Consider the following 55,868-nt stretch of genomic DNA (forward strand, 5'->3'; position numbering starts at 1 on the left):
CCGATTTCCAGCTCGTAGTCCAGCCGTTTGGTCGGGCCGAACGACGGCGCATCGGCGGTCGGTGCCTTGGTCTGGCCGTTGGGCCGCACAACAGGCGTGCCGGACGGGCGGATTGACGAGGCGCGGCCGTGGTAGCCGATCGGGACGTGCTTGTAGTTGGGCAGCAGCGGGTTATCCGGACGGAACAGGGTGCCCACGTTCATCGCGTGGTGGATGCCGACGTAGAAGTCCGTGTAGTCGCCGATATGAGCGGGCAGGTGCATGGTGCAGTCTGCGGCGGGGTGCAGTAGGGGGCGGACCTTTGCGGCGTTCGCCTCGTCGGTCAGCAGCGCCGACACGGCGTGTCGCAGTCTCAAGCGCTGGTCGGCCGGCAGCCCCATATAGGCGTTCAGCGTCTTGGCCTCCAGCGCCTCGGCCGGCTGACCGGCCAGCAGGCCTGCGTTGAACGCGGCGCGGACGTCCAGGATGAAGTCGCCGATGGCGACGCCGATGCGCGCGTCGCCGCCCTTGGGCGAGAAGGCGCCCAGCGGCAGGTTTTGGACGGGGAAGTCGGCATGGCCGTTGGCGCCCTCAACCCAGCTTTTCAGGTCCGGGGCGTGGGTATGGTCGATTTCTGGACGGCTCACGAGTGGGGATTTCCTTTTTCGAAGTTGGACCAGACGTCGTCGTAGTCCAGCTGCATGGCGGGGCTTTCCATGGCGAAGTCGGTCGTGCGGATCACGGCGCGGCTCTCGAACATGAAGGCCATGGTGTTTTCCTGCTTGTGCGGCTTCAGGTCCGCATTGACGGCGGCGTTGTAGCTGGCCTGATCGGGGCCGTGGCCGCTCATTTGATTGTGCAGCGAGGCGCCGCCGGGCGAGAAGCCATCGGCCTTGGCGTCATAGGCGCCGGTGATCAGCCCCATGAACTCGCTCATGACGTTGCGGTGGAACCACGGCGGGCGGAAGGTGTGCTCGGCCACCATCCAGCGCGGCGGGAAGATGACGAAGTCGCAGTTGGCCGTGCCTGGCGTGTCGGTCGGGCTGGTCAGAACGGTGAAGATCGACGGATCCGGGTGGTCGAAGCTGACCGTGTTGATAGTGTTGAAGCGACGCAGGTCGTAGCGATAGGGGGCCAGGTTGCCGTGCCAGGCCACGACGTCGAATGGCGAGTGGTCCAAGGTCGTGGTCCACAGCCCGCCCTGGAACTTTTGAACCAGCTCGACCGGCTGGTCGACGTCCTCATAGGCCGCGACGGGCGTTTCGAAATCCCGAGGATTGGCCAGGCCGTTGGCGCCGATGGGGCCCAGATCCGGCAGGCGGAGCAGGGCGCCGTAGTTTTCGCAGATGTAGCCCCGCGCGCTGGCGCCCTTCAGCTCGACCCGCATGCGCACGCCGCGTGGAATGACCGCGATCTGCTGCGGCTCCAGGTCGATCACGCCGAACTCGGTGACGATGGTCAGCTCGCCCTGTTCAGGCACGATCAGCAGCTCGCCGTCGGCGTTGAAGAAGACGCGCTCCATGGAGCGGTTGCAGGCGTAGACGTGGATGCCGATGCCGCTGCCGGTCCCGACGTCGCCGTTGCCGCCATAGGTGACGATGCCGTCGATGAAATCGGTCGGCTCGCTTGGAATCGGCAGGGGATTCCAGCGCATGCGGTTGGGCGAGGGCGGCCGCTGGAACGGGGCCGTCTCCAGCCGGGTCTTGACCTCATAAGGCTTGAATGCCCCGTGGTTGGCCGAGGGCCGAAGGCGATAGAGCCAGCTGCGGAAATTGTGCAGGCGCGGCGCGGTGAAGGCCGTGCCGGACAACTGTTCGGCATAGAGACCGAAGGGGGTCTGTTGCGGCGAGTTCTGGCCGACGGGCAGGGCGCCTTCAATCGCCTCGGAGGCGAAATGGCTGCCGAAGCCGGTCAAATAGACGCGCTGGTTCGAGCCGTTGACGGCCCCGGACGGTGGGGTGGTCGAGGTCTGAACGTTCATGTGCATCCGTCCCTATTTAGTTTCATTTGAAACCAGTTTGACGCCGGCTCCTGAGGGTGTCAACTGTCGGTCATGAGCCCGACGCCCGATTTCCGCCTCGACGACTTCATCCCCTACCTCTTGTCCGTAGCGGCCAATGCGGTCAGCGACGCGGTGGCCGCTGCCTATCGGATATCGCATGACCTGAGCACGCCGGAATGGCGGCTGATCGCGGTCCTCGCCGAGGATGGCGGGCTGACGCCCCAGGCTATCGGGCGTCGCACGCGCATGGACAAGGTGACTGTCAGCCGGGCCTCGGTCAGCCTGCTGGAGCGCGGGTTCGTGCGTCGCGCCCCAAATCCGGTTGACCAGCGATCGCATATCCTGAGCCTGAGCGCCTCAGGCTTGAGCGTCTATCATGAGGTGGCGCCCCTGGCGCTGAGGGTTCAGGAGCAGATACTGGAGGGGTTCAGCCCCCAGGAGATCGAGTCGCTGTCGCGGCTTCTGGTTCGAGCCGAAGCCGCCGCCACGGTCTCTGACGAGAGTCGAAAAGCGACCCGCTGACGCATGAGGCGCAGGCTCACATTTATTTGAGCAGCTCGGACAAGGTCCTGGCGCAGGCCATGACATGCTGGCGGGACGCCTCGATATCGAGGTTGTTCAAGGCCACGACGCCGACGCTCGCTTCCACGCCCCCGAAAATGGCGCCCGGCATGACCACAGGGCTCGCCACGCCTACCGCCCCGGGCTGGAGCTCGCCGATCGAAATGCTGACCCCTTCGGCGCGGGCCCGGATGACGGGTTCGCTGTCGTCGGCGGACGGTGGACGGCTGGACAGGATGGCGTGGCCGGCGGCCCCGCGCGTCAGCGGATGGCGGCTGCCGACCTTATAGGTGACATGTAGGACGCTGGCGTCGGCGTCGACCACATCGATCGGCACGCAGTCCTGACCATCGGCGATGGAAATAAAGGCGGATGCCTTGGTTTTGTTGGATAAATCCTGGAGCAAAGGCCTTGCGATCGACCGCAGTTGCGGTGCGAAACGGGACGACAGCGGCAGGACGCCAGGGCCCAGGAAATACTTCCCCCCGGGCGCCTTCATCACCAGCCCGTGCAATTCCAGCGTCCGCACCAGCCGGTAGGTGATGGCGCGATGCAGGCCCATGCGCACGGCCAGCTCCGCGACGGTCAGGCCTTCCATGGCCTGCGATACGGCGTGCAGCGCCGTCAGCCCGCGGTCCAGAGTCTGGACCACGTTCGGGTCTTTTTCGGCCTCTTTGGCGGCGTTTCCGACAGTCGCCTGACGTGGAGCCATGCCGAGCGAATCCTTTCCTCTAGGGGCGTCTCGATGACCTAGCACGCCGCGGTGTTCGCGACGCATCCGACGCAAACCTCTTGACACCGTCCAGGCGATGCGTTCGATTTTAGAGCATACAAGCTCGATAAACGAGCATCTAGTCATGAAAGGGAGATCATGGACGGACACAACATGATCAGCGCTGACGCTAAATCGGCCGGATGCCCGTTCAGCGGCGCGGCGCCCGCTCCGGCTGTGGATGCGTCGGCGACGGCGCGGTGCCCGTTCGACGCGACTCCCGAGACCTTCGACATGTTCGAGGGGCCGTATCAGATCGATCCGGCTGAAGCCCTGCGGTGGTCCCGCGACCGCGAGCCGGTCTTCTTCAGCGAAAAGCTGGGCTACTGGATCGTCAGCCGATACGAGGACGTGAAGGCGGTGTTCCGCGACAACGTCACCTTCTCGCCGTCGATCGCGCTCGAGAAGATGACGCCCAACTCGGCCGAGGCGAACGCGGTCCTCAAGAAATACGACTACGGCATGAGCCGTACCCTGGTGAACGAGGACGAGCCGGCGCACATGCAGCGCCGCCGCGTCCTGATCGACTCCTTCCTGCCCGAGAACCTGATCCACCATGAGGACATGGTTCGTCGCGTGACCCGCGAATGCGTGGACCGTTTCATCGACAGCGGCGAGACCGACTTGGTCAAGTCGATGCTGTTCGAGGTCCCCCTGACGGTGGCGCTGCACTTCCTGGGCGTGCCCGAGGAAGACATGGAGACGCTGCGGAAATACTCGATCGCGCACGTGGTCAACACCTGGGGCCGGCCGACCGTCGATGAACAGGTCGCGGTGGCCGAAGCCGTAGGCAACTTCTGGAAATTCTCGGGCGAGGTGCTCGATAAGATGCGCAAGGATCCGTCGGGCAACGGCTGGATGGAGTATTCCCTCAGGGTGCAGAAGGAGATGCCGGAGGTCGTCACCGACTCCTATCTGCACTCGATGATGATGGCGGGCATCGTCGCTTCGCACGAAACCACGGCCCACGCCTCGGGCAACGCCTTCCGCCTGATGCTGGAGAACCGATCGGCCTGGGAAGCGATCTGCGCCAATCCCGCCCTGATCCCCAATGCGGTGGAGGAATGCCTGCGCTTGTCGGGCTCGGTCGTGGCCTGGCGTCGTCTGGCCTTGAAGCCGGCGGTGGTCGGCGGCGTGGAGATCCCCGAAGGCGCCAAGGTGATGGTCGTCCAGGCCTCGGCCAACCACGACGAACGCTTCTTCGAGAACGCCGACGTGCTGGACATCTATCGCGAGAACACCACCGATCACCTGACCTTCGGCTACGGCAGCCACCAGTGCATCGGCAAGAACCTGGCGCGGATGGAGATCCGCATCTTCTTCGAGGAACTGACCAAGCGTCTGCCGCACATGGAGATCGTGGCGGATCAGGAGTTCCACTACCTGCCGAACACCTCTTTCCGCGGCCCCGACAATCTGCTGGTGCGCTGGGATCCAGCCAAGAACCCCGAGCGCGCCAGCCCCGATCTGCTGGAAAGCCGTCTGCCGGTGAAGATCGGCCCGCCGTCCAAGCAGGACCTGACGCGCGAAATGGTCGTGGCGGGCATCGAACGCATCGGCGAGAACGTCCTGGGCGTCACGCTCAAGGACCCGAAGGGCGCGAGCCTGCCGCGCTGGAGCCCGGGGTCGCACATCGACTTCGAAATGGGCGACTACAGCCGAAAATATTCGCTGTGCAGCGAACCCTCGGCCGACACGCTGAACGTCGCCATTCTGCGCGAAGACAGAGGGCGCGGCGGATCGCTCTATTTCCACCAGAATCTGAAGGAAGGGCTGACGGTCCGCATTCGGGGGCCCAAGAACCACTTCCGCCTTAAGGAAGACGCCGCCAGCTACGCGTTGATCGCGGGGGGTATCGGCATTACTCCCATCATCGCCATGGCCGATCGCCTGAAAGCTCTGGGCAAGCCCTACCGCGTTCACTACGCTGGACGCGCCCGCGCCAACATGGCCCTGGTCGAGCGCCTGCTGCGCGACCACGGCGACGTCGCCACGCTTTACTGCGCCGACGAGCAGCGCCGCCTTAGCCTTGCCGAGTTGATCGACGCGCTGCCGCAGGACGGACACGTCTATGCCTGCGGCCCGGAGGAGCTTCTCGCCGAGCTTCAGTCCAGGATGGAGGCCGCGCCTGACCGTCTGCACGTCGAGCACTTCTCGGCCGTCGGCACGGGTTTGGATCCGGACAAGGAGACGGCCTTTGAGGTCGAGCTGGCCGACAGCGAGCGCACCCTTACGGTGGCGGCGCACGAAACCCTGCTGGACGCGCTCGAAGCCGCCGGCATCGATGTTCAGAGCGACTGCCGCGAAGGCCTGTGCGGCAGCTGTGAGGTCCGTCTGCTCGAGGGCGAGGCCGATCACAGGGACAAGGTTCTGACGGCGGCGGAGCGGGAAGAGGGCGGTCGCCTGATCTCGTGCTGCTCGCGAGCCCGCGATGGCGGGCGACTGGTGCTCGCCCTCTAAAAGGCGCGCGCCCAACAATAAGAAACTGACAACAAGTTCATCAAAAAGTGCGGCCGGTTCGCCGGGCCGGGGAGACCCTAGTGAAACGCGTTAATCTCATGGTGGCGAGCACAGTCGGCACCACATTGGAATGGTACGACTTCTTCGCCTTCGCCATGTGCGCGGTGCTGGTGTTCGACAAGCTCTTCTTCAGCGCGGCGGACCCCTTCATGGCCACGCTGCTGGCGCTGGGCACCTTCGCGGCGGGCTTTCTGGCCCGCCCGCTGGGCGGCGTCATCTTCGGCATTCTGGGCGATCGGATCGGCCGTAAGAAGGTTCTGGTCGTCAGCCTGCTGATGATGGGTTTCGGCACCTTCGCCGTCGGCCTGCTGCCCACCTACGCCACCATCGGTATAGCGGCGCCCATTTTGTTGCTGGTACTGCGCATCGTTCAGGGCATCGCCGTGGGCGGCGAGGCGACGGGCGCTATCCTGATCATCGCCGAATCCATGCCGTCGCGACAGCGCGCCTTCTGGACCAGCTTCACCATGTTCGCCGGCCCCCTGGCCAATGTGCTGGCCGCCGTCGTCATCCTGATCATCCAGCGCATGTTCGGCAGCGACGGCTTCCTGGAATGGGCCTGGCGCGTGCCCTTCTTCCTGTCGGCGCTTCTGATCTTCCTGGGCTTCTGGACCCGCCGCCGGGTCGAGGAATCTCCCGAGTTCGTCGAGCTGGCATCGAAGCGCGAGACGGTCGAACACGCGCCCCTGAAGGAAGCCTTCACCAGCCAGTGGCGTCGCATGCTGACAGCCTTTTTCCTGAAGGCGTCCGAGAACACCTTCCTCTACATCTTCAGCACCTTCCTCGTCCTGATGGCGACGACCTATCTGGGCTTCGAGCGCGGACCGGTGATGACCGCCCTGCTGTGGGCCTCGCTGTTCGAGGTTGGGGTCGTGCTCATCGCCGCCCTTGTCGCGGACCGCATCGGCCGTCGTCCTGTCCTGCTGGTCGGCTTGTTCCTATCGGCCATCACCAGCTTCGCCCTGTTCACGCTGAAGCCGGCGGAGACCACCCAGATGGAGCTGCAACTGTTCACCATGCTCTGCATGGGCTCGCACGGCATCATTCTGGGCGCCATGGCCGCCTTCATGGCTGAGCTGTTCCCGACCCGCATCCGCTTCACCGCCCTGTCGACTAGCTATCAACTGGCGTCGGTGGCGGGGGGCTCGATCGCTCCCATCTTGGGCGCGATCCTGCTGAAGGTGACCGGCAGCGGTCTCGCGGTCGCCGTCTATGCAGCCGTGATGTCCATTCCCGCGCTGATCGTGGTCTTCCGCACCCCGGAAACGCGAGACAACCCCGCGCTTGATGCGGTGGCTCCGGTAAGCCCGAGCGCTGCAGCCCACTGATCGCTGCTCGCCTTTTCCCCGATGGCCTCAGGGCGGTCGGGGAAGGGACGGCTCGCTCCAGCACAACGAATAAGAACGAGGAAACCCCTATGGCGACCACCTTCTGGCGGCGTGCGACTTCGTGCGCCCTGAGCCTCCTGGCCACCTGCGCCCTGACTCCCCTGGCTCACGCTCAGGACGGAGCGGCCCGGCCCGTCGTTTTCGCGCCCCTGCCTTACGACGACGACTTCTCCTATCTGGCCGACCCGGCGCTGCACACCACGCCCTGGGCGAGGCTGAAATACATCCCCGTCGGAGGGCAGGCCTATCTGACCCTAGGCGGGGAGGCGCGCCTGCGCACCGAAACCCGCGAGCACCTTAACTTCGGCCGCGGCGTCGAGGATGACGGGTTCGACTTCCAGCATCGTCTGCGACTGTGGGGAGACCTGAACCTGACGCCGAACCTGCGGGTCTATGGCGAAGTGCAGGCCACCGGCACTAACGGCGACAATGTCCCCACGCGCAACCCGGTCGATCATAACGACATCGAGGGCCACCAGCTCTTGGTCGAATACGCGGGTGACTATGGCGACGATGGCCGGTTCTTTATTCGCGGCGGGCGCCAGGAGATCGCGCTGGGCAAGGGTCGGCTTATCGATCCGCGCAATGGGCCCAACACCCGTCGGGCCTATGACGCCCTGCGCTTCCAGACGACGCGAGGCGACTGGCGTCTCGGCTTGATCGGCGGCCAGACGGTGCGGGACCTGGACGGCGCCTGGGCCAATGAGAGCAACAGCGACTTCAACTTCCTGACCGTTCACGCCGCGCGCAAGATGGACGGGGCTCTAGGCCAGGGGGAGATCGAGTTTGTTTACATCCATACCGACCAGGAGGCGGCGCGCGTTTCCGACTTCATCGGCGAGCGCGACACCTATTCGCTGCGCGTGGCCGCGAAGAAGGGCGCCCTTACCTATGACGTCGAAGCCATGCTGCAGGACGGCGAGACGGCTGCGGGCCAGGATGTCGAAGCCTGGTTCGTCGGCTTCGAGGGGGGCTATCAGCTGCCGGGAGCGTGGAAGCCGCGGATCGGCGCCCGCGTCGACGCCGGGTCGGGCGATGATGACGCCAGCGACGACAAGGCGCAGGGATTCGACGCCTTGTGGGGGCGAGGCCAATCGTTCACCACAGAGTTCGGCTATACCAACATGGTCCAGGCCGGTCTGAACCTGAACCTCAATCCGATCCCCAGGCTGAACGCGAACCTGGGCGTGACCACCCTGCGCCGTCTGTCGCGCGACGACGGCGTCTACAGCCTGGCCCCCGCCCTGATCCGGGGCGCCGACGAAGGGCAATCTCGCGACGTCGGCCTTCGCACCACGGCCCGCGTTGACTACGACTGGGACAGCCATCTCTCCACCGGCTTCATGGTCAACCATGTCTCTGCGGGCGACTTTCTGAAAGAAACCGGCGACGGAAAGGACCTATTCTACACGTCGGTCTTCGTCACTGCCCGTTTCTAGAGCGAAATCCCTTCGCTGCGTCGGAAAATGGCCTGGATCTAAACGGGCGACGAGGCTCGGCGCCAATGTCCGCACCACGTGCATTGCAGCCCTTGGTGCTGAAAGGCAGAACGGCCCAGGCGTCATTTAATGCGAGGCGGCCAGGCGGCCTGAGGAGGCTGCCTGGCTCAAATGGCGTCAGGCCGCGAGGATTTCGTCGGCCGGACCGAAGAACTCATAGTGAATGCGGTCCTCGGACACGCCGGCGGCCCGCAGGTCGGACACCCGGGCGCGGAGGAAGGGGCGCTGGCCGCACAGGTAGTAGTCCGCAGTCCCGCTAGGGGTCCAGGCCAGCACGTGCGCGCCCTGACGACCGCTCATCCGCGCGCCCGGGCGTCTCGGGGAGGACGGCTTCGATCTGGTGCATTGCGGCAATTGTATCATCGCGCCCGCCTGCGGCCTGACAGGCGCTCTGCACCAGGCCCTGGCCGCCTTTCTGACGGTGCTGGACGGTTACACTCTGGAGAGCCTGCTCGCCCAACGCCTGGACATAACCGGCCTGTTCGAGCGTGCTGGTCCGGTGGAACTTTCAGCCGAGAACCGCTGAGTTCGGGGTCAGCGTAGGGGACAAGTTGATGCGCGACCGCTGCCGCGAGCAAGCCGCGGGTCCAGCATCTTCATATGCTGGCCGCTTGGGATAGGACGATTCGATATCCGGTGGTTGCGACGCGATCTCATGCCGCTCGCGCGCGAGAGGGTTCCGTCACGGCAGCAGGCTGCCAGCGGCGGGACGATGGCCGCCGGCAGGTAGATTTTTAGGGCGTCTTAAAACTTGACCGTGACGCCAAAGTAATAGCGACGGCCCGCAGTATCGTAGGCCCCGTTGTAGTTGGCCAGGCGGCCGCTGAACACGTCGCCGGAAGGCAGGAAGGGGCTGACCTCGTCGAGCAGATTGTTGACCCCCGCGTACAAGCGAATTTCGCGCCCCCCGACGTCCAGGTCATAGCCCGCGTAGAGGTCGTGCTCCCACACCTCCGGAATGCGCAGGAACTGCGGGTATTCGGCGTCGGGCATGGTCTGCAGCAGCGCCTCGTACTGTTGCAGGCGGAAGCGGCTGTCGAGAGTGGGGCTCAGGTATTTGACCGTGTAACGGAGCCGGAAGTCGTTCAGGCGCCAGGACAGGGAGGCGCGGCCCCGGTAATCAAAGCTGCCCTGGGACAGGTCTCCGCGCTGGTCAGTGACGACTTCGCCCTCCAGTCCCTCGAACCGGTGCTTCTGCTTCAGGACATGGGAGCCGTCATACCGCAGGTCCCAACGTCCGGGGACGCCGATAGCATCCAGGTTGAAGCGGTATTGCAGGGCCACGTCGATGCCCGAGGATTCCAGCCCGGCGACGTTGAACTGCCGTTGGGTCAGCGATGAGATCTGGCCGTCGTTCTGGTTGCGGCTGACGTCCGCGCAGAAGGGATTGTCGGCGATCGACCGGTCGCTGTCGTAGCACTGAATGAGGATGTCCTCATTCGCGTACTGGGTGATCGCGTCCTTGATGTCGATGGCGTAGTAATCGACGGAGAGTGTCAGCCGGGGAATGAAGCTGGGCGTATAGACGGCCCCCAGGGTCAGGGTGTCCGCCGTCTCTTCTTTCAGGTCCAGATTGCCGCCATTGGGGCTGTAGACCGAGGAGCCCGACTGGCGATAGCGTACCGTATTGCCCTGGTTCAGCGCCTCCGCGAAGGCGGCCTGAATGCCGACCTCTTCGCGGCAGCGCTCGGCGATCCGGCCAGCCGTTACGGGCGTCACATTGCTGCAGATGTCGCTGACGGTATCGAAATCCCCGCGCGGAGGCGAGAACAGTTCGGCGATGTCGGGCGCGCGTTGCGAGCGGGCGGTCTGGGCGCGGAAACGCAGATCGGTGTTGGGCGCCCACTGCAGGCCGGCCCGATAACTGAACACCGTGCCGACATTGGCGATGTCGTAGTCGGCCAGACGCACCGAAGCGTCCAAGCTCAGCATGCGCGCGAACGGCAGGTCGGCCAGGATCGGGACCGACACCTCGGCGAAGCCCTCGATCGCCGAGATCTCGCCGTCGAAGTCGGGCACGGGGTTGCCTGAGGTCCCGCCCAGGTTCGATAGGCGGTCGCCGCGGAGGCTCTGGCTGTCCTTGCGATAGTCGGCGCCCAAGGCCGCGCTTAAAGGCCCGGCGGGCAATTGCATCACGGAGCCGGCCATAAAGGCCTGCAGGGTGTGCTGTTCGATCGTCACCTGCTGGTGCAGATCGGCGCGGATATAGTCGGCGGCTTCAGCCGTGATGGCGCCTTCGCCGAACAGATTGACCGGCACGCAGCCGGCCGCGCGCGCCGCCGCATCGGCGCAACGGATGGCGCCGTCGGGACCGCGTTCGGCGTTGAGGCCGTGGCGCAGAGCCAGGCCGTTGATCTCATTACGGCGGTGCTGCTCCTGTTCGTAGCGGCCGTAGCCGGCCGTAGCCTCCCAGGTCCAGTCGCCCCAGGCGTCGCCACGCAGGCCGACCCAGCTGCGTAGAGTGTCGCGCCGGTTTGTCGTGTCGCGGTAGCCGACCTCGTTGAAGCGGCGCGCCCAGGCGATGCCCTGGGTGCTGGCTGACAGGTTGTTGGCGAACACATCGTAGGGAACGGTCGGGTTGCAGTCGCCCAGATCAGCGCGGCGACAGGGAATGCGGCCGAGCGTCTCGTCGGTCTGCAGGCCGGTGTCGGGATCGAACACGGACACGGTCGAGTTGAAGGTCAGGCCGACCGGCTCGCGACGCTCCTGAGTGTCGACCCGCGAATACTGCAGCTGTCCGAACAGGTTGAGGTTAGGACGAAGGTCGTAATCGGCCTTGGCCGCGAGCAGGTAGCGCTCGCGCGGCAGGATCAGGGAGCGATGCTTACGCTGGTTATAGCCGTCGCGGTTGGCCAGGAAGTAGCCGGTGTTGCCGTCGTCCCTCTGGCCCGGCAGGACCGGCGCGCCGGTCTGGGTGTTGGGGCCGAGCGGAACCAGGCCGCCGCCCTCATAGAAGCGGCGCTGCGCGGAGTTGGCGCCGTAGAAGACGCCGCCGGCCGTGTTGCCGCTGAGGTCGCGATAGGCGTTGGGCGGGAAGGACGAGGCGGGCTGATAGTCGCTGATCAGCACGCCGTTTGCGTCAGTGTAGAGCGTCTCGAACTCATTGCGCCCTAGTTCGGCGTTATAGGCATAGCTGGCCTGGCGGGTGGCCCAGTCGCGATCGGCGGCGCGGATGCCGTGATCGCGGTCATAGGTGCCGCTGAGGGCGAAATAGCCGCGCTTGTCGGCGAAGTTCTTGCCCCACAGGATTTCATAGGTCTGTTCCTCGCCGTCGCCTTCCTCGGACACGCCGGCGCGGGCGCGGACCGACAGACCGGTGTCGCGCGTGGTGATGATGTTCACCACCCCGGCCACCGCATCCGAGCCGTAGACGGACGACGCGCCGCCGGTGATGATCTCGACCCGGTCCACGAAACTGGAGGGGATGGTGCTGGTGCTGACCCGGTTGGCGTTGGCGCTGTTGGACACGGTGCGGCGGCCGTCGATCAGCACCAGGGTGCGGTTGTCGCCCAGGTTACGCAGCTGGATGGCGCTGAGGCCTGAGTTCTGGACGTTCCCGGCCACGGTGCTGTCGTTGAGGGTTGAGGTCGCGGCGGGCAGGTCCGCGAGCATTTCGCTCAGCTCAGTCGTGCCCGATTCCTGCAGATCATCGGCGCTGACGCCGACAACCGGCGTCGGGGTGTCGAAGGTCGAGCGACGAATGCGGCTGCCGGTGACGACGATGTCGCCTACGGCTGAGGCCTCGGACGAGAGGGCGGTGTCGGGAAACGTCTCGGCTTGCGCCTGATCCTCCCGGAAGATGCGCACGGTGTTGGCGTTGACGAAGCGGTGCTTGAAACCTGATCCGGCCAACAGTCGAACCAGGGCTTCTTCCGGCGTGAGGCGCTCGTTGATGGCGGGCGCGCGTTGCTGGCGCAGGGCCGGGTCGGTGTAGATCAATTGCACGCCGGTCAGCCGCGGCAGTTGCTGCAGACTGTCATGCAGGCTTTGCGCCGACAGCACGATCGAATGGCGCTCCTGCTCCAGCGCCAGAACCGGCGTCGCGCCCATGGCGGCCAGCGACAGGGCGGACGCCAAAAGAATGGCTTTTCTGTTTAACATGTTTCGCTCCCCAAATTCGGCTTCTATGGCGCCGTCCGCAAAGCGTAGGCGGCGACATGAGCCGTTATATTTTTGGACGCGCGGCCCCGGGCGATGCGAACCCGGGGCCGCGAATTTTACTGGGCTTGCCCCGCGAGGATGGGGGCGGCGAAGCCCGACATCCCGCCGTTGTCATGGGCGATGCCGGGCGCATAGGCCACGCGCCAGCCGAACTTGACCCCGCTGCGCTCCGCCCCGGCCTGACCGGCGGCATGGAAGGCCTGGCCTCGGGCCAGGCGATGCGGACCCTGGGCGTCGGCGTTTTGGCCGTGCGGCAGGCTGGGGTGGGCGGGATCCGTGTCGGCCGTGCCTAGCAGCAGCACCAGCGGCTTCTGCAGAGCCGCCTCTAGCCCCGCTTCATCGACGGGCGCCCCTTCCAGGCCGAAGGGATATGCCTGGTCCAAGTCTGGGAAGGCGTAGGAGCCTGCATTGGCGGCGATCGCCACGCGATAGCGGGCCTCAGGGGTCAAGAGGACGAAGCGGTGCACGAACTGGGCGCCGGCGGAATGGCCATAGAGGCCGTAGCCTTCGACCTGACTGCCAGAGCGTCGCTTCAGATCGTCGAACAGCGGCTCGATCGCCGAGAAGCTCCACAGCGGGCGAGGGCGCAGCGCGCCCTGTTTGTCGCGGAAATAGCCGTGGTTGTAGGCGTTGGCGCCGGGGAAGCGTTCGGCGTCGAACTCGGGCACGGCCAGGATGAAGCCATGCTGCTCAGCCAGGTCGCGCCATTCGTCGCGATAGCGATCCGCGTCGCGGCCACGCCCGTGCATGACGATCACGATCGGCGTGGCGGGGCCGACGTTCTCGGGCGCATGGGTCCAAACGCGCAGCGCCGGTCCCGACCAGCCGTCGAACACAAACCGACCGTCGCCGGGCGCTAGCCGCTCGCTGTCCGAGGGCACCACCGTTCCCGAAGGCGCTTCTGCCAGCGCCGCGCCCGCAGGCGTCATGGCCAGCGTCGCAATCCCGAGCATTGCCGCCGCCGCCCAGGTCGTCATCCCCTCAAGCTTCATTTCCGCTTCCTTCCGATGTGGTCGGCCCCTCGACAGGCGCCTTGTAGGGACTCGACGCTGAAGCGCGCCGAAGGCGAACCTGCCGCTGTTCGGTTCGCCTTCGGCCTCGGCGAGCGTCCCTCTACCTACAAGCGTCACAAGGCCAGGGGAGCTTCGCCTTAATCATGATCAACGCCGCCGTTCGCCGCATCGACTACGACCCCCTCGGACCGGTCGAACTGGACGCCGACTGCCTGCATGGCCCGCAAGCCGAGCGCGCACGCACGAATTTCGATCTCAGCCAGACCCGGGTATCGGACCTGCCGGAATTGATCATGGCCCTGGCCGAGGTGAAGAAGGCCGCCGCCCTCACGCACCGCGAGACCGAAGGCCTGTCGCCTGAAGTCGCCGGCGCCATCGTCGGGGCTTGTGACGAACTGATCGCCGGGGCGCATCACGCCGCCTTTGACCTGGACGTCTGCCAAGGCGGGGCGGGGACATCCACCAATATGGCGGCCAACGAGATCATCGCCAACCTGGCGCTTCTGCGCCTGGGCCTGACGCCCGGCGCTTACGACGTCATCCACCCCAACGACCACGTGAACCGCGGTCAATCCACCAACGACGTCTACGCCACGGCGATCCGCCTGGCCGCCTACCGCCAGGGACAGACGCTGGCCGCCGCGCTCGACCGCCTGGCCGAGGCCTTCGCCGCCAAGGCCGAAGCCTTCAGCCACCTGCCCAAGCTCGGCCGAACCCAGCTTCAGGACGCCGTGCCGATGACGCTGGGCCAGGAGTTCGCCGCCTTCGCCGCCGCTACACGCGACGACGCGGCGCGCCTGCGCCAGGTGTCCTCGGAACTGCTGACGGTCAATCTTGGGGGCACGGCGATCGGGACGGGACTGGGCGCCGATGCGGCCTATCGGACGCGGGTGACGGCGTGTCTAGCCGAGGTGACGGGCCTGCCGGTCACGGCTGCGGATGATCTGATCGCCGCAACGTCGGACACTGGCGTGTTCGTGCTCTACAGCGGCATGCTGAAGCGGGTCGCCGCCAAGATGTCGAAAATCGCCAGCGACCTGCGGCTGCTGTCGAGCGGGCCGCGTGGAGGGATAGGCGAAATTCATCTGCCAAAGCGCCAGCCGGGCTCGTCCATCATGCCCGGGAAGGTCAATCCGGTGATACCCGAGGCGATCAACTGTCTGGCGTTTCGCGTGTTCGGCTGCGACGCCGCCGTAACCTTTGCGGCCGAAGGCGGCCAACTCCAGCTTAACGCCTTCGAGCCGGTGATTATCTGGTCCCTGCACGAGGCGGCCACGCTGCTGACACGTGGCGCGGACGCCCTGCGCCTGCACTGCGTCGACGGCATCGTCGCCGATCCGGTCCGCTGTGGTCAGAACCTGGCGCAAAGCACGGCTCTGGCGGCCGAATTGGTGCCGCATCTCGGCTATGTCCGCGCCGCCGAGATCGCCCAGCATGCCCAGGAAAGCGGCGATCTGATCGCCTCCGTGCGGCTGCTGGCGCCTGACTGGAGCGAATTTATCGCCCAAAAGGCGTCCGCCGATTTCGCATTGCCTCATCCGTAGCGTCTTACTGATAGAGGCGGTCGGGAGAGGGCGTGTTGAGGACGGAGCTGGACATGACCCCGAACAGGAGCGAGCCCGCGCGCGCATCTGATCCTGACGCCGTGGCGGGGCCGGGCCAGATCGACGCCGCGCTCCTGCGTCGCTATGAAGGAGCGCTGCGCGATTTCTTCGGACGCCGCGTCTATTCGCGTGACGAGGTAGATGACCTGGTTCAGGAGGCGTTTGCCCGACTGATCGAGTCGGGCGAACGCCGCGACGTTGAATATCCAGCCGCCTATCTCTTTCGTATCGCCAGCAATCTGATTCATGACCGGGGACGGCGTCGCGCCCGCAGTCCTGTGCAGGCCGAACTGGACGTCGACGACGTCGCCCTAGCGGTGCCCCCTGAGCAGGAAAACCGACGGCGGCTCGAGGACCTGCAGGCGACCCTGAACATCGTGCTGGATCAGTTGCCGGCCAAGTGCCGCGACGTCTTCGTCATGCGGCGGTTCAAGAACATGACCACGCCGGAGATCGCCGGCGCGCTCGGCATCAGTCATCGCATGGTCCAGAAATACATGTCGCGGGCTCTTCTCGCCCTGCATGAAGCGGTGAGCGAACAGGGCCGCGGCCGGGAGGACTGGCTATGAGGCGCAGCATTGACCCCCGCCCGACCCCTGCCGAGGAGATGGTCGATCGCATCGTCGCGGCAGACTTCGGCTCCGGGCCTCTAGAGGAGCGACAGGCGCTGGAACGCCTGCGCCGTGAGGGGCCGGAGCAGATTGCTTTGCATGACGAGATCATGGCGTTGTGGGGCGACCTCGGCCAGTTGGAGCCGCCTCGCCTGTCGTCCAGGCAGCCGACGCGCGGGCGGCAAAATTGGCGGCTGATCGCCGCGTCCGTTCTGCTGCCGATCCTGGCCGCTACGGCCCTGTTTCTGGCGCACGACGCCTTCGGCGACCGCGGCGCGACCCTGATGAGCACAGGAGCGGACGAACGCCGCATCGTGACTCTGGCGGACGGATCGACCGTCAGCCTGAGCCCCCACACCGTAGTGCGCGCAGCCTTGGGACGTGATCAACGCCTGCTGGAACTGGAGCAGGGCGAGGCCCTGTTCGATGTCGCCCATGACGCCCGGCGGCCGTTCCTCGTCGACGTGGGCAGCGGCCAGGTGCGGGCCATCGGCACGCGCTTCAACATCCGCAAGGGTGAGGATGTGGTGGTCACTGTGGTCGAGGGCGTCGTCCGCGTGACGGCTGGCGATCAGGACGGCAACGCCAAGCTGCAGCTGTCCCAGGTCGCCAGCGCCGGTCATCAGGTGCACCTCGGCAAGCGTCGAGACGCGGGCGCTGCCCAAGCAGGCGGCGCCTACCTTTCACCCGCCCGAAAGGTCGACGCCGAACGCTACGCCAGCTGGGTCAACGGCATGCTGCAGTTCGAGGGCGAACCGCTGTCGCAGGTGATCGACGAGCTGAACCGCTATTCGTCGCACAAGATCCGCCTGCCGGATGCATCCATGGCCGATATTCCCATCTACGGCATGCTGCACATCGGCGACGCCGAAGGGCTGCGGGCTCTGGTGGAAGATCTGGAGCGCGGTGACCGGCGACGAAATAGACCGGCGTCGTCAGCTCCCTAGGGTTCCCGTCGCGCTGTCTGACGGCGCTCCCCTCCCAAATCGTCCGTCTCATCGAACCGCGAGCCGGTTGAGCCCTGCCGCTCGCCTCGCGCCGCCCATCGTGTCTGGAGTTTGTCGTCATGCCCCGCAATCTTACCTTCGTCATCCTGATCGGGATGCTGCTCGGCGTCGTCGCCGGCTTCTTCTGTCATCAGGTCTTGGGCGATGCCGGGGCGGCGGAGCGGGTCGCCAGCTATTTTTCGATCGTGTCCGACATTTTCCTGAAGATGATCAAGATGATCATCGCGCCTCTAGTATTCGCCACCCTGGTGGCGGGCGTGGCGCGCATGGGCGACGGGCGCGCCATCGGGCGCATCGGCGCCAAGACGCTCGGTTGGTTCATGGGCGCCAGCCTGGCGTCCCTCGCCCTGGGCATGGTGCTGGTGAACCTATTGCAGCCCGGCCGCGGGCTGGACCTGCCGCTGCCGACCGAAGACGCAGGCGCCGTGACCGCCAAGACGCCGGATCTCGCCGCCTTCCTGGTGGACATCGTGCCGGCCTCCATCGTCGAAGCGATGGCCACCAACTCCATCCTGCAGATTGTCGTCTTTGCTCTGTTCTTCGGCGTCGGCCTGGCCGCGATCGGCGACGCCGGCAGGCCGCTCGTTCGGGCCGTTGATGCCGTCGCCGAGGTCATGCTGAAAGTCACTGGCTACGTCATGCTGACCGCCCCGTTGGCCGTCTTCGCCGCCATCGCGGCGGTTATCACGACCGAAGGTCTCGGCGTGCTGCTCGTGTTCGGCAAATTCATCGGCCAGTTCTATATCGGGCTGGGCCTTTTGTGGGCGTTGCTGATCCTGGCCGGCTTTCTGGTCCTGGGGCGGGCGATCATGCCGCTCATGCGCGCCATTCGCGGTCCGTTGATGCTGGCCTTTTCAACGGCCTCTTCCGAAGCCGCCTATCCCCGGACGCTGGAACGCCTCGTGGAAACAGGCGTGCCGCGCCGTATCGCAGGGTTCGTCCTGCCGCTCGGCTACAGCTTCAATCTCGACGGCTCGATGATGTACGCGACCTTCGCCATCCTGTTCATCGCCCAGGCCTACGGCATCGACCTGTCGTTAGGGGAACAGATCGCCATGCTGCTGGTGCTGATGGTGACGAGCAAGGGCGTGGCCGGGGTGCCTCGCGCCTCCCTGGTCGTCGTGGCCGCCACCCTGGTTCAGTTCGGCCTGCCCGAGGCCGGGCTTCTGCTTGTGCTGGGCATCGATCAGTTCCTCGACATGGGCCGCAGCGCCACCAACGTGGTGGGCAACGCCGTGGCCGCCGGCGTCATCGCCAAATGGGAGCAGGCCCACACCGACCTCGCCAATCAACCGTCGGACATCCATGATGTCGCGGCGAAAGGGGAGGCGACTCCGGCTCCGGAAGTCGCGGTCGCCAGCGCTGCGTCCGCTCCCTCATAGATGTATCAGCCTTCTTGGGTCCGTCCTGCTTCCCGCAGCGGCGCACAAGCGACTCGGCCTATCTCTGGGCGCACCCTGGCCGAGTCGCTTCCTCATCCAGATCGAGGGATTGCCTGGTGTTGGAAGCGGCCGTGGCGAAGCCTCGAGGGGAGGCGTCTTGCCCTGTTCACGCCGCTCGAGCGCGGCGGTGCGATAGGACGGAAACCTTGGCGGCGCGCATGACGCCGCCAAGCGAGCGATCGGGAGTGCGCCTTACGACGCGCGGTTCCTTGGACGCATCTAATCGATCGCAAAGGTGTGCTGACTGTCGAACCGCAATGCCGATGTCAGGGCGAGCGGGGTCGGCCCGGGACCCGTTGAGTCTCGCAAGTCTTAAAAGGACGTCAGGCGGCGCCGGCAGGACGTCGCCGCCTGACCGGGAGAACAGCCGGAGGGATGCGGCGTTCTTCCCAACTTGGGGCCGGCCTATCGACGGAGGGTGATGCCGACGTAGAAGGTGCGGCCGATCACGTCATAGGTGCCGGCCTGATAGCCGAATTCGAAGTTTGCGCCGCCGGCTACTGCACCCGGAGCACGTTCGGCGCCTCGTCGAAGGCGTTACGCAGACCTCCGTAGAGAGAAACGCGTTCGTTGAGTTGATAGGCAGCCGAACGGTCGGTGTAGAAGACGTGGTCGGCTTCCTACACGTCGTAAAGTTCCGGCGTCACATGGCGTCCCGGGCTCATGAAGTGGCGCAGAGTCCAGTTGGCGCTCCAGGGCCCTGAGGACCAGGTGGTGCGGACGGCGTCCTTCCATTCGGGTGAGCCGAACAGACCCGTCGTCTCTTCGACGCCATCGCGCGCGGAGAGCATCCGGCGTGGGACCTGTCAGTCCAGATGATGCCCTACGACGAGGCGGCGACCTATCGCTTCAACCCCCTCGACCTGACCAAGACCTTGGTCGCAGAAGGACTGTCCGCTGATCCCAGTCGCCACGATGACGCTGAATCGCAACCGGCAATTTCTTCGCCCAGATTGATCAGGCTGCCGGCCGGGGAGGTTTTGCGCATCTCCTTCTGGCGGTTGCGGTCAGGCGCGCCGGATGACGGCGCGACGTTGTTCAATTTCGGTCAGATGCTACGGTGCGGCGTAGGCTGCGAAGAAAGACACGCCCAGTGGCAGATGAGATCTTCGACGACGAGCCAGGCAATCCGGCGCATCACGAGGGATCCCGCGCGCCCCTGCCGAAGCTGTCGCCTCTCCAACGCAGCCGGTTCGGCGGCACGGAGCGCCGCCATGAGCCTCCCATCGACGAAGATGCGCCCGTGTCGCGGGATGACCTCGTCAAAGGCCCTGAAGAGGTGCTTGAGGACCATCAGGCTCATGTGAACTGGCGGGTGTTGCTGATCTCGTCGGCGGTGATCCTTTCCTTTTCGCTGTGGGCGATGCTTATGCCCGGCGAGGCGCGCGCCGCGATGAAGGCGGTCGTCGGATGGATATCGACCAACCTCGGCTGGTACTATGTGCTGACGGTCACCATCGTCGTCGGCTTTGTCCTCTGGGTCGCCTTCTCCAAGGAAGGCGACGTGCGGCTGGGGCCCGATCAATCGCGGCCGCAGTACAAGCTCGTGACCTGGGTGGCGATGCTGTTCGCCGCGGGGGTCGGCATCGACATGCTGTTCTACTCGGTCACAGGCCCGGTCGTGCAGTATTTGCAACCGCCGTCCGGCGCGGGTGGTACGGCCTTGGCGCGACAGGAAGCGGTCGTCTGGACCATGTTCCACTACGGCATTGCCGGCTGGTCAATGTATGCGCTTCTCGGCATGGCGATGGGGTATTTCGCCTATCGGTGGGGGATGCCGCTGTCGATCCGCGCCGCGCTTTATCCGCTGTTCGGAAAGCGTGTGCGCGGCGCCCTGGGCGACGGCATCAGCATCATCGCCCTGGTCGGGACGGTGTTCGGCGTGGCCACATCCATGGGCATCGGCGTGGTGTTGCTGAGCGTGGGCTTCTCGCTGCTGTTCGGCCTGGAGCAAGGTCTTGCATTGCAGATCGCCCTGGTAGCGGTCGCGGTCGCCCTGACCATTGCGGCCACGACCTCAGGGGTGGATCGAGGCATCCGCTGGATTTCGGAGCTGAACCTGTGGAGCGCTGCGGCGATGATGCTCTACATTCTGTTCACCGGTCAGACCGCCTTCCTGTTGAACGCCCTGGTGGAGAACATCGGACGGTTCCTGGTCACCCTGCCAGAACGCACATTGCAGACCTTTGCCTATGAGCCTGGCGGCGCAGAATGGATGGGCGGCTGGACGCTCTTCTTCTGGGCCTTCTGGCTGGCCTGGGGGCCGTTTGTTGGCGTCTTCCTCGCCCGCATATCGCGTGGTCGAACCTTGCGTGAGTTCGTGATCGCGGCGATCACGGCGCCCGTCCTCTGCGACTTCATCATCGTCTCCTTCTTCGGCAACTCTGCGCTGTTTGAAGTTCTTCAGGGCAATACGGCGTTCGCCAAGTTGGCGGCCGAAAGCCCGGAAGAGGGGTGGTATGCGCTGCTGGCCATGTTCCCCGCGCCGATGTTCCTGATCGGCCTGGCGACGCTCTCGGGCCTGCTGTTCTATCTCACCAGCGCGAACTCCGGGGCGATGGTGACCTCGAACTTCTCGACGTCGATCCCCGATCCCTCGCACGACGGTCCGAAATGGCTGCGCATCTTCTGGGCGGTGCTGACGGCGCTTTTGGCCATCGCCATGCTGCTGGCTGGGGGTGTGACGACGATGGAGTACGCGACACTCATCTTCGCGCTGCCGGTGACGATCATCGCCTATCTGGTGATGGCGTCCTTCTACAAAGCATTGCGGATGGAACGCGCTGATCGCGAAGGCCAGGTGTTGCGGCGACGCTCCATCGCGCCCACGGGCGGCCATGTGCCCGAACGCTCCTGGAAGCAGCGGCTTGAGCGGTTGCGCGCCTTCCCCTCGCTGCGCCAGGTCACGCAGTTCCTTGACCGCACGGTGCGGCCGGCCCTGGACGACGTCGCCGCAGAGTTTCGCGCTCAAGGCTATGCGGTCGAGCAGACCGTCGTGCCTGGCGCGAGCGGCGTCGATGAGCCCGTGCTGCGGGTGATGCTGGATGCGTTCCGGGCCTTCCACTATCACGTGGCGGTGGTTGAAGCGCCGGTGCCTATGTTCAGCGGCCGGATGTCTCGCGAGACCGACCTTTACTATCGCCTCGAAATGTTCACCCAGACGGGTTCGGGCGGCTATGACCTGATGGGGCTCACGCGTCAGCAGGTGATCGACGACGTGCTGGAACGCTACGAGGCGCACCTGGCGTTCCTCACCCATTCGATGGAGTCGGACACTGCATCCGTGCTCACGCCCCGGATGCCGCCCGCTGGATAAAGCTGCGCGCAGCGCAAGGGTCGGCACGGCGGCACAGGCCGTGCGTACTCGCAGACGCGCCGCCTGCGGAGGGCCAGCCAAGCGTTGCGCATCCAGGCTAAGAGGCCTGGTGGAACGCGACAGGCTCATGATGGAGCGCGACACGCCGGCTCCTGTCCGTCGTCCTCTCAGAGGCTTAGAGGATCGGGTTCGGACGCCATGTCGGGAGGCGACATAAGGTCCGCGAGGGCGGCGACGGCGCCCGCGATCTGCCGCCGTTCGTTTGCAGGCAGCAGCGCCAGCCTCGTCAGCACATCGGCGTGAAGCAGGTCCGGGGACTCGGCCAGAGCTTTGTGGCCCGGTTCAGTGAGGCGTGCGTGGACGATGCGACGATCCATCGTCGATCTGTACCGCACGATGAGCCCGCGCGCCTCCAGGCGGTCCAGCACGGCCACGACGGTCGGCGGCGACATGGAGACGTCCCTGGAAATGGCGCGGGTGCTGACCTCGCCGAGATGGCGGATGGACTGCAGCACCAGAAGCTGGGGAAGCGTCAGGCCCGTCAACCGGGCGATTTCCCGCGAGCGGACATCGATCGCCTGGCCGATGCGACGGACCGCGCGCACCAGAGACTCGTTGGCGTCAGCGGCTGAAGGCAGGGGAATTTCGCTCATCGGGTTGAACTCATTCGTGGACTAACCATTTGTACACGCTGCATCAACATTTCAAGGAGGGCCCATGTGCGGTCTTAGCGGCGAGATCAACTTCGACGGGCGCCCCGCCGATGCCGGCGCGGTTCAACGGATGACGGACGCCCTCTCGCCTCGCGGACCGGATGGGTCCGGGATCGTGATGCGCGGGCCAGTGGGGTTGGGGCATCGACGCCTCAAGATCATCGATCTGTCCGAGAAGGCGCAGCAGCCGATGGTGGACGCCGACCTGGGCGTCACCCTGGCCTTCAACGGCTGCATCTACAACTACCCGGAATTGCGTGAGGAACTTCAGGGGCTGGGCTTCCGCTTCTTCTCGCACGGCGACACAGAGGTGATCATCAAGGCCTGGAAGGCCTGGGGCGAGGCCTGCGTCGATCGGTTCAAGGGGATGTTCGCCTTCGTCCTCCACGAGCGCGACAGCGGTCGGATCGTAATCGCGCGTGACCGCTTCGGCATCAAGCCGCTGTATCTGGCGGAACGCGGCAAGCGGCTGCGCTTCGCCTCGACCCTACCTGCGCTTCTGGCGGCGGGGGAGGTCGACAAGACGATCGATCCGGTGGGGCTGCACCATTATATGACCTTTCATGCGGTAGTGCCGCCGCCGCACACCCTCCTGAAGGGTGTGAAGAAGTTCCCCGCAGCGACGATCCGGGTGATCGAGCCGGACGGCGCGTCGCGCGAACGGGTCTACTGGCGTCCCGACATGACCCGCCATGTCGAAGACGCCGCCCTGACCGCCGAGGACTGGCGCGACCAGGTGCTGGATGGCCTGCGCACGGCGGTGAAGCGCCGCATGGTCGCCGATGTCCCGGTCGGCGTGCTGCTGTCGGGCGGGGTGGATTCCAGCCTGATCGTGGGTCTGCTGGCTGAGTTGGGGCAGAAGGACCTGATGACCTTTTCAGTCGGCTTCGAGGAGGCCAACGGCGAGAAGGGGGATGAGTTCGTCTATTCCGATCTGATCGCCCGTCATTACGGGACGAAGCACCATCAGATCTTCGTGCCGCACCAGCGGCTGATGGACGCCCTTCCGGGCACGATCGCCGCCATGTCCGAGCCGATGGTCAGCTACGACAATGTCGGCTTCTACCTGCTCAGTCAGGAAGTGTCGAAACACATCAAGGTCGTCCAGTCCGGGCAAGGGGCCGACGAGGTGTTCGGCGGCTATCATTGGTATCCGCCCCTGGTCGGGGCGGCTGACCCGGTCGAGGCCTACGCCCGCGCCTTCTTCGATCGCAGCCACGAAACCCTGAAGACCCAGCTGAACGGCGCCTATATGACGGATGTCGACGTCAGCCGGGCTCTGGTCGAGGCCCATTTCGCGCAAGCCGGGGCGCAGACGCCGGTCGACAAGGCGCTGCGGCTGGATAGCCAGATCATGCTGGTCGATGATCCGGTGAAGCGGGTCGACAACATGACCATGGCCTGGGGTCTGGAGGCGCGCGTGCCCTTCCTCGACCACGAACTGGTCGAACTGGCTGGCCGCATCCCGCCGGAACACAAACTGGCCCAGGGCGGCAAGGGCGTGCTCAAGGAGGCGGCGCGCCTCGTCGTCCCTTCAGAGGTGATCGACCGCAAGAAGGGCTATTTCCCGGTGCCCGCGCTCAAATACATCCAAGGCCCCTATCTCGACCTTGTGCGCGAAACCCTCACCAATCAGGCGGCGCGTGATCGCGGCCTGTTCGACAGGGCCTATCTGGATCGCCTGTTCGCTGACCCGACGGGACATATCACCCCTCTGCAAGGTTCGGAGTTGTGGCAAGTCGCCGTCCTCGAGATGTGGATGCAGCAACATGGCGTCTGACCTTCGTCTCGCGCGCCCCAAGGCGCACCGGCTAAAACGTCTGCGCCATGAAGGGCTGAAGCCCCCCGTGCAGGCCGGCCGCGAGCCTGCGCGGGACGCGGTGCTGGACTGCGGCTGGGGCCGCCTCCTGTTCGCCCAGACCTTCGAGACCGCCGCGCCCCTGGTCGAGGCTTTGCGCGCGGAGGGGCCGGATCGCCGCGACATCGCCTTCTACGTCCGCAATCCCCACGTCCTGCTCGCCTCTGCGCCGCAGGAGGTGTTCCTTGATCCGTCCCATACCTATCGGCTTGACCTGGTGACCTATCGGTCCAGCCGCCGTCAGCCGCGGGGCTTCACCATTCGCCGCCTCATGTCGGAAGCGGATGCCCATGCGGTCAATGATATCTACGCCAAGCGTCGCATGGTGCAGGCGCCGCCGGACTTCATCTGGTCGCGTCGCGACGACCGAACCCTGTCATATTTCGTCGCCGAGGACCTGGTGACGGGGGCGGTAATTGGCACGGTGACGGGGGTGAACCACGCCCGCGCCTTTGAGGATCCGGAGAACGGCGCATCCCTGTGGTGCCTGGCGGTTGATCCCCAAGCGGCCCAGCCGGGGATCGGGGAGGCCCTGGTTCGCCGCCTGGCGGAGCACTTCAAGACGCACGGCCTAGCCTACATGGACCTTTCGGTCATGCACGATAACGCTCAGGCTATCGCCCTTTATGAGAAACTGGGCTTCCGACGCGTCCATTTCTTCGGCGTGAAGCGCAAGAACCCGATTAATGAAGCCTTGTTCGTGGGACCCTCTGACGACCATGCGCTCAACCCCTATGCCCGGATCATCGTGGACGAAGCGCGACGACGGGGCATCCAGACCGACATCATCGACGCAGAAGGGGGGCTGTTCCGCCTTTCGTGGGGCGGGCGGTCCGTCCGCTGCCGCGAAAGCCTTTCTGAACTGACCTCGGCCGTGGCCCTCAGCATCTGCGACGACAAGCGGGTGACCCGCAGGGTCGTGGAAGCCGCCGGAGTGCGCGTGCCCCGCCGCATCGATCCGCAGGATCTCGACGCGATCGACGAAGCGCTGGAGACCTATGGTCAGTTGGTGGTCAAACCCGCGCGAGGGGAGCAGGGCAAGGGCGTGGCCGTGGGTCTGAAGACGATGGCCGACGTTCAGGCGGCTCTCTTGCGAGCACGGCGTATCTGCCCGGAAGTCCTTGTCGAGGAGCAGGTGGAAGGCGAGGATCTGCGCCTGGTCGTGATCGACTATGAGGTCGTGGCCTGCGCCGTGCGGCGTCCGCCGCGCGTCATCGGCGACGGTCGCTCGACTTTGCGCGCTCTCATCGAACATCAGAGCCGCCGACGCGCCGCGGCCACGGGCGGGGAATCCAGCATCCCCATTGACGCCGAGACGGAGCGCACCCTGGCGGAGGCCGGTTATGGCCTGGATGATGTCGCAGTAGAGGGCGAGGAGATCCTTGTCCGCAAGGCGGCCAACCTGCATCTGGGCGGCACCATCCATGACGTCACGGATAAGGTGCATCCGGTTCTGGTTGAAGCCGCCATGGCGGCGGCGCGGGCCATCGACATCCCGGTGACGGGGATCGACCTGATGGTGCGTGCGCCCGATCAGCCAGATTACGCCTTCATTGAAGCCAATGAACGTCCTGGCCTGGCCAATCACGAGCCCCGCCCCACAGCGGAACGGTTCATCGATCTGCTGTTTCCGCTGTCGGCGCGCACCGACGCCTGAACCCATGTCAGGAGCGACCTTGACCTCACCGAAGATCGACCTCGACTACCTGAACGCCCGTCTGGGAGAACTCCTGAACCTGCCTAGTCCGACAGGCTACACGGACGAAGCCGTCTGGGCCCTGTGCCGAGAACTCGAGCGTTTGGGCCTCGATTACGAACTGACCCGGCGCGGCGCGATCCGGGCGCGTCTGCCGGGGCTCGAAGCCAATCCGGCGCGGGCCATCGTGGCGCATGTCGATACGCTCGGCGCCCAGGTGAAGGCGGTGAAGGACAACGGCCGGCTTGAACTTGTGCCGATCGGCCATTGGTCGTCGCGTTTCGCGGAGGGCGCGCGCTGCACAGTCTTCGCCGAAGGCGGGGGCTATCGCGGGACGATTCTTCCCCTGAAGGCATCCGGACACACCTTCAACGAAGAGGTGGACGACCAACCCGTCAATTGGCGTCAGGTCGAACTGCGCATCGACGCCGTGACACACGGGCGAGCCGACACCCTGGCTCTGGGCGTGGATGTCGGCGACATCGTCGCCATCGACGCCCAGCCCGAGTTTACCGACAGCGGTTTCATCGTCTCGCGCCATCTCGACGACAAGGCGGGCGTGGCCGTCATGCTGGCCGCCCTGGAATGCATGCTGCGCGAGGAACGCACGCCGACGGTCGACACCTGGTGGCTGTTCACGATCGCAGAGGAAGTGGGCGTAGGAGCCTCCTCCGTCCTGGTCCCGGACGTAGCGGCGCTGGTCACAGTGGATAATGGAACCACCGCGCCCGGCCAGAACTCGTCCGAGTTCGGGGTCACCATAGCCATGGCCGACCAAACCGGACCCTTTGACTGGCACCTCTCGCGCAAGCTGGTGCAACTGGCTCGGGACCACGACATACCGCACCAGAAAGACGTGTTCCGCTACTATCGTTCGGATTCCGCCTCGGCCCTTGAATCCGGCGCCGACATCCGCACAGCACTGGTGACGTTCGGCGTGGACGCCAGCCACGGCTATGAGCGTATCCATCAAAACGCTCTGTTCGATCTCGCCCGGCTTTTGATCGCCTATGCCCAGAGCGGGGTGGAGATCGAGCGAGACGCCCGCGCGCTGACCAGCATCCGCGGTTTCACGCATCAGCCCCGCATTTGACGCGGTGAGTTTACCGCACGCGGCAGCGCGCGCGAATACCGCTCTCCCTCTTGCGCTGGTCGTGAACTTACAGGTCCGGTTTCACACTGAGGTCGGACTGGGCGTACCCGCCCCGCTGTGGTCGCCGTATCCCGGCGAGCTGCGAAGTCTGGCCGTAAGCCCCCTAAAGTTCATGCTCTACGTCAAAGATGGTTAGGCGGAGATCATCGTCCGCGGTTTGCGCGGAGCGGAGCGTCCGACTTTCGTCCTCTTGGGCGGTGACGGCAGGTCCACGACCTTATCGCCTGGCCGGACAGCAGGCATTCATCAGGCCTGTGAATGTCGCCTCTCGGACAGGGTGGCAATGTCCGCAACTGGCGCTGAGGAGATCCTGAGAGCGTAGACTGGCAGCTGACAAAGGGTGGCGACCGTAATGGAGGTTGGCTATGCGCCAGTCTGACCTGTTCATTCGACCCTCATTGGTCCCAAGGCGCCGCTGAAGCCGAAGCATATCTGGGCAATTCCACAGCAGTTGAAAGTCGCTAGGAAAGTGCGCGACCTTGCGATGTTCAACTGCGCTCTGGTTTCCAAGCTGCGGGCCTGTGACCTAGTTCGGCTCCGGGTTAGCGATGTGGCGCCCGGCGGCGTGCTTCGCCAGCGCTCGATTGTCATCCAGCAGAAGACCGGAAGGCCTGTTCCTTGCGAGATCACGGAGCCTGCGCGCGACGCCATCGCCGCTTGGCTGACGAGCCGCGGACAGCGCGACGATGACTGGCTGTTTCCGAGCCGCAGCCGACCAGGTCAGCACATTGGCGCCCCTCAGCACGCGCGGCTCGTTGATCGTTGGGTTCAGATGATCGACCTGGAACCGCAGGGTTACGGGACCCACAGCCTCAGGCGGACGAAGGTTGCGCTCGTTTACAAGAAGACGGGCAATCACCGGGCATGTCAGCTCCTGCTCGGCCACAGGAAGCTGGAGAGCACCGTCAGATACCTCGGCATCGAAGTGGACGACGCCCTGGAAATATCAGGACAGATAGATCTGTGACTGGCGACCGGGCCCGAAAGCGGGCCCGGTCGTTGTCGCCTAAGGGAGGTTAGCGGACCTCGCTTGCCAAGCACGAAATACACCGATCAAATCCGGCAGGTTGTGCGGACCACCATATGCTTTGAATTTCTGTTGCTCGACCTTGGCATGCCACCATCCCAAGTCGCCGTCCAAACCCTGTCCCGCTTCCGCCTCGGACATGTTGTGGAAGACAGGCGTGAATGGCCGTTCCGCTAACGATGTATCCGTCAGATCAACCGTGAGGCTCCAGCCCGGATTGTCGAGCGTTTCCACTGTGATCCCGTAGGCGTGTTCCCAGTCTTCATCGCACTGCGAGAAATACCACTGCGTCAGCCATATTAGTGGGTCGGCAGATCCAGTTGGCTCAGGCGCAGACCACTCTGATCGCCGACGGTCGAACAAAGCCCGTTGCGCATTGTTGATGCTGTCCGGCTCTAGATCGACCTCCCGCTTCGAAGGCGGCAACACCCAGCCGGGCTGATCCCTGTCGTAGAACAGAGTGCCATGGATGCCGTTGGCGTCGCGCTTCAGAATAGGGCGCGACCACAACGGCGTAAGTAGCGCCTTCGCTCGATCCTCGCCAAGCCGGTCGAACACGTCTTCAACGACATCCATATCTTGATCAATGCCGGGGAACAGTTCAGCGAACTCTTCGTCCGTGGCTTGGAAGATGCTGAAGGTCGCGTTCCACGCCCCGTCGATGATCTGGATATTTTTCAGGATGGCAGATTAGCAATAGAGACGTCCCGAACGTCGCCTACGGGTTGTAAGCTGCCTTCTCCACTTTGTCCTAAACGAGACGCTGCAAAACAAAAAGCCCCGCCACCCGGCGAAGGCGACGGGGCGCACAGCGCACGACCCAGCTACTCCGCCGCGCCCGTTAACCTGACGAACTGATCACGGCTCTCGACCTCATGGCCGCGTGCGCTGGCGGGAGGGCCTGTAGCGCTTGGATCAGGGCGCGGCACCCCATCTCTACGGATCAGGCGCCTGCGAGCCTTATCGGACAGGCGTCAGGTCAACGGAGACTTGACCGTGCCCCCCCAAACTACCGACCTGGAGCGTCGCGTCCTCGCGCACGAGCGCATCCTTCAGTTCCTTCTCGCCGAGATGGCACGAGAGGACGCCCCCCTGCTGGATCGCCTCCTTGCCGCTTTCTCGCCTCAGGGGCGTAAAGCGCATCAGCATGACTATACTGACGCCGAGGACTACGCAGAGGCGTTCGTCAGGCAGGTTGCGAAGCTGGGCGAAGAAAGGGCCGCGCTAAAGCCGAAGGTGGACTATCCCCCATCGCACAGCATGACGGCCTCTCCGGAAAGACCGACAGAGATTCCAGTCGTCGTGGAGCCGCGAAGTGGCGTTTGGCAGGTGAGGCGATCGACCAAGCACATCGGGGACTATCTCGACCGAAGCGCCGCAGTAGAGACGGCCCTGCAGATCGCCATCGCGGAGTGCCGTCTCGGAGCGAACGTCAAGCTCGTCGTGGAAGGCGTCACAATCTCTGTCAGCAACACCGAACACCCGCCGGGCCTTGAAGATTTGCCATCTGTCGCCAGATAGCGGCCGGCTTCAACCTCTGGAGATGCTTCGATGCGAACTGTCGTAGTGGAACCCATTGGAGATGTCTGGTCTGTTCGCGTGGACGATACCGAGCCCCAGCTGTTTGCGCGGGGGCGGGCGGCCGAGAGCGCCGCAAAAAGGATCGCGGAAACCCTGGCCGCAGCAGGGGACCGCGTCGAGCTTCACCTGTTCTTGCGCAACGGAGAACTGGCTGCGCGTTTCGTATGTCTCCCGCCGATCTCAGATGATGACAGCCCGCTTTTGATGGGCGGCAGCTTGCTCGCGCGACCGCCACTGACACAGGGCGCCGACGTTCCAGCCTAAACGAAGAAAGGCCCGCCCTCCGAAGAGAGCGGGCCTCTGATGGCGCCGGTGAACCGGAGCGTTGGCTTATGCGGCCTGCAGCTGACCTGCCGAGGTCTTGCCGGAGCGCTGATCACGCTCCAGCTCGTACGAAAGCGCTTGGCCTTCGTTCAGCCCGCTGAGGCCAGCCCGCTCAACGGCGGAAATGTGGACAAAGACGTCGCCGCCGCCAGCGTCAGGCGCGATGAAACCGAAACCCTTGGTAGGGTTGAACCATTTAACAATACCAGTAGCCATTTCCATGACCTCCGAAAAAGGTTGCCCTGAGGAAGTCTCCCGAGGGCTGTCGGGTCTAAGGAAACGGAAAATCTCGATGCGTCGCAAAGAAATAGGGCGTTACGCAGAGATATCGACATCCATAGGGTGAACGCCCCCGCCCAAACATGCAAGCTTCAGCTTTGATTATTTATCGCATCGCCGAAATGCATGTCTTTTCCGTGATTTCGAACGAGTCTTATCTTGCCGCCCTTGCGTTTTGTGCGCGCAACCCTATCTACGCTTCGAGCTTCGGCTCATGAGGCCCGTCTGAGTCCCAATGTGGCAGACGGGTTTCTATGCCCGTCAGCCAGGTCGAGGCGGAAGTTCAGGCGGCGGCGGGCAACTCAGTCCCTTCATTCCCAGCTCGCGATGGAACCGGCACAGGCGCCCGACCTGCGCCCATCCTGCTTCACCCCAAGCCTCGACAGCGTTATCGTGCAGCTCGCCGGCGATCCGGCTGTTCAGCACGTCGTCGGGCGGGACCGGCTTAGGCTGGACCCTCAAGTCCTCGACAGGCGGGCGGACTGCGCCCAGCGTCCCGCAACTGGCGACAGCGGCGCCTAAGCTCACGCTCATCAGGCACGCCGTCAGGAAGGGCTTGCGCGGCATGGTCTCTCTCCTCTTGCCGGTCTCGGATGGTGGTGGTGTCGGTCAGGCGTTCGCTGGCGGCTGTTTCCCGCGCGCTGGAGGCCGTTGCCTCGACCTTGGCTTGCTCGGCCGCGTGACGGTCGCGAACGCCGTCGGCGCCCCAGTGCGCGCAATAGACTCCGAAGATCATGAAGGCGGCGAGGACGGCGAAGATCAGCCAGGTGCGAGACGCTTGAGCCGCGGCAGGGCAGCGTGGATCACCCGGTTGTGCGCGCGGGCGTCCTCAATCAGCCAGGCGTCAGCCGTCGCTTCAGTGATGACCTGGCCTTCCTGGATCCCGCGCGCCCGGCCGTAGCTGACCGTCCAAGGGGGCGCCCGAGCGCTTGCCGGTCTTTGCGCGAGGCAAGAGGGGGGCGGGATATAGGCCTTGAGCCTCAGCCCCTCGTCCTTCTTCAGCGCCGCGATCAGCTCCGGGTCAGGATCGCCAGGCGCGTCCGCCGCACAGGGCAGGCCCATAGCTTCGGCCAGGCGTCAATCATCGGCACCCAGTCGGGCTTCAGCTTTCCGCCCGGCGCATGGAGGCGCACGGCGTCGAACAGGGCCTTACGGTCCATGCCGGGGAGGCATCGCAAACGCGTCGGTTGGGTCTTGGAGTCGGTCCTTATCGCCCTGCGCCTGGCGATCTTCGGCGTTCTCTATTGGATTGCGATGGGCTGAAGAGTGCCGCGCCCACGGGCAACCTCAACCAACACTTCTGCGTTCGGACTCGCCTGGAAAGGGGAGTTCAGAATGTTGCAGACACCCGTAATTCAGCGCGCATTCGAGTTGGCAGACAGCGGACGGTGCCGTATTCCTTCAGAAGTCCGAAGGACGCTGCTTAGCGAGGGCTATACCAGCCGGACGTCTTCGGCATCGAGGGCAGAGCAACGCAGTTGCGCGACCGGTGCTGCGAGGCTTTCCAGCAGAGGTCGGCTGAAGGCCGAACGGTTCCGAGGCCTATTCCAACTCGGGTGCGGAAGTGGGCGCCGGGTAATTCTTTTCGTGGAACCTGAACCGCCGATGCTCGCTGGCGTTGCGCTCCCATGTGCATCACCTGTGAGGACCTCATAAAAGAGCGGGACAGGTATGCACGTCTTTCGCACTTGGTCTCAGATGATCGCGCCCGCACGGCGCTGGCTGCGCTCATCGTTGAGCAAGAAGAAGCGATTGCTCGGCTTCACCCAGCTCCAGCCTCCGATTGGTTGCGCCCGAAATAGAAGCCCAGGATCAGCAGCATCCCGTCCTTGAACATGGACGCCACCGGCATGACGGCGTCGGCGTAGCGCTCATCCACCATGTCGCCCGGCCCTGCGATCATCGGCAGGAAGAGCAGGTTGCCGGCCAGGGCGAGGATCGGCGTGGTGCGCGGCAGGTTGATCACCTGCGGCCACCAGCGGGGTGGTTTACGGCTCATGCCACGTCCTCCGAGCGGCGCAAGATGGTTGTTCCAAGTCGCCTCGCCTTAATCCGAACGATGCTGCCGAGTCAGCCCAGAGCAATCCAGTAGAGGACGCCGAAGATCGCCAGGCACAGGGCGATCAGGACCGACTCCAAGACCCAACCGATGCGCTTGCGATGCCTCCCCGGCATATCCAGCCCTCCCGTGAACGCCGGTACCATCTAGCTATAGCGCGCGGCTGTCCAGCGACCGAGCAAATGTGCTGGGCGACGCAGCTGCTCATGGTTGCCACCTTCATCGCCGGCGTGATGAGAAACGCTCCGTTCGACATGGGGTCTAGGTGGCCGGGAGCGCTCGACGAAACCGAGGGTGGATCGGCGGACACTTCCTCATTCAGCCACCCTGACGTCATGACGTGAAATCGTGCTCGACGAGCTGCAGCAGGGAGGCCTCCATGCCTTGCCCCTGGATCAGCGCGCGCATCGTGCTGGAGGTCGGGAAAAGTGCGCTGATCACGGGCGGTGGACACCCTGCACGACCAGGCCGGGCTTGGTGGTGCCGAATGGTGCGTGCCAGCAGCATAATGACGACAACCGGACACTGGAGATCATCATGCTTTGCGGGTTTTAGTTGCGAAATGGATGTCGGGATGCGGAGCCTCATCGGGCAAGCCTTCGCGCGCAACTAAGTTCGCTAGTCGAGGCGCTGCGCAGGGCGCCCGCGCCGTGCCCAGCGGCGGCTGTTGTTGTGCGGGTGGTTGAGCCTTCGGCAAATCATCCGATTAGGCATGAAGTTCTCGGGGGAGAAGGAACGCTTTGAATATCGGAGTCTTCTTCTAGCACCTAACAAAAGGAGAAACCCGTGATCAGAGTTCTTACAGGTCTGGCCGGAGCAGCGCTGTTGCTGGGAGCGTGCGGGGACAACCGGAATGCCGAATCCCCTATCGAAGGGCCGGTGGTTTCTGAGTCCGAAGCGCCTCGCAACCCACCCATAGACACGACACAGAACGCCGACGGGACAATCACGCCCGGTGCGAACTCCTTTACCGAGGCGCAGGCGCGAGCCGCCATTGAAAAACAAGGCTACGTGGAGGTCGGCCCTCTGAGTCAGGACGCAGACGGCGTGTGGACAGCTACCGGCCTCAAGGATGGCGTCCAGTCCAGGGTTTCGGTCGATTACAAAGGCGTCGTCACGGCCGCACCCGCTTCCTAATGGATTTGAAGGAGACTTCCATGGCTACCATAACCAGACTTTATGACACCCACACCGAGGCGATGGACGCAGTATCTGCGCTTGAGGCGGCGGGCTTCGAGGCCGATGTGATCAGTGTCATCTCAAACAACGCTGAAAGTTGGCACGAAGGCCATCGCCATCATGGGCGCACGCCCGGCGATATGAACGGCGACGGCGAGAACGAGGTCGCTGAAGGGGCCGGCAAAGGTGCCGCGACAGGCGGCGCGCTGGGCGTCGGAGCTGGCGTGCTGGCGGGGCTGGGCATGTTGGCGGTGCCGGGCCTCGGTCCTGTAGTGGCCGCTGGTTGGCTGGCTTCGGCCGCCGTGGCCGGTGCAGCGGGAGCGGCCGCGGGTGGTGCGGTTGGCGGCATTCTCGGGGCGCTCAAGGAAGCGGGCCACGATGAGGAGGAAGCCCACGTATACGCCGAAGGGGTGCGCCGCGGAGGAACATTGGTCAGCGTGCGCGTGAATGAAGCGGACCGACCCCGAGCCCAGGCTATCCTCGACGAGCGCCGGGGCTGGGATGCGCGCGCCAGGGGCGCGGCCTACCGTGAGGGGGGCTGGAGCGGGTTTGACCCGGCTGGCGCGCCCTATACTCCCGATCAGATCGCTGCAGAGCGGGCCAGATATCGTTGAGGGGCGGGCGGCGCGAGCTTAATGGCGCCGCCCCAGTCTCTATACTCGACTGGGTGAACGCGGCGTGGCGCGCCACCGGCCGATTCCCGACCCGGAAAGGGCTTGCGGCGCTCGTCGCCGCTCAAATTCGGCAGGCCTGGCTGCCGGGCATAAGAAAACCCGTCAGCCATATTGCGACGGGCCTGTTGGGCCGAAGCTCGGGCTATAGATGGGTTACGCTGTCGGACTACGTCTCGGCCATCCCGACAGTCAAGAAGCCAGATTCGTGCAGGCGGTTAGTCGTTGCACATGGCCCATTCTCCCGGCGGAATAAGCGGCATTCAGTTCCCGAGAGCGGGGGAAGCGCGAAGGCGCTCCGTCCGACGGCCGAGGCCCGCGCCGAAACCTGCATTCCTCACACCGGGACGGCTCGCCCGGGCCGCGGGCTGCTGGCCCCGGAGCGCCACGGCCAGGTTAGCTGTGAGCGTGTTGGGAAGAGAACTTTTGCGACCAGAGGCGCGCGGGGGCGTTTGGGCAGGGAACACGGAGAGGAAGATCATGGCCGGACCGCAGGAACGATATGGACAGCAATCCCACACGGCGACCGACATTGCCGCCGACGACGCCGGTGTGAGCGCGGCTGAACGTTTGGCAAACCGCGGGGGCGACCAGCCCTTGTCAGATGGGGATCGCGCTATGGCGGCCATGGCCAGCCGGCACAACCGGTTAGCCGGTTCGGCCGTAGGCGTCGGTAGCGTCGGCTTTGACCAGGGCGGAGTCTATACCAGCGCGGATGGCGCTGTCGGCGAAGACGAAGAACTCCTGATGGATGGCCAGGAAGAGGTCTTCGCGCGAACTGAGGTCGAGCTTGGCCGAATCGAACACCACGCCGGCGAAGACCGTACCCCCGTTCGAGGCGGGTCGCACGGCGGAGGTTAGGCCTGCGCATATCCACACGGTAAGCGCAGGCAGGTCGATCAGCAGGTCACATCAATAGCGCCGCCCAGAGCGCCCGATCTGGCGCTTCCGTTCTATGATCATACAGCCATGGTATCGTGTACCCGCAAGGCAACTCCAAAGATCGGCAACGGGTCGCAAGGAGCACTTCTCTGCCTGCAAATTGAACCCTCAGAGTAGAGAAAGCCCCGCCATCCAGTGGGGCGACGGGGCGAGGGAGGCGAGGGTAGAGCTCGGACGGATGGGTCGTCAGACTGGTTGACGCCGTCGCCGCCCTTTCCCTCCTGCAAAACGGCTGCCGATGGTGCCGCCGCCGCCCAATTAATTTCTTCCCTGGACGATGTCACGGTTGGCGGCCCGGGTCTTGGGCCCCTGCGAGTCCACAGCCTCGGTCAGGTCGGGCCGGTTCGTATGGTTGGCGCCCTGGTGAACAGCCTCTCCTTCAAGGGCGTCCCCCTCGTCCATGTAATCGGACACCTCGCTGGCAGCTGGCGCGGCGAGCGAACTATCGGCGACGCCCGAGGCCGTATAAGTGCGAGGTTCTTCTTTACGGTCCTGGTCTGTAGGCTGGTCGCGCGGGGCCGCCGGATCGGTCGCGGCGTTCTGGGCGGTCGCGGTAGACGATGACGTGTTCTGATGTGGCATGTCTTGCTCCTTTGTCGCCTTTATCGAAAGACGTGCGACGCTCTCCGTTCCATACCGCTCAGGCTGGGCTGGCTATTCAGGAACCCAGCGGCGCGCCACGACCTTTAACCTGCCTGTTCAGGAGGTCGGTCATGATTGTGAGTTCTCGCGCCACCCTGCGCGATCATGCAGGCGTCGAACTGGTTCGGATTGAGCGGCTTGCCAAGCACCAGCGTGAGATTTCCTTTCGGCTCTCGACCCATCGCAATAACAATCAGCGCCTCATCATGGATGAAGCCGAGGCGCACCGAGCCTTTGCGCGCGAAGTCGCCGCCTCCTTACAAGACCCGGTTGTCCTCGAGCTGATCGAAAGCGGAGCACTGCCAGCCTGAGGCCGGACGAGAATTTACGGCTTGACGGCTACCTGCAAAAGCCATTGGTGGGATTAATCTAGGGCTTTGGGGGATGATTGGTGCAACGCAAATCGACTGGTGAACTGGTTGAGTTAGCGCGGTGCGGAGGCAGCATCACTGTCTATGCAGATACTCGCCCCGTGGACGAACTCATCAGGATCGCAGGCGCCTTGCAGCCGGGCGCAACGCTGACCTTGATGGGCATGGCTATGCGCTCGAACCAAGACCTGTGCAGAATAGCTGAGGTCGCGCCAGGGCGGGTGATGTTCGCCTAGAGCCCGAAGACTAGGAAGACGGACGGCAGTTCCAATCAGCAACCCTGTACCTGCGGGGGAGGGGGAACTGCACACTTCCTGCTAGAAGGATGAATCCGTCCGCGCCAAGCTTCCTGGTAAAGCCGTGTACCGGATGGAGGGGCGCTGGCGGACCGCACCGTCTTGGCAATACAGAGACGCTGTTTGAAATTGACTCACGCATGTAGAGCCTAGCTCGAGAGGGGCCGCCAAAAGAAGACGCCCAGCCACCTGTGCGATGGGGCGCGCTCCGAAGGGCCGTTGCGGGTCGGGAGGCGAAGTCCGCCTACGAGTGGTTATTAGCCATGGTCGTGCCTGGCCATGCCCCGCCTCAGGACCATTTCCGAGATCAGCGAAGGTGGGGACCCCGCTTCGCCAGGGCCTCCTTTCTGACCTCATTATGGGCGGCGTTTTCGTCCAAGTGGCGGTCTAGGCGGCGCCCGAGGGCCCGCTCTCCGGACCACGGGAACGGAAGACGGAGCTTCGGTTTAGAAGGGCATGGCTTCCGGCATTCATTTCGGCCGCATCCCGGCCAACGCGGTCCATCTGTGCGTCGACATGCAACGTCTCTTTGCGGAAGATACGGCCTGGCGCACGCCATGGATGCCGCGCGTCCTGCCCGTCGTCGTGCGTCTGTGCGAGCGTAAGGCCGAGCGCACCTGTTTCACCCGTTTCATCCCCGCGCGCTCGCCGGGCGAGGGGCGGGGAACGTGGCGGCGCTACTGGGAGCGATGGTCGTCGATCACGCTCGACAACCTGGGGGACGACAAGGTGGAGCTGTTGCCCGAGCTTCAGACCTTCACCCCGCCCGCCAGGGTGCTGGACAAGGCGCATTATTCCGCGTGGGTCGATACCGGTTTGGCGAGCGCTCTGGCGGCGGGTGACGTGGACACTCTGGTCGTGACCGGAGCCGAGACCGACATGTGCGTGCTCGCGACCGTGCTCGGAGCGGTGGACCTGGGCTTTCGGGTGGTGGTTGTTGCCGACGCCCTGTGCAGTTCGTCTGACCAGTCGCACGACGCCTTGCTGGGTCTTTATCACGACCGGTTCGGCCAACAGATCGAGACGGCGCAGTGCGACGAAGTTCTGGACGCCTGGGCCTAGGCCTCGCCGCAAAGACTCATCCATGGGAACGCGAGCCGCTTGCCAGGGCATGAAGCTAGATGAACGCCTTGGCTCAACTGGGATTGCGGCGGGCCGAACCGCGGCATCTTCTCACCGCTCCGTGGAGCCGGCCGTCGGCGGATCGGTCTTCGCAGCAAAGCGCTTATAGGCCATCGCAACTCAGCGTCGGCGCGCAGGAACGCCGACGCCCTAAGGACGGGGAGCCGCTTATTGAGCGAAGCGCTATTGATTGACCCGCAGATCATCTGGCCGGTGGTCGGCGCGGTTGTCGCCGGCGCATTGATCGGGCTGGAGCGCGAGTACCGCGCCAGCGCGGCCGGGTTCCGTACGCACATTCTGGTTTCTCTCTCCTCCGCGCTTCTCATGCTGGCCGCGGTGCACCAGGTCCACTGGCTGACCGACACGCCGCCGGATATCATCCGCATCGACCCTGTACGAATGGCCCATGGCATCCTCACAGGCATCGGCTTCCTCTGCGGCGGGGTCATCTTTCGCGAGGGCTTCACCGTGCGCGGGCTAACGACCGCTGCGTCCTTATGGTTCACGTCCGCGCTAGGCATCCTCTTCGGTGTGGGTTTTTTCAGTCTGGGGGCGCTAGGGACCATCGCTACCCTACTGGTCCTTGCAGCGGTCAGCCTGACTGACGCGATCCTTCCCCAGCGACGGTACGCGGAGATCAAGGTGCGCTATCGGGCGGACGCAGCGATCAACATCGCAGCGTTTCGTCTGGCTCTTTCGGAGCACGCATTGAACCCTCGTAAAATCGACTTGGAGACCGACGTTGAGGCCCTGACATTCACTACGATGGTCAGCGGCTATAGGGAGACGAGAGTCGATGCGCTGGCGGCGACGCTGCGGAATGATGAATCCGTCCTCGCTTTCGAGTGCCGCGCCGGATCGCCTTGAGGCCTATGAACCGCCAAATCGACCTGCTTTGCCGACCATCTTGGCCTTGCGCGCCGACCCGATCGCGTGCGGCCAATCCGACGTGGGTCCGCGCCATCCTACTTGCGCGACAAGCGATCCACGAGGGCTCACGTTCTCGCCTGATTGAAGCGTTGGCGCACAGCCAACCAGAATTGACGTGCTGCGTTGTTGAGCTGTCGGTTTAACAACAAGGACGTGACGTGATGAACGAGAGAGCCACAGCAGACGAGAGCGTTCTGCCCGGCCTGGCGCATGTCGCACCAAAGATTCGTTTTCGAAGAGTCGAGGCGGTCGGCGTTTCGATTATCGCCGCCGTGGTTTTTCTGGGCGCTATCGGCTTCATCAAGCCGGAGGAAAGCAGCGGCCTGGATCTGGTCGTGCGGGTCGCCATCATCTTTGTCGCGCTCACCGCCGGCTTCCGCTTTCTCGGCAAGCGTGAGCTGAGCCAGATGTCGCCGTTCGAAATCGTCACGCTGTTGCTTATAGCCGAAATCGTCTCCCCCTCTCTCACCGCCGGTGATGAATCGATCCCGGGGGCTTTGATCGGGGCGGCTACCCTCCTGCTCCTCACCTTCATTGACTCAGTCATGACTTACCGACTGAAGTGGTTTCAGACCGTCAGTGAAGCGCCGCCGGCGATCGTGATCAATAGGGGGCGGCTCGTCGAAGACGTGTTGCACAAGGATCGTGTCAGACCTGACGAAATCCTTTCGGAAATGCGCAAGGCGGGGATCGAGCGCCTGGATATGGTCAAGTGGGGAGTGTTGGAGCCCGATGGCCGGATGTCGTTCGTCCGCTACGACGGCGAAGACACCGGCGCCGAAGAGCCTTTGGTGAGCTAGCATCGCTCATGCAGATTGGCGACGCTTGAGGGGCGAAGTGGCCGTCATGCGGGTGATCGCAACCCTCCTTGTACGCCTGGGGGGCGCTCTGACGGGACCGTTCCTAAAACGCCGCACCAAATGCGGTCTGCTCTGCGGGAACACCCTACCGCCGCTCGCCTTATCTCCTGAGGCGAAAGGAGAGAGCCATGGTCAAGACGCCTCGTAATCCGTCCGAATACCTCAATAATGAGGACGGCGCCCTCACGCCGATCAAAGCCGACGCGGTATCTAGGGGCGACCCAGCAGAGCTGCTCCGCGGCGTAGACCAGGAGAATATCTCAGCCCGTCTGATCACGCCAAGGCCGTCAGACCCGCCCCCTTCTCCGCCAAAGCTGGACGATGACGCCACGCAGATGAAGAAGATCGAGGACGCCGCCGGTACAGAGCCGTCGCCGCCGGGCGTCGCCGAGCCCGAGGGCGCGCGTGAGTTGCCCAGGCCGCCGCTCGCTGATCCTACCTGATGACTACAGCTGACTTGCGCCGCGATCCGCGTGGGCTTGTAGCGTGAAGTGAAAGAGCGCGGGGAGGCGAGAAAAGACGGCTCGAGACTTTACGGTAGCTTTGATCACAGGGCCAGTCGGCGTCGGCTCCGCCCTTGTTTAAATGGAGACGCCCATGGCGGCCAAACTAGATTTCGAACGCTGGATGCAAGGGCTGGGCGTGCCCATGGGCGAGGCAATGCGCGCGACCGGGCCCATCATGGAGAGTCGCCTGTCAGAAAGAGGCGTCTCCTGGACCGAACTAGACGAGAGCCAGGTCATTGCCCTCTTTGTCTCAGCCTTCAGGGAAGACACACCAGCTATTTATCCTCATCGGGATACAGAAGCGCTCAACCAAGCCTTGGATCAGATGCTCGCGAATATCGAAATGGAAACGACGGCGACGGCCGGCAGAAGCGATACGATCAACTGAGGCATAAGCTCAGGGCTTCACCACGCAGTGGAAGCCCGAGCCTGGTGAGCGGCTAATGTCCGGAACTGGACTTGGGCCAGCGTTCAGCAACCTATTAGTTGCCTCTAGAAATCCCGGGATGAAGTAAACTATGGCCAAGGTTGAGCAAACGATGCGGGAGAAAGTCGACTCCTATTTAAAAGATGCGCTAGCTGAGAACAGTGAAACCGCCCGCGCCAAGCTTCTTGGCAAAGCCGTGTATTGAAACAGCGTGGCCGCCAAGCAGCAGACTGAGCCGCCTTTTGCGGACCAAGCGGCGAACGGCCTTCCAACTGCATGAGACTCAAGCAGGTTGCGCCCGAGTGCGAATTGGAGACCTCCAGGAAGCAGAGGCCCGCCCTCTGGGAGAGAGCGGGCCTCCAAGGGAGCGAAGGCGCCCTTAGGCTGCAGATGACAGCGCCTCGGCGTTGACGGCGGTATCGGCAATGCTCGTCAAATCCTCGTCGGTCTGAGACTCTTCCTGCAGGGTCTCGTCTAGCAGAGCGGCGGCGTCCTTCAGATTCAGCACCAGCGCCCAACGCTTCAGTGTGCCGTAGCGGGTGATCTCATAGTGCTCGACCGCTTGGGCCGCGGCTAGAAGCCCGGCATCAAGGGCAGGAGTATCTTTGTACTCCTCCATGATCTCATCGCCTTCAGCCAGAATGCCCTCAATGGCATCGCAGGTCTTTCCGCGCGGGGCCTTGCCGATGATTTCGAACACTTGCTGCAAACGTTCGATTTGGCCTTCCGTCTGCTCCTTGTGCTTCTCGAAAGCAGCTTTCAGTTCAGGCGACTGAGCGGCGCGAGCCATCTTCGGCAACGACTTCAGGATTTTCCGCTCGGCGTAGTAGATGTCTTTGAGCGTGTCGTGAAATAGGTTGTCGAGGGTCTTGTCAGCCATTTGTTCCTCCTGGTTGGCGGAGGAACAAGGCTCCCGACGGAGCCTTGTTCCATATACTAACGCTGGTCTGGCAAACGCGGCGTCGCCCACAGCCGTTCGCCTGGACTGCCGAAGAAATCAGCCCTCCGAAAAAGCGGGTCTCGATAGCGGAAAAAGCTCGGCCGCTTGCAAACCGACCTTTGGCCCCTCCTAGTCGCCTCCGTGAATTATGCCTGAATCCCAAGGTGATAGATGGGTTTATGTGCGGGTCAGGCAGGCTTGGGCGGCAGTTCCGGCGCGCAGTTGCCTGTGGTTGGATCGGGAGGCTGAAACCCGCCCAAGGCAACGCCCCTGCCGCAACCCTAACCGGGAGCGCTGCGTTCAGATTCGCTGACAGGGAGGTTCGGGATGTCGCAAACACCGGTCGTTCAGCGCGCCTTCGGGTTGGCGGACAGCGGACGGTGTCGCATTCCATCTGAAGTGCGGCGGGCCCTACTCAGCGAGGGCTACACGCAATTCGGATGTGTTTGGACTCGAAGGGAAGGCGACGTGGGCACAGCTTAGGCTGAGGTGCGTTAGCGCCCAAGCTGCGCAACGAAAGCGCGCATAGACACTTGGATAGGCATGACTGGACTTGGTGGATACCTGCTTGTGGCGCTCGACGGCTTCTTCAAACGCATGACCGGAAATGAGCGTTTGCTCTAGCTGCCTTCAGACGCCTGCTGTCCCGATCCGCGAAGGCAGTCCGCAGTTCCGCTAGGGTTATCAAAGGCCAGCACCGTAGACTTGTTCGGCCTTCTGTCGCCTTCCCGACAGTGGCGCACGGCCCCGCTGCTCCGGGCTCGGCGGGACCTCGACGCGACCGGAAGGCATGAGGAGGGAAACCAGCGGACGCGCGGCGCGCTTTCTTAGTCACACCCAGGAGCTCATGACCATGCGCCACGTCCCGATCATCGTCTCTTCCGCCGCCGCCGCGCTTCTGTCCCGCTGCAGTCCGCAGGGGGGCGGCGATGCCCCCGTCGCCAAGGCCCAGGACGCTGTTTCAGCTCCAGCCGGTCAGACCTCCGCCGGCCCCATGGGGAGCCTCCAGGCGGCGATATGATCGCCATGGCCCCCAAACTGAAGCTCTTTGAATGGTCGGACGGCTTCCATCGCTTCACGGTAGCTGCCGCCTCCCGGCCCAAGGCCCTCGCCGCCTGGGGCATCCGGCAGGACATCTTCGCGTCCGGCCTCGCCAGGGAAGCGCCCGACGCTGAGGACGCCGAGGCGGCCAGAGCACGACCTGGAGAAGTAATCGAGCGTCGATTGACGGTCGATATCAGCAAGGCCGGCCCCCGTGCATCGCGACCCAGGGCGCGCAAGGGAGGGACCCCCGCCCAACTCCGTAGAGCCCAGCGCCTCGCTGACGAGCTGGAGGCGCTCGATCAGGCCCACGCCGAAAGCGCGGCAGCCGTTCGCGCCGAGATGCAAGGCCTCGAGGCGCGGGCCGCCGAAGAGAAGGCGCGGTTTGACCAGACACGGACCAGGCTTGTTCGAGACCTCGCCATAGCGCGCGAGAAACTAGGATCGGAGGAGGCGTCCGCGCCTCCCCGGAACCAGGAGAGAACCCATGCAGACTGAGCCCAGAAGCACCGACGCAGACATGGCGTCGACAGGATTTCTGAACGACGACGTACATGAGGGGGATCACGCCTCCTCGTCCATCCAGGCCGTCATGATCAACCGGCCCCGATCCGAACTCTACGCCTTCTGGCGGGAGTTCCGGAATCTTCCTCTTTTCATGGCCAATGTGCGGTCGGTCAGCAGCGACGGACGCGACTGGGTCATAGCCGGGCCCGGCGGCATGGATGTCGAACTGGAAACCGAGATCGTCGAAGACCGGCCGGGCGAAAAGATCGCCTGGCGTTCCACGGAGGCGGCGGACGTCGATCACGAGGGCTGGGTCGAGTTCCGCGACAACGCCTTCGGGCGGGGGACCGAGGTCCGGGTCATGATCAGCTATGACCCTCTCGCCGGCGCCGTGGGCAAGCTTGTGGCCAAGGTGATGCAGCGTGAACCGCGCATCCAGGCACGACGCGAACTTCGCCGCTTCAAACAACTGATGGAGACGGGGGAGGTTTCCACTTCCCAGGCTCCCGGCGCCGCTCCCCGCGGCTGATTATCAAGGACATATTTCATGCGCGCACTGACCTGGCACGGCAAACACGATGTTCGGGTGGACACGGTCCCCGATCCGGAGATCGTCAATCCTCGCGACGCCATCATCAAGATCACCGCGACCGCAATCTGCGGCTCGGACCTCCACCTCTATGACAGCGTCATACCCGCTATGCACCGCGGAGACATTCTCGGGCATGAATTCATGGGCGAGGTGGTCGAGGTGGGACGGGGCAGTACGAGCCTTCGGGTCGGGCAGAAGGTGGTGGTCCCCTTCGTCATCGCCTGCGGCCAGTGTTTCTTCTGCGGCAAGGAGCAGTACTCGGCCTGCGACAACTCTAACCCGGCGGACAAGTCCGACGCCTCCGAGGTCGCCTACGGCTATCCCGCGGCCGGGCTGTTCGGTTACTCGCACCTGACCGGCGGTTACGCCGGCGGGCAGGCCGAGTATGCGCGTATTCCCTATTCGGATTTCGGACCCATCGTCGTGCCTGACGGCATCGAAGACGAGCGGGTGCTCTTCCTGTCGGACATCTTCCCCACCGGCTGGATGGCGGCGGAAAACGCCGGGATCGAGCCGGGCGACACGGTGGTGGTCTGGGGATGCGGGCCGGTCGGCCTGTTCACGATCAAGAGCGCCATCCACATGGGCGCGGCGCGGGTGATCGCTATCGACCACCATCCGCGCCGTCTCGCTCTGGCGAAACAGAACGGCGCCGAGGTGCTCAACTATCATGAGGTTAAGGTGCTGGAGGCCCTTAAGGAGATGACGGCGGGCATCGGCCCTGACGCCTGCATCGACGCCGTGGGCATGGAGGCGCACGGTTTTGCCCCCGACAACGTTATCGATGCGGTCAAGCAGGAGACGAAACTGGGCACGGACCGCCAGCACGTGCTGCGCGAGGCTATCATGGCCTGCCGCAAAGGCGGCCGCATCTCCATGCCCGGGGTCTATGGTGGGATTGGCGACAAGCTGCCTATCGGCGCCTTCATGCAGAAGGGACTGACTTTGAAGACGGGGCAGACCCATGTGCAGAAATACCTGCCAAAGCTGCTGGAGCTGGTGATGGATGGTCAGATCGACACGACCGACCTCATCAGCCATCGCCTTCCCCTTGAGGAGGCGGCGACGGCCTACAAGAACTTCCACGACAATCCCAATGAGTGGACCAAGGTCGTCCTCAAGCCTTGATCCAGCCTCAAGGGGGCGCGTCGGCCAGCCGGCTGGGACGCTTAACTAAGGAGGCGGGAGCGAGGAGCGATCAAATGCCCTATCTGGTCACCTATGAAGTCGGCGGGAAGGCGCTCGCCACTTGCGTATCCGACGACCGCGCCGCTCTGCGCCTCGCAACGTCGCTCGAGGCTCAGGGCCTGACAGGCGTGGCCATTCAAGATGGTGGAACTGAAGAAGTGTTTTCGCCCCTGGCCTTCCGCCTTCGATGCGGGCCGGACGCAGGGGAGACCGGGGCCGTCAGCTAGAAGGGGTCTGGCTATGAGCGGCCAGCCAGCGACGCTGCCCTAGCTTTTAGAAAAATGACAGCTCGGCGCGCTCGGCGCCCTGCCGCGCGACAAGGCGCGCCGAACGGCCTCTCACCTGGAGGCGGCCGATTCTGACAGCCTGCCAGCCTGCCGGCAGGGTGACCGGGCGGCGGGCCCAGCTATCCGGCTCGCCGTCGTCCACCACCAGTCCTGTAAGCCCGTAGCAGAGGCCGAGAAGCATGCCGCCGAGGTTGGCGAAGAAGGGACCGGCCGGGGGGCCGTCGGCGTGATCCAGCCGGTATTCGAGGCATTGGTGGAACCGGGGCCGGTCGTAGGCGGCGAAGCCCTCCTCAAACAGCTTGAGCGCCAGGTCTCGGTCCCCGGCCATCGCCGCCCAGACGCAGTAGAGAGCGGGAAGCATCGGCGATCCGACGTAGTCCGGCCAGAGTTTGAGGTAGAAGGCCAGCGTCTTGCGGCTCATCGCGGGCGACGCCGGATAGTCATAGGGAAACAGTCCGGCCAGGGGCGAGGGCGTGGCGCCTTTTTCCTCGCGGCGATCATAGCCGTCATGGGCTGCGATGACCCCGTCGGAGCGCACCGGCAAGTAGAGCTCGGTGAGAACCGCCGTCCAGGCCTTGGGCGCGGTCTTCCGCAGGCGCTCGGCGACCCGCAGGGCGCGCCGCAGGATGTCGGCTCCGGCCATGAGACTGAAGGCGTCGTTGTCCGGAGGCGAAGGGACCTCGGCCGGTCCCATAGAACGGAGAAGCTCAAATCCCCGGCCTGTTCGGCTCACGCGACTTACGAACCAGTCGGCCACCCCGCTGAGAACCGGCCAAGCCTCTTCTTTCAGAAATTTCTGGTCCCCCGTGGCGTCCGCGAAGAGGGAGAAGGCGCGGGCCACATGCAGGGAGACATGATCTTCGTGATGAGCGGCGTCGCCGGCGCCAGGCGCCGCCTCCTGGCCGGTGCCGGGCGCGGCCTCCCAGGGATATTGCAGCCCCTTACGGTTGGAAAGGCGCGCATTGGCCGCCGCAGCAGACCGTCCTCGGCTCCGGAAGGCCAGCATGGCGCGCGCCGCGTCCGGCTGCATGAGGATCAGGGGCGGGACGCAGAAGGCGTCCACATCCCACATCACATGGCCGTAGTAGTAGTGATAGTCCCGCCAGGTCGCGAGACCGAAGATCGAGGTGGAGGCCGGCGAAGCGGGGTGGGCGGAAGCGTTCAGGTAGTAGAAGGCGGCGTCGACAAGCGCCTGATGCCGCGATTTCGCGCCCACAATGACGATCCGACCCTCCCATATCTCCGCCCAGGCCGCGCGGTTGCAGCGTCGCAGGACGTCGAAACCGTCCCGGGAGGCTCGCGCCACACGCCTAACAGCCTCCTCGTCAGGCCGCGCGTGGAGGACGGAGGGGACCATGGCCGCCACTTGCCGGAAACGCGCAGGTCGTCCTGAAGCCAGCCGGATCCCATACTCCGTGCACAGGGGCCCGGCGTCGCACCAGGCCAGGACCTGGCGGCGGGCGGCCGCGGGGGCTTCGGTGACAATGGCCAGGCCGCATTGTCCGAGCGCTTCGGCCGTTTCCCACAGGAGACTGCCGTCGCACGCAGGCTCAGGTTCGCCGGGCGTATCCGTCCGCCGTCGGAGGACCCGTCCGGTCAGTGCGGCGATCGACACGACAGCCCGAAACTTTAGGCTGCAAGGTCCATCGGCCGTGACCCGGACCTCCTGGGCGACGATCGAGGGGGCGGTGCGGCTGGCGAAGGCGACGACCTCCACCGAGAGGCGCCGCGTCCCGACCTGATAGGTGAAGGCGGAATGGAGCTCGGCGTTCGCGAAGTCGTACGATTGGCGGAGATCGTTGATGGCCCAGGGCTGCTCGCTCATCCAGACGATCGTCGATCGCCAGGTCCCCGCACAGAGGATAGGGGGCGGCGGCGGCTTCGATCCCGCGCTCGGGGTGGGCGCCGGCGAGCCCGTTGAGGAGGACCATGCCGGGGAAGAGCGGAACCTCTCGAACCCTCAGGCCGATCAGGCCGTTGCAGAGATAGGCCGGCAGGTCGCCGTCTCGCGGCCCGAAGACGGGCTCTGGATTCAGGGGCGGCGCGGGACGGTCATCCATTCGGTGGACGCTCCGCCGACTTTTTGGGGCCCGTCTCTTTCGACCGCCGTCGATCAGGCGGCCTCTTGAAGATGTCGCCGACTACTGTCGCGTCCGGACCGTCCGGGCCGGCGCGCTGGCGGGACTCGCGGCCCACGCGCAACACGCCCTCGTCGGGTTCATCAGGGGTGGGCTTGCCGCCCGGTGTCGCGGCGTTGCCTGCTCGTCCTCTGGATTGCTCGGGTTTCATAGTCTTGCTCCTGACCGCCCCCGCTAGAAAGACGACCTCCCGGCGGAAATGGTTCCTTTCCACGCTCCACGCCCTGCTTGTGTCGGGCGTCGGTCCCTTGGGCCCCTGCCTGTTAGAGATGTAGCGAAGCGCCGCTTCATCGTGCCCTCTCCAGGCGAAGTAGTGATCGCTAGTGGCCGGGACCGCCCTTCCTTTGAGGAGGTGCTGACATAACCCCGAGATTCTTCGCCAGCCTATTAGGGTCCGGGTGCTCAACATTCGTCTCTCCATCCGTCGTCTGCAAGGCGATGTTTCCAATGGAGTTTTTGTGCGTAGTTCGAAGCTTGTCGTTTCCCCGCCGGTTGGCGAACCCGTTTAGAGAAGAAGAGGTCGCCCGATGCTGCCTCGTCCTCCATCCCGCTGCCTTGTGGAAGATTCATGATGACCCCCGGGACTTTCCCGCCGCGCTGGATCTCCAGATCCGCCGGCATGGGGAGAACTCTCATCATTTGCATCGGGCCATCGTGTCGGCCGGCGGGCTGACGGACCGGACGACCCTCGCGGCCTGGCGGCGGGGGCTGAAGGCCTCGCAGACGTCTGCCGCCTCCGGTGGAAATAAGTTCCTGTTTTGTTCCAGTACTGTTAGGTGATGCCCGTGATGGGAACGGCAGCGCCTCGTAAGATCATCCATGTGGACATGGACGCCTTCTTCGCTTCGGTGGAGCAGAGGGACGATCCCGCCTTGCGCGGTCGTCCCGTCGCCGTAGGCCACGCCGCTTCGCGCGGCGTGGTCGCCGCCGCCAGCTATGAGGCGCGCAAGTTCGGCGTGCGGTCGGCCATGCCCTCGAGCACGGCCTTGGGGAAGTGCCCGGAACTGATCTTCATGCCGCCCCGGTTCGAGGTCTATCGCGCCGTCTCGGCGCAGATTCACGCCATCTTCGCCGACTACACGAACATGATCGAACCCCTTTCCCTGGATGAGGCCTATCTCGACGTCACGGCCAATGTCAGGGGCCTACCCACGGCCTCTGCGACTGCGGAGGAGATACGCCTGCGCATCCTCAAGGAGACCGGCCTGACGGCGTCGGCCGGGATTTCCTACAATAAGTTCCTGGCCAAGTTGGCCTCGGACCAGCGCAAACCCAACGGCCAATTCGTGGTGCCGCCGGGGCGGGGAGAGGCCTTTGTCCAAGATCTGCCGGTCAGGCGCTTCCATGGCGTCGGCCCGGTGACTGCGGCGAAGATGAACCGACTGGGCATCGATACCGGCGCGGACCTGAAGCGTCAGTCCATGGCCTTCCTGCAGCAGCATTTCGGCAAGTCCGGCGCTTGGTACCATGGGGTGGCGCGGGGAGAGGATCATCGCCCGGTCAATCCGGATCGCGAGCGCAAGTCGAGTGGTTCGGAGACCACCTTCGCCAGCGACCTGGTCGATCCGGCGGCGATCGAAGCCGGGCTGGAGGAGATGGCGGACGATGTCTGGGCCTGGTGCGAAAAGGCCGGATCGCTGGGCCGGACCGTGACGGTGAAGGTCAAGTGGGCGGACTTCCAGCAATCGACCCGGAGCCGGTCCTTCAATGAGCCGGTCACGTCGAAGGAACGGTTGCGCGAGATCGCCCGCCTGCTGGTGCGATCCCTCTATCCGCCGACCAGGGGCGTGCGGCTTGTCGGCGTGACCCTGTCCAATCTGGAGAAGGCGTCGCCGGGATTGCCCTCAAGGGCTTCTCTGGGCGAGTTGGCGCTGTGACGGCCATGCTCCAGGCGGACCTGTTCGGGCACGCCCCCCAGCCTGCCGTGCCTCCGGGCTTCGACTATTGGCCGGATGTCCTGTCGGCATGCGAGCAGGCAGCGGTGGTCGAGCAACTACAGCGGCTGGATTTCAGGCCTTATGAGCACATGGGCTACCAAGGCTTCCGACAGATCGCCGCCTTCGGACGCCGCTATGATCATGAACGACGTCGACTGGAGACTGCCGCGCCCTTGCCGGATTTCCTGAAGGCGCTTCTGGGCCGTCTGACTGGACGGCTCGACCTTGATGAAGAGGCCTTCGTCCAGGCTCTGGTCAATGAATACGCCCCCGGAGCCGGTATCGGCTGGCACCGCGACAGGCCGGTCTACGGGGAAATCCTCGGCGTTTCCTTTCTCGCGCCTTGCGTGATGCGCCTGCGCCGGAAAGAAGGGACGGGATGGCTTCGGTCGGCCGCGCCGTTGGCGCGCGGATCGGCCTATCGGCTGTCAGGCGAGGCGCGGAGAGACTGGGAGCATTCGATCTCGCCGATGACGGCCCTGCGCTATTCCATAACCTTCAGGACCCTGACCTGACCGGAGTACCTGGTTCGCCAGGGGCGCTCGCCTCAATCGGCAGGTCCTCCAGGCGCGGCGCTACGAATGCTCATCCCCGGCTCGATCCCAAGCCCAGGACGCCGGCAGGATCCTGAAGGAACCACTCCCATGAAAAGTCTGACCCGTTCTGCGGACGGCGGACCATCCCTTTAGTGGAGTGCCGCTTAGCGTGGTATTCTGTATATGTTCGTGGGTGTAATAATACAAATAACAAACTTGGCATTTGTTGTTGTCAATACATCTCGAAAGATGTCTCGATCACGCGTTTTTTACACAAGCAATTTTCCTTATTGTTATTAAGGTGCTTAAACTTTGTCGGTCTTGGGATCGGTTTTCGCGGTTTGAAAGTTGAGAAACTTGAAACAATACAGCTCTCTAAGTTGACCTTGTGTATTCGAGTGGGAATGATGCGGCGTTCTCGGGAGCTCCGGCAGCGCTGCCGGGGTCGCCACTAAGGCGCTGATAAAAGGCACAATTATTAAGAGACCCTTCGAAGCCCTTTCGAAGGGTCTTTTTTTGCCGTCAAGGCGGTCCAGGCCGGCGCTCAGCCTATCTTCTTGAGCGCCTCGTCGTATCGAGCCTGAGCGACAGCCAGCGTCGCGCGCGCTTGGGCTTTTGCCGACGCTTCGTCCAGACGGCGCCGATACTCCTTATGGGCGGCTCGCAAGCCCTCAAGCGCGTTGTCCCATTCGACATAGATGGGGTCGTTATAGTCGATCATCGCGTTGATCCTCCCTTTGCTCATGGGAAACGATCGCCGCGGCGCCTTGGCCATGCGGCTAATTCTCGCGCTTCAGCCGTGGAGCAAGATGTCGGCCGCTTCAGGATAGCGCTGCGAGAGGCGGGACGCCCAGTCCGCAGAGGCGGAGCGGGCCTGCCGGGCTTCGCGGGGGCGCGCCAGGACGAGGGCGGCCGCTTCGCGGTGAGCGGGCCAGTCCATCAGAAAGTGCAGAGCCGCCTCGAAGTCGGGGTGGCTGGCGGCGTGGGCGAAAGCTCGGTCCAGCGCCTCTACGTCGTCGAAGTCGGGCAGCCGAGAGAGGTAGTCGCGAAGCACGGGCGCCGACAGGTCGCGCTCGAACAGGCTCCAGCGCAACGTCTGGGCTTCCTGCCCGTGTCCTTCCGCGTCGAGCACGTCGATGGAGGCGGCCTCCCAGGCTGGGGTTAGTTTGGGCGCGCCCTCAGTCCGGCTACGACCATAGGTCCAGCGGCGGTTGAGCGGCGAGGGGCTCAAGGCGGCTTCGAGCGCGGCGCGGGCTTCGGCGACGCGGCCGGCCGCCAGCAGGCGGCGCGCGATGTCGGCGGCGATATCCGGGGAACCGGCCTGTTCGGGGGTGACGAGCGAGAGCCAGAGGTCGAGGTCCTCCGCCTTGTCCGCTAGGCGGCGCAGAAGGTTACGGCCCGCCGGGGTCTTTCGGGTCGTTTCGTCCAAGCCGTCCAGCAGCCTTCGCGCCGTGCGCGGGCCCAGAGCCTCATCGGCGGCGGCGATCCAGCGTCCATAGTCCTGGGGCCGTCGGCGCAGCGCGTCGACGAGGTCGCGCAACGCCTCGTCGCTGGCGGTTTCGGCGAGGGCGAAGAGTTCCGGCGAGGCGGCCGCGAAGGCGGCGGGAAGCTCGCCCTTGGTGTCCTTCACGCGGGCGGCCAGCCCTGAATAGAGGTCGAACCAGCGGATGAGGATGGCGAGCGCGTCACCAAGCGCGTCCGGCGCCAGGCGTTCGATAATCATCCGTCGGTGCGCGTTCAGATCGTCGATCAACTCGCCTCGCTTGCGCCACGAGACGCGGGTGCGCGCAGCGGCCAGCGCCGTCAGGCGCTTGTCGATCTCCAGCGCCAGAATGTCGGGACTGATCTCGGCCGCCAGTTCGAGCCGAAGCCGGCGCTTCAGATTGGCGTTCCCGGCGCCCGCCTCAATCAGCAGGTCGGCCAGGCGGGGCGCTCCAAGATGGGTCAGGCTGGCGGCGGAAAGCCGGGTCGAGATCCGAGGTTGTCGCGCCATGAGGTCCTTTTCGGGAGGGAGGTTCGCGGCCGTCTATAGCACGCCCGTCCGGGGACCTGTCGAAGCGAGGAGGCGTCAGCCTAACCGCCGTGTAAAAGGCGTCGCGACAAGGCGGTCCCAGGTCGAAAGAAGGTATGCATGCCCAAGGTCAATGATACGGTCCACATCCGTTTTTCCATGCGCGGCATGTCTGGACCGTTCTGGCAGACGAACGCCACGGTAGCCTCCGTCTCCGGCACGTCGTTGCTGCTGGATGGCCTGGACCGTCAGGTCCCGGCGGCAGCGTCGGAGCTGAAGCCGGCGGGGCAAGGGCGCTGGACGCTTGACTGGGAGGTGCGACGTCGCCCTTGAGGCGCCTCGTGCGGCCTGTTCCTATCCCTCGTCGAGGATGATCTTGACCCGGCGACCCAACTCGTCGGTGGCGAACGGCTTCGTCATGATCTGCATGCCGGGGTCCAGGTGACCGTGGCTCAGAACCGCATTTTCCGCATAGCCGGTAATGAACAGGATTTTGAGGCCAGGACGCGCGATACGGGCGGCGTCTGCGACCTGTCGGCCGTTCATGCCGCCGGGAAGACCGACGTCTGTCACCAGCAGGTCGACGCTTCGGTTGGTGTTCAGCACGGCCAGACCGCTCTTGCCGTCTTCCGCCTCGATGACCGTGTAGCCGAGTTCGGCAAGCACTTCAGCGGCCAGCATGCGGACCGTCGGCTCGTCGTCGATCACCAGTACGGTCTGGCCGTCTTCCGCCCGAGGGGTTTCCACATGGGCAGGCTCGTCTGCGGCGTTCTCAACCTCGCCCAGATGTCGCGGAAGATAGATGCACACCATCGTGCCTTCGCCCGGTTCGGAATAAATCCGCACCTGCCCGCCCGACTGCTTGGCGAAACCATAGATCATCGACAGCCCCAGGCCGGTGCCCTGGCCAATCGGCTTGGTGGTGTAGAAGGGCTCGAACGCCCTGGCGATGACTTCGGCGGGCATGCCCACGCCGGTGTCGGATACGCATAGCGAGACATACTGGCCGGGTTCCAGGTCCCTTTCAGCCGCTGCGCGCCGGTCCAGCCAGCGATTGGCGGATTCGACGGTCAGAACGCCGCCGTCGGGCATGGCGTCGCGCGCGTTGATGCAGAGGTTGAGAAGCGCGTTCTCCAACTGCCCCGGGTCGACGAAGGTGGGCCAGATGCCGGTTCCGTGGACCGACTCCACGCGCACGGAAGGCCCCATAGTCCGCACGATCAGTTCCTCCATCCCGGCCACCAGCTTGCGGATGTCGGTGGGCTTTGGCTCCAGCGTCTGCCGACGAGAGAAGGCGAGCAGGCGGTGGGTGAGGGCGGCGGCGCGGCGCGCCGCGCCCTGAGCGGCCGTAATAAAGCGGTCCGTCTCGGAAATGCGGCCCTCGGCAAGCCGCTTGCCGATCATGTCGAGGCTGCCGGTGATCCCGGTCAGCAAGTTATTGAAGTCATGCGCGATGCCGCCGGTCAGCTGGCCGACCGCTTCCATCTTCTGCGACTGCCGGAGCGCGGATTCGGCTTCCATCAAGGCTGACGTCCGCTCCTCGACCTTCTGTTCGAGAGAGGCGGCCAAGAGGGCGAGATCGCGTTCGGCTCGCCGCCGCTCGGTCGCCGCGCGCGTGCGTTCGGCGACATCGCGAATGAACGCCATCTCATCGTCCGGCCAAGCCCGGGCGTTGCGGTGGTTGAGGTACAGGAGGGCCACCAGACCTCCTTGTTCGGTGAGCGGCATGTTCATCACCGCCCGCGCGCTGATGCCCTCGAGGGCGGCTCCGGCGTCGGCGGTGCGGGGGTCGGTCCGGGCGTCGGTGATGAGCACGGTCTGCCCGCTCTTCAGATCCTCGATGTAGGACCCGAAGTTACGGAAGTTCAGAACGCCCGCCAGACTGTTGATGCCCGGCGCGTTCCAGTCTCGTGCGATGGTGATCGTCTCTGCCGTGCGATCGACGAGTCCGTAGCCCGCGCGACTGACCTCGAGCGTCTTGCCAAGGATCTCGGCTGCGGTGAAGGAGATGTCATCCGGATCCTCAAGATCGCGCAGGGCGTCGCTGAGCTCGATCAAGGCGGACCGCATCCGTTCGGACCGGACCTGCTGAGTGATGTCCGTCGTCACCCCCGCGATGCGCAGAGGCGCCCCTGTCGCATCTTCGATCAGCACGCCGCGAGCGGCCATCCAGCGGGTTTCGCCGTCGGGAGTGACGATCCGGTGGTTGATGCTGTAGTCCGCGCCCTCGCTGATGGTGGCCTGGCTCTGGGCCTTCACAGCCTCGCGGTCGTCTGGATGGATGAGGGACTGGCGATCCTCATAGGACATCGGCTCGTCGATGGCCCAGCCCATCAGGAGCCTGTAACCCTCCGTGTCCGTGAGGGAGCGCGTGCGGACATCGACGCTCCAGGCGCCCATGCCGCCGGCCTGCATGGCGAGGGCCAGCTCGCGATCCCGCTCCCGCTCCAGATGCGCCTTGGCCGTCAGTTGAGCCGCGAGAACCGCGTTGTCCTGCGCCAGCGCAGCCAAACGCTCCTGCTCTTCTGTCACATCAACAAGGCTGGCGAAGAAGTAGGCGAGCTCCCCGTCGGCATCCGGCACAGGGGCCAGAAACAGCCGGTTCCAGAAGCGCGAGCCGTCCTTTTTCCTGTTGAGAATATCGACCCGCAACGGACGAGCCCCGTGCACCGCGCGCCGGATCTCTTCAACAGTGGTCGGGTCAGCGTCCGGGCCCTGTAAGAATCGACAGTTGCGGCCGAGAACCTCCGCGCGATCGTAGCCGGTCAGGGCGCAGAAGGAATCGTTGGCGAACACGATCGGATTATCGTCCTGACGCGGATTTGTGATCACCATAGCCATCCGCGTCGCGCGAACAGCGGCCACGAAAGGACTGGTTCCCGAGTCGAGACCAACGAGCTCGTCGCTTATGCGCTCTGCGTCGCGGGTCCGCAGTTCTGTTTCGGCGTCAGTATGGTTCGTCAATAGCTGGCTCTTCGGCGAAGGTCGGTGCGCCCCGGCGCTTAACCTAGGAACGGTTTACAACCCCCATGGCGGAATTCGGTTCGTGAGCACGCCATCTTCTTCCATCGGCGCAGGCCCTGCCGATCGTCAGCCGGACTATCGCCTGCGTCATATCGCCGAGGTTGGAACCGCCGGTCCTGCAACTGGATTGGGTGAGGCGGAGGACCCATGAACCAGACCCATGTCATCGAACGCGCGTTTGAAATCGCTGAACGAAACCATGCCTGTCTCAAGGTTAGCGACGTACGCGACGCCCTCGCTCGCGAAGGCTATACGATCAATGATCTGATGCACCTGGAGGGCTGGAGCATCCGGGAGCAGCTGAAACGGCGAATGACCGCGCGCGGCGCGCGCGCTGTTGATTGCGGAGCCTCGGCAGGGAGCAGGTCATGAGCGGATCGGCGGGTTTAGGACGAGCGGTGCACGGGTTGCTCGTGAGCTTTCCGGTGGCCTTGTTCAGCCTGGGCGCAGCGACGGACGCGGCGTTTCTGCGAACGGCCCAGATTCAGTGGAGCAACTTCTCTTCCTGGGCCATCGTCGGCGCCCTGATCTTTGGCGCAACGGCATTCCTGTGGAGCCTGATCGATCTGGCGAGGTTCCGCCGCACCTCCTTGGACTTTCTGTATAGCGGCGCTCTGGGCGCGGCATGCCTGCTCGGTCTGGTGAACGCCTTCAAGCATAGCCAGGACGGTTGGAGTTCCGTAGGGGCGTTCGGCTTCACCCTCTCAATCTTGTGCTGCGCGCTGGCCCTGATCGCGGGCGCGCTGCGCTATTCGGGTATGCTCGACAAGGAGGCGATCCGATGATCCGCAAGAGCGCCCTTCTGTGCGGCGCCCTGGGCGGCGCCTTGGCACTGGCCGCCTGCGGCCAAAGCGAAAAGGGGATCAACGAAGTCGGCCCGACGCCGGATTTGCCCGGGATCCGGCAAACCCTGGTCCCGCCCATGCGTATCGCCAAGCCCGTCGGTTGGGGCGATGAGACGCCGCGTGCGCCCGAAGGCTTCATGGTGACGGCGTTGGCCACCGACCTGCGAATCCCGCGTCAGATGCTTGTCTTGCCCAACGGCGACATCTTGGTGGCCGAGGGTCGAGGGGGCGGCGCGCCGGCCCTGCGGCCCAAGGACGTTATCGCCGGGGTCATCAAGAAGCAGGGCAACACGAAGGTGAAGGGCGGCGAT

The 55,868-nt window shown here is 64.5% G+C and carries 54 protein-coding genes (2 of these 54 only partly in view); 34 read left to right on the plus strand and 20 right to left on the minus strand.

Going from position 1 to position 55,868, the window contains the following annotated elements:
* Positions 1-626 carry the 5' portion of a fumarylacetoacetase gene (gene fahA / locus H9656_RS01040; RefSeq protein WP_191742463.1) on the minus strand. The gene continues 682 nt to the left of window position 1, outside the view, so only the first 626 of its 1,308 coding nucleotides appear in the window; the start codon lies at positions 624-626; its stop codon lies off the left edge, out of view.
* A complete protein-coding gene (gene hmgA / locus H9656_RS01045) occupies positions 623-1,960 on the minus strand; it encodes a homogentisate 1,2-dioxygenase (RefSeq protein WP_191742464.1) in 1,338 nt (445 codons plus the stop codon). Before hmgA ends, fahA begins: the two co-directional genes overlap by 4 nt.
* Before the next feature lie 72 nt (positions 1,961-2,032).
* Between hmgA and H9656_RS01050 the strand changes: the two genes are divergently transcribed.
* On the plus strand, positions 2,033-2,503 hold the full coding sequence (locus H9656_RS01050; protein WP_191742465.1) for a MarR family winged helix-turn-helix transcriptional regulator: 471 nt from the start codon (positions 2,033-2,035) through the stop codon (positions 2,501-2,503).
* A gap of 22 nt (positions 2,504-2,525) precedes the next feature.
* On the opposite strand, the gene H9656_RS01055 is transcribed toward H9656_RS01050, so the two are convergent.
* Positions 2,526-3,254, minus strand: a complete 729-nt coding sequence (locus tag H9656_RS01055; RefSeq protein ID WP_191742466.1) for an IclR family transcriptional regulator — start codon at positions 3,252-3,254, stop codon at positions 2,526-2,528.
* Between the two features lie 174 nt (positions 3,255-3,428).
* Between H9656_RS01055 and H9656_RS01060 the strand changes: the two genes are divergently transcribed.
* The 3 genes from H9656_RS01060 to H9656_RS01070 all read left to right on the plus strand — a co-directional run bounded on the left by H9656_RS01060 (position 3,429) and on the right by H9656_RS01070 (position 8,661).
* Entirely contained in the window at positions 3,429-5,774 is a 2,346-nt protein-coding gene (locus H9656_RS01060) for a cytochrome P450/oxidoreductase (RefSeq protein ID WP_191742467.1), read from the plus strand.
* A gap of 80 nt (positions 5,775-5,854) precedes the next feature.
* On the plus strand, positions 5,855-7,162 hold the full coding sequence (locus tag H9656_RS01065) for an MFS transporter (protein ID WP_318240582.1): 1,308 nt from the start codon (positions 5,855-5,857) through the stop codon (positions 7,160-7,162).
* Positions 7,163-7,251: 89 nt separating this feature from the next.
* Positions 7,252-8,661: an alginate export family protein gene (locus tag H9656_RS01070; RefSeq protein WP_191742468.1), complete on the plus strand. Its 1,410-nt coding sequence runs from the start codon at positions 7,252-7,254 to the stop codon at positions 8,659-8,661.
* Positions 8,662-8,838: 177 nt separating this feature from the next.
* Here H9656_RS01070 and H9656_RS01075 read toward each other — a convergent pair whose 3' ends face one another.
* Entirely contained in the window at positions 8,839-9,021 is a 183-nt protein-coding gene (locus H9656_RS01075) for a hypothetical protein (RefSeq protein ID WP_225212175.1), read from the minus strand.
* A 40-nt stretch (positions 9,022-9,061) separates the two neighbouring features.
* Between H9656_RS01075 and H9656_RS01080 the strand changes: the two genes are divergently transcribed.
* Positions 9,062-9,247, plus strand: a complete 186-nt coding sequence (locus H9656_RS01080) for a helix-turn-helix domain-containing protein (RefSeq protein ID WP_225212403.1) — start codon at positions 9,062-9,064, stop codon at positions 9,245-9,247.
* 218 nt (positions 9,248-9,465) lie between these two features.
* On the opposite strand, the gene H9656_RS01085 is transcribed toward H9656_RS01080, so the two are convergent.
* Together H9656_RS01085 and H9656_RS01090 are read right to left on the minus strand one after the other, a co-directional pair.
* The gene (locus H9656_RS01085; protein ID WP_191742469.1) at positions 9,466-12,822 is read right to left on the minus strand and encodes a TonB-dependent receptor; all 3,357 of its coding nucleotides are present in this window, start codon (positions 12,820-12,822) and stop codon (positions 9,466-9,468) included.
* A 116-nt stretch (positions 12,823-12,938) separates the two neighbouring features.
* Positions 12,939-13,874, minus strand: a complete 936-nt coding sequence (locus H9656_RS01090) for a hypothetical protein (protein WP_191742470.1) — start codon at positions 13,872-13,874, stop codon at positions 12,939-12,941.
* Between the two features lie 164 nt (positions 13,875-14,038).
* Between H9656_RS01090 and H9656_RS01095 the strand changes: the two genes are divergently transcribed.
* From H9656_RS01095 to H9656_RS01110, 4 genes are all read left to right on the plus strand, one after another.
* Positions 14,039-15,439, plus strand: a complete 1,401-nt coding sequence (locus H9656_RS01095; RefSeq protein WP_225212176.1) for an aspartate ammonia-lyase — start codon at positions 14,039-14,041, stop codon at positions 15,437-15,439.
* Positions 15,440-15,492: 53 nt separating this feature from the next.
* Entirely contained in the window at positions 15,493-16,068 is a 576-nt protein-coding gene (locus H9656_RS01100) for an RNA polymerase sigma factor (RefSeq protein ID WP_191742471.1), read from the plus strand.
* Positions 16,065-17,057, plus strand: a complete 993-nt coding sequence (locus tag H9656_RS01105; RefSeq protein WP_191742472.1) for a FecR family protein — start codon at positions 16,065-16,067, stop codon at positions 17,055-17,057. Before H9656_RS01100 ends, H9656_RS01105 begins: the two co-directional genes overlap by 4 nt.
* A gap of 119 nt (positions 17,058-17,176) precedes the next feature.
* Positions 17,177-18,499 carry a dicarboxylate/amino acid:cation symporter gene (locus H9656_RS01110; protein WP_191742473.1) on the plus strand — a complete coding sequence of 441 codons (1,323 nt, stop codon included), beginning with the start codon at positions 17,177-17,179 and terminating at the stop codon, positions 18,497-18,499.
* Positions 18,500-19,179: 680 nt separating this feature from the next.
* Here H9656_RS01110 and H9656_RS01115 read toward each other — a convergent pair.
* On the minus strand, positions 19,180-19,350 hold the full coding sequence (locus H9656_RS01115) for a hypothetical protein (protein ID WP_191742474.1): 171 nt from the start codon (positions 19,348-19,350) through the stop codon (positions 19,180-19,182).
* 302 nt (positions 19,351-19,652) lie between these two features.
* Here H9656_RS01115 and betT point away from each other — a divergent pair, with 302 nt between their 5' ends.
* Positions 19,653-21,875 carry a choline BCCT transporter BetT gene (betT, locus tag H9656_RS01125; protein ID WP_318240583.1) on the plus strand — a complete coding sequence of 741 codons (2,223 nt, stop codon included), beginning with the start codon at positions 19,653-19,655 and terminating at the stop codon, positions 21,873-21,875.
* Between the two features lie 167 nt (positions 21,876-22,042).
* Here the strand turns inward: betT and H9656_RS01130 are convergent, their stop codons facing one another.
* The gene (locus tag H9656_RS01130) at positions 22,043-22,528 is read right to left on the minus strand and encodes a MarR family winged helix-turn-helix transcriptional regulator (RefSeq protein ID WP_024354028.1); all 486 of its coding nucleotides are present in this window, start codon (positions 22,526-22,528) and stop codon (positions 22,043-22,045) included.
* A gap of 64 nt (positions 22,529-22,592) precedes the next feature.
* Between H9656_RS01130 and H9656_RS01135 the strand changes: the two genes are divergently transcribed.
* The 4 genes from H9656_RS01135 (at position 22,593) to H9656_RS01150 (ending at position 28,262) form a co-directional block, all read left to right on the plus strand.
* Positions 22,593-24,368, plus strand: a complete 1,776-nt coding sequence (locus H9656_RS01135; RefSeq protein ID WP_191742475.1) for an N-acetylglutaminylglutamine amidotransferase — start codon at positions 22,593-22,595, stop codon at positions 24,366-24,368.
* The gene (gene ngg / locus H9656_RS01140) at positions 24,358-26,103 is read left to right on the plus strand and encodes an N-acetylglutaminylglutamine synthetase (protein WP_191742476.1); all 1,746 of its coding nucleotides are present in this window, start codon (positions 24,358-24,360) and stop codon (positions 26,101-26,103) included. The genes H9656_RS01135 and ngg overlap by 11 nt, the downstream gene beginning before the upstream one ends.
* A 19-nt stretch (positions 26,104-26,122) precedes the next feature.
* Positions 26,123-27,235, plus strand: a complete 1,113-nt coding sequence (locus H9656_RS01145) for an osmoprotectant NAGGN system M42 family peptidase (protein WP_225212177.1) — start codon at positions 26,123-26,125, stop codon at positions 27,233-27,235.
* A gap of 457 nt (positions 27,236-27,692) precedes the next feature.
* Positions 27,693-28,262 carry a tyrosine-type recombinase/integrase gene (locus H9656_RS01150; RefSeq protein WP_191743705.1) on the plus strand — a complete coding sequence of 190 codons (570 nt, stop codon included), beginning with the start codon at positions 27,693-27,695 and terminating at the stop codon, positions 28,260-28,262.
* 39 nt (positions 28,263-28,301) lie between these two features.
* Here H9656_RS01150 and H9656_RS14010 read toward each other — a convergent pair whose 3' ends face one another.
* The gene (locus H9656_RS14010) at positions 28,302-28,898 is read right to left on the minus strand and encodes an immunity 53 family protein (RefSeq protein WP_225212178.1); all 597 of its coding nucleotides are present in this window, start codon (positions 28,896-28,898) and stop codon (positions 28,302-28,304) included.
* 414 nt (positions 28,899-29,312) lie between these two features.
* Between H9656_RS14010 and H9656_RS01160 the strand changes: the two genes are divergently transcribed.
* On the plus strand, positions 29,313-29,843 hold the full coding sequence (locus tag H9656_RS01160; protein WP_191742478.1) for a hypothetical protein: 531 nt from the start codon (positions 29,313-29,315) through the stop codon (positions 29,841-29,843).
* 390 nt (positions 29,844-30,233) lie between these two features.
* Here H9656_RS01160 and H9656_RS01165 read toward each other — a convergent pair whose 3' ends face one another.
* From H9656_RS01165 to H9656_RS01180, 4 genes are all read right to left on the minus strand, one after another.
* The gene (locus H9656_RS01165; protein ID WP_024354034.1) at positions 30,234-30,443 is read right to left on the minus strand and encodes a cold-shock protein; all 210 of its coding nucleotides are present in this window, start codon (positions 30,441-30,443) and stop codon (positions 30,234-30,236) included.
* 324 nt (positions 30,444-30,767) lie between these two features.
* Positions 30,768-31,073, minus strand: a complete 306-nt coding sequence (locus H9656_RS01170; RefSeq protein WP_191742479.1) for a hypothetical protein — start codon at positions 31,071-31,073, stop codon at positions 30,768-30,770.
* 192 nt (positions 31,074-31,265) lie between these two features.
* A complete protein-coding gene (locus H9656_RS01175) occupies positions 31,266-31,568 on the minus strand; it encodes a glycoside hydrolase family protein (RefSeq protein WP_191742480.1) in 303 nt (100 codons plus the stop codon).
* Positions 31,569-32,268: 700 nt separating this feature from the next.
* Entirely contained in the window at positions 32,269-32,505 is a 237-nt protein-coding gene (locus tag H9656_RS01180) for a hypothetical protein (RefSeq protein ID WP_035302840.1), read from the minus strand.
* A gap of 846 nt (positions 32,506-33,351) precedes the next feature.
* On the opposite strand from H9656_RS01180, the gene H9656_RS01185 reads away from it, so the two are divergent.
* Positions 33,352-33,702 carry a hypothetical protein gene (locus H9656_RS01185; protein ID WP_024354037.1) on the plus strand — a complete coding sequence of 117 codons (351 nt, stop codon included), beginning with the start codon at positions 33,352-33,354 and terminating at the stop codon, positions 33,700-33,702.
* Between the two features lie 20 nt (positions 33,703-33,722).
* Positions 33,723-34,358 carry a hypothetical protein gene (locus H9656_RS01190; protein ID WP_024354038.1) on the plus strand — a complete coding sequence of 212 codons (636 nt, stop codon included), beginning with the start codon at positions 33,723-33,725 and terminating at the stop codon, positions 34,356-34,358.
* A 705-nt stretch (positions 34,359-35,063) separates the two neighbouring features.
* On the opposite strand, the gene H9656_RS01195 is transcribed toward H9656_RS01190, so the two are convergent.
* On the minus strand, positions 35,064-35,264 hold the full coding sequence (locus tag H9656_RS01195; RefSeq protein WP_191742481.1) for a hypothetical protein: 201 nt from the start codon (positions 35,262-35,264) through the stop codon (positions 35,064-35,066).
* 351 nt (positions 35,265-35,615) lie between these two features.
* On the minus strand, positions 35,616-35,939 hold the full coding sequence (locus H9656_RS01200; RefSeq protein ID WP_191742482.1) for a hypothetical protein: 324 nt from the start codon (positions 35,937-35,939) through the stop codon (positions 35,616-35,618).
* Positions 35,940-36,076: 137 nt separating this feature from the next.
* On the opposite strand from H9656_RS01200, the gene H9656_RS01205 reads away from it, so the two are divergent.
* The 6 genes from H9656_RS01205 (at position 36,077) to H9656_RS01230 (ending at position 40,472) form a co-directional block, all read left to right on the plus strand.
* Complete coding sequence (locus H9656_RS01205; RefSeq protein ID WP_191742483.1) at positions 36,077-36,310, plus strand: hypothetical protein; 234 nt, start codon at positions 36,077-36,079, stop codon at positions 36,308-36,310.
* A gap of 812 nt (positions 36,311-37,122) precedes the next feature.
* Positions 37,123-37,728: a cysteine hydrolase family protein gene (locus tag H9656_RS01210; RefSeq protein WP_191742484.1), complete on the plus strand. Its 606-nt coding sequence runs from the start codon at positions 37,123-37,125 to the stop codon at positions 37,726-37,728.
* Positions 37,729-37,959: 231 nt separating this feature from the next.
* A complete protein-coding gene (locus H9656_RS01215) occupies positions 37,960-38,655 on the plus strand; it encodes an MgtC/SapB family protein (protein ID WP_024354042.1) in 696 nt (231 codons plus the stop codon).
* Between the two features lie 224 nt (positions 38,656-38,879).
* Positions 38,880-39,518, plus strand: coding sequence for a DUF421 domain-containing protein (locus H9656_RS01220; protein WP_024354043.1), 639 nt, complete (start codon positions 38,880-38,882; stop codon positions 39,516-39,518).
* Positions 39,519-39,706: 188 nt separating this feature from the next.
* Positions 39,707-40,021 carry a hypothetical protein gene (locus tag H9656_RS01225; RefSeq protein ID WP_024354044.1) on the plus strand — a complete coding sequence of 105 codons (315 nt, stop codon included), beginning with the start codon at positions 39,707-39,709 and terminating at the stop codon, positions 40,019-40,021.
* 154 nt (positions 40,022-40,175) lie between these two features.
* A complete protein-coding gene (locus tag H9656_RS01230; RefSeq protein ID WP_024354045.1) occupies positions 40,176-40,472 on the plus strand; it encodes a hypothetical protein in 297 nt (98 codons plus the stop codon).
* A 418-nt stretch (positions 40,473-40,890) separates the two neighbouring features.
* Here H9656_RS01230 and H9656_RS01235 read toward each other — a convergent pair whose 3' ends face one another.
* On the minus strand, positions 40,891-41,391 hold the full coding sequence (locus H9656_RS01235) for a YciE/YciF ferroxidase family protein (RefSeq protein ID WP_024354046.1): 501 nt from the start codon (positions 41,389-41,391) through the stop codon (positions 40,891-40,893).
* A gap of 1,077 nt (positions 41,392-42,468) precedes the next feature.
* On the opposite strand from H9656_RS01235, the gene H9656_RS01240 reads away from it, so the two are divergent.
* The 4 genes from H9656_RS01240 (at position 42,469) to H9656_RS01255 (ending at position 45,006) form a co-directional block, all read left to right on the plus strand.
* Entirely contained in the window at positions 42,469-42,990 is a 522-nt protein-coding gene (locus H9656_RS01240; RefSeq protein WP_024354048.1) for a hypothetical protein, read from the plus strand.
* A complete protein-coding gene (locus tag H9656_RS01245; protein WP_191742485.1) occupies positions 42,980-43,528 on the plus strand; it encodes an SRPBCC family protein in 549 nt (182 codons plus the stop codon). Before H9656_RS01240 ends, H9656_RS01245 begins: the two co-directional genes overlap by 11 nt.
* Before the next feature lie 18 nt (positions 43,529-43,546).
* Positions 43,547-44,719, plus strand: coding sequence for a zinc-dependent alcohol dehydrogenase (locus tag H9656_RS01250; protein WP_191742486.1), 1,173 nt, complete (start codon positions 43,547-43,549; stop codon positions 44,717-44,719).
* 74 nt (positions 44,720-44,793) lie between these two features.
* Positions 44,794-45,006, plus strand: a complete 213-nt coding sequence (locus H9656_RS01255; protein ID WP_024354050.1) for a hypothetical protein — start codon at positions 44,794-44,796, stop codon at positions 45,004-45,006.
* Between the two features lie 46 nt (positions 45,007-45,052).
* Here H9656_RS01255 and H9656_RS01260 read toward each other — a convergent pair whose 3' ends face one another.
* Positions 45,053-46,891 (minus strand): glycoside hydrolase family 65 protein, encoded by a 1,839-nt coding sequence (locus H9656_RS01260; protein WP_225212179.1) that lies wholly within the window; start codon positions 46,889-46,891, stop codon positions 45,053-45,055.
* Between H9656_RS01260 and H9656_RS14020 the strand changes: the two genes are divergently transcribed.
* The 3 genes from H9656_RS14020 (at position 46,869) to H9656_RS01270 (ending at position 49,656) form a co-directional block, all read left to right on the plus strand.
* Positions 46,869-47,195: a hypothetical protein gene (locus tag H9656_RS14020; RefSeq protein WP_225212180.1), complete on the plus strand. Its 327-nt coding sequence runs from the start codon at positions 46,869-46,871 to the stop codon at positions 47,193-47,195. The two genes, H9656_RS01260 and H9656_RS14020, sit on opposite strands and share 23 nt — an antisense overlap.
* A gap of 797 nt (positions 47,196-47,992) precedes the next feature.
* A complete protein-coding gene (gene dinB / locus H9656_RS01265) occupies positions 47,993-49,081 on the plus strand; it encodes a DNA polymerase IV (RefSeq protein ID WP_191743707.1) in 1,089 nt (362 codons plus the stop codon).
* Positions 49,082-49,086: 5 nt separating this feature from the next.
* Positions 49,087-49,656, plus strand: coding sequence for an alpha-ketoglutarate-dependent dioxygenase AlkB (locus H9656_RS01270; RefSeq protein ID WP_191743708.1), 570 nt, complete (start codon positions 49,087-49,089; stop codon positions 49,654-49,656).
* 565 nt (positions 49,657-50,221) lie between these two features.
* Here H9656_RS01270 and H9656_RS01275 read toward each other — a convergent pair.
* On the minus strand, positions 50,222-50,452 hold the full coding sequence (locus tag H9656_RS01275; RefSeq protein WP_191742487.1) for a hypothetical protein: 231 nt from the start codon (positions 50,450-50,452) through the stop codon (positions 50,222-50,224).
* An 18-nt stretch (positions 50,453-50,470) separates the two neighbouring features.
* The gene (locus H9656_RS01280; RefSeq protein WP_191742488.1) at positions 50,471-51,670 is read right to left on the minus strand and encodes a DUF6880 family protein; all 1,200 of its coding nucleotides are present in this window, start codon (positions 51,668-51,670) and stop codon (positions 50,471-50,473) included.
* Positions 51,671-51,808: 138 nt separating this feature from the next.
* Here H9656_RS01280 and H9656_RS01285 point away from each other — a divergent pair, with 138 nt between their 5' ends.
* Positions 51,809-52,021, plus strand: a complete 213-nt coding sequence (locus H9656_RS01285; RefSeq protein ID WP_191742489.1) for a hypothetical protein — start codon at positions 51,809-51,811, stop codon at positions 52,019-52,021.
* Positions 52,022-52,042: 21 nt separating this feature from the next.
* On the opposite strand, the gene H9656_RS01290 is transcribed toward H9656_RS01285, so the two are convergent.
* Positions 52,043-54,652 (minus strand): PAS domain S-box protein, encoded by a 2,610-nt coding sequence (locus H9656_RS01290; protein WP_191742490.1) that lies wholly within the window; start codon positions 54,650-54,652, stop codon positions 52,043-52,045.
* Between the two features lie 207 nt (positions 54,653-54,859).
* Here H9656_RS01290 and H9656_RS01295 point away from each other — a divergent pair, with 207 nt between their 5' ends.
* The 3 genes in view from H9656_RS01295 to H9656_RS01305 are tightly spaced (each overlapping or abutting the next) and all read left to right on the plus strand, a layout consistent with a single transcriptional unit that may run on beyond the window.
* Positions 54,860-55,084, plus strand: coding sequence for a hypothetical protein (locus H9656_RS01295; RefSeq protein ID WP_191742491.1), 225 nt, complete (start codon positions 54,860-54,862; stop codon positions 55,082-55,084).
* On the plus strand, positions 55,081-55,497 hold the full coding sequence (locus tag H9656_RS01300) for a DUF2231 domain-containing protein (protein ID WP_191742492.1): 417 nt from the start codon (positions 55,081-55,083) through the stop codon (positions 55,495-55,497). Before H9656_RS01295 ends, H9656_RS01300 begins: the two co-directional genes overlap by 4 nt.
* Positions 55,494-55,868, plus strand: partial view of a PQQ-dependent sugar dehydrogenase gene (locus tag H9656_RS01305; protein ID WP_191742493.1) — the start only. It continues 945 nt past the right edge of the window; only the first 375 of its 1,320 coding nucleotides appear in the window; the start codon lies at positions 55,494-55,496; its stop codon lies beyond the right edge, outside the window. The genes H9656_RS01300 and H9656_RS01305 overlap by 4 nt, the downstream gene beginning before the upstream one ends.

Source organism: Brevundimonas guildfordensis (assembly GCF_014836405.1).
Taxonomy (GTDB): Bacteria; Pseudomonadota; Alphaproteobacteria; order Caulobacterales; family Caulobacteraceae; genus Brevundimonas; species Brevundimonas guildfordensis.

What these genes read in the sequence shown, in the direction of transcription:
- hmgA (WP_191742464.1), bottom strand. Translation starts at nt 1,960, where the DNA reads ATGAACGTTCAGACCTCGACCACCCCACCGTCCGGGGCCGTCAACGGC.
- H9656_RS01050 (WP_191742465.1), top strand. Translation starts at nt 2,033, where the DNA reads ATGAGCCCGACGCCCGATTTCCGCCTCGACGACTTCATCCCCTACCTC.
- H9656_RS01055 (WP_191742466.1), bottom strand. Translation starts at nt 3,254, where the DNA reads ATGGCTCCACGTCAGGCGACTGTCGGAAACGCCGCCAAAGAGGCCGAA.
- H9656_RS01060 (WP_191742467.1), top strand. Translation starts at nt 3,429, where the DNA reads ATGATCAGCGCTGACGCTAAATCGGCCGGATGCCCGTTCAGCGGCGCG.
- H9656_RS01070 (WP_191742468.1), top strand. Translation starts at nt 7,252, where the DNA reads ATGGCGACCACCTTCTGGCGGCGTGCGACTTCGTGCGCCCTGAGCCTC.
- H9656_RS01075 (WP_225212175.1), bottom strand. Translation starts at nt 9,021, where the DNA reads ATGAGCGGTCGTCAGGGCGCGCACGTGCTGGCCTGGACCCCTAGCGGG.
- H9656_RS01085 (WP_191742469.1), bottom strand. Translation starts at nt 12,822, where the DNA reads ATGTTAAACAGAAAAGCCATTCTTTTGGCGTCCGCCCTGTCGCTGGCC.
- H9656_RS01090 (WP_191742470.1), bottom strand. Translation starts at nt 13,874, where the DNA reads ATGAAGCTTGAGGGGATGACGACCTGGGCGGCGGCGGCAATGCTCGGG.
- H9656_RS01095 (WP_225212176.1), top strand. Translation starts at nt 14,039, where the DNA reads ATGATCAACGCCGCCGTTCGCCGCATCGACTACGACCCCCTCGGACCG.
- H9656_RS01100 (WP_191742471.1), top strand. Translation starts at nt 15,493, where the DNA reads ATGACCCCGAACAGGAGCGAGCCCGCGCGCGCATCTGATCCTGACGCC.
- H9656_RS01105 (WP_191742472.1), top strand. Translation starts at nt 16,065, where the DNA reads ATGAGGCGCAGCATTGACCCCCGCCCGACCCCTGCCGAGGAGATGGTC.
- H9656_RS01110 (WP_191742473.1), top strand. Translation starts at nt 17,177, where the DNA reads ATGCCCCGCAATCTTACCTTCGTCATCCTGATCGGGATGCTGCTCGGC.
- H9656_RS01115 (WP_191742474.1), bottom strand. Translation starts at nt 19,350, where the DNA reads ATGCTCTCCGCGCGCGATGGCGTCGAAGAGACGACGGGTCTGTTCGGC.
- H9656_RS01130 (WP_024354028.1), bottom strand. Translation starts at nt 22,528, where the DNA reads ATGAGCGAAATTCCCCTGCCTTCAGCCGCTGACGCCAACGAGTCTCTG.
- H9656_RS01135 (WP_191742475.1), top strand. Translation starts at nt 22,593, where the DNA reads ATGTGCGGTCTTAGCGGCGAGATCAACTTCGACGGGCGCCCCGCCGAT.
- ngg (WP_191742476.1), top strand. Translation starts at nt 24,358, where the DNA reads ATGGCGTCTGACCTTCGTCTCGCGCGCCCCAAGGCGCACCGGCTAAAA.
- H9656_RS14010 (WP_225212178.1), bottom strand. Translation starts at nt 28,898, where the DNA reads ATGGATGTCGTTGAAGACGTGTTCGACCGGCTTGGCGAGGATCGAGCG.
- H9656_RS01165 (WP_024354034.1), bottom strand. Translation starts at nt 30,443, where the DNA reads ATGGCTACTGGTATTGTTAAATGGTTCAACCCTACCAAGGGTTTCGGT.
- H9656_RS01170 (WP_191742479.1), bottom strand. Translation starts at nt 31,073, where the DNA reads ATGCCGCGCAAGCCCTTCCTGACGGCGTGCCTGATGAGCGTGAGCTTA.
- H9656_RS01175 (WP_191742480.1), bottom strand. Translation starts at nt 31,568, where the DNA reads ATGGGCCTGCCCTGTGCGGCGGACGCGCCTGGCGATCCTGACCCGGAG.
- H9656_RS01180 (WP_035302840.1), bottom strand. Translation starts at nt 32,505, where the DNA reads ATGAGCCGTAAACCACCCCGCTGGTGGCCGCAGGTGATCAACCTGCCG.
- H9656_RS01190 (WP_024354038.1), top strand. Translation starts at nt 33,723, where the DNA reads ATGGCTACCATAACCAGACTTTATGACACCCACACCGAGGCGATGGAC.
- H9656_RS01200 (WP_191742482.1), bottom strand. Translation starts at nt 35,939, where the DNA reads ATGCCACATCAGAACACGTCATCGTCTACCGCGACCGCCCAGAACGCC.
- H9656_RS01210 (WP_191742484.1), top strand. Translation starts at nt 37,123, where the DNA reads ATGGCTTCCGGCATTCATTTCGGCCGCATCCCGGCCAACGCGGTCCAT.
- H9656_RS01220 (WP_024354043.1), top strand. Translation starts at nt 38,880, where the DNA reads ATGAACGAGAGAGCCACAGCAGACGAGAGCGTTCTGCCCGGCCTGGCG.
- H9656_RS01225 (WP_024354044.1), top strand. Translation starts at nt 39,707, where the DNA reads ATGGTCAAGACGCCTCGTAATCCGTCCGAATACCTCAATAATGAGGAC.
- H9656_RS01230 (WP_024354045.1), top strand. Translation starts at nt 40,176, where the DNA reads ATGGCGGCCAAACTAGATTTCGAACGCTGGATGCAAGGGCTGGGCGTG.
- H9656_RS01235 (WP_024354046.1), bottom strand. Translation starts at nt 41,391, where the DNA reads ATGGCTGACAAGACCCTCGACAACCTATTTCACGACACGCTCAAAGAC.
- H9656_RS01240 (WP_024354048.1), top strand. Translation starts at nt 42,469, where the DNA reads ATGATCGCCATGGCCCCCAAACTGAAGCTCTTTGAATGGTCGGACGGC.
- H9656_RS01245 (WP_191742485.1), top strand. Translation starts at nt 42,980, where the DNA reads ATGCAGACTGAGCCCAGAAGCACCGACGCAGACATGGCGTCGACAGGA.
- H9656_RS01250 (WP_191742486.1), top strand. Translation starts at nt 43,547, where the DNA reads ATGCGCGCACTGACCTGGCACGGCAAACACGATGTTCGGGTGGACACG.
- H9656_RS01255 (WP_024354050.1), top strand. Translation starts at nt 44,794, where the DNA reads ATGCCCTATCTGGTCACCTATGAAGTCGGCGGGAAGGCGCTCGCCACT.
- H9656_RS14020 (WP_225212180.1), top strand. Translation starts at nt 46,869, where the DNA reads ATGGCCCAGGGCTGCTCGCTCATCCAGACGATCGTCGATCGCCAGGTC.
- H9656_RS01260 (WP_225212179.1), bottom strand. Translation starts at nt 46,891, where the DNA reads ATGAGCGAGCAGCCCTGGGCCATCAACGATCTCCGCCAATCGTACGAC.
- dinB (WP_191743707.1), top strand. Translation starts at nt 47,993, where the DNA reads ATGGGAACGGCAGCGCCTCGTAAGATCATCCATGTGGACATGGACGCC.
- H9656_RS01270 (WP_191743708.1), top strand. Translation starts at nt 49,087, where the DNA reads ATGCTCCAGGCGGACCTGTTCGGGCACGCCCCCCAGCCTGCCGTGCCT.
- H9656_RS01275 (WP_191742487.1), bottom strand. Translation starts at nt 50,452, where the DNA reads ATGGCCAAGGCGCCGCGGCGATCGTTTCCCATGAGCAAAGGGAGGATC.
- H9656_RS01280 (WP_191742488.1), bottom strand. Translation starts at nt 51,670, where the DNA reads ATGGCGCGACAACCTCGGATCTCGACCCGGCTTTCCGCCGCCAGCCTG.
- H9656_RS01285 (WP_191742489.1), top strand. Translation starts at nt 51,809, where the DNA reads ATGCCCAAGGTCAATGATACGGTCCACATCCGTTTTTCCATGCGCGGC.
- H9656_RS01295 (WP_191742491.1), top strand. Translation starts at nt 54,860, where the DNA reads ATGAACCAGACCCATGTCATCGAACGCGCGTTTGAAATCGCTGAACGA.
- H9656_RS01300 (WP_191742492.1), top strand. Translation starts at nt 55,081, where the DNA reads ATGAGCGGATCGGCGGGTTTAGGACGAGCGGTGCACGGGTTGCTCGTG.